Genomic DNA, 53,192 nt, shown 5'->3' on the forward strand with positions numbered 1-53,192 from the left:
GCCGCGGCAAACTCCTCGTCCCCGGCAAGGCGTTCGCGGAACTCCCGGGCGCGATGGTGCTGGAGGGCCTGGGCGTCGCCTGAACCCCTGGGAACTCACACCATGGCGTGGTGGTGGGCCAACTCCCCATGCGGGTCAGCCTCCCCGGGCACCGGCGCCGGATCCGCGTGCACCAGCGCCGCCGTGAGCCGCGGCACCGCGTGCAGCAAGGCGTGCTCCGCCGCTACGGCGACCGCGTGGGCCTGCCGTACCGTCGCCTCCCCGTCCACGACCACCGCCACCTCCGCGCGCAGCCGGTGCCCGATCCAGCGCAGCCTCAACTCGCCCACCCCGCGAACCCCTTCGACCTCCCGCACGGCGTGCTCGGCCCGGTCCACCAGGTCCGGATCCACGGCGTCCATCACGCGCCGGAACACCTCGCGCGCCGCGTCCCGCAGGACCAGCGCGATGGCGGCGGTGATCGCCAACCCCACGACGGGATCGGCCAGTTGCCACCCGAGCGCCGAACCACCGGCGCCGATCAGCACGGCCAGTGAGGTGAACCCGTCGGTGCGGGCGTGGAGTCCGTCGGCGACCAGCGCGGCCGACCCGATCTCCCGGCCGACACGGATGCGGTACCTGGCCACCCACTCGTTGCCCACGAACCCGACGAGCGCCGCGACGGCGACCACCGGGACATGCGTCACGGGACGCGGATCGAGCAGCCGGTTCACCGCCGCCCAGGCCGCGAAGGCGGCGGACGCGGCGATCGTCAGCACGATCGCGATCCCGGCGAGATCCTCGGCGCGCCCGTAGCCGTACGTGAAGCGGCGCGTGGCGGCCCGGCGGCCGAGGACGAAGGCGATGCCGAGCGGTACGGCGGTCAGCGCGTCCGCCGCGTTGTGCACCGTGTCGCCGAGCAGCGCGACCGACCCGGAGACGACCACGACGACGGCCTGCACGAGCGCCGTCACCCCGAGCACCGCGAGCGAGACCCAGAGCGCGCGCATGCCGCGGGCCGAGGACTCCAGGGCGGAGTCGAGTTTGTCGGCGGTCTCGTGGGAGTGCGGGGTGAAGAGGTGGCCGAGGCGGTGGCGGAGGCCCGTGGGGGAGTGGTCGTGGGGATGCGGGTGGTCGTGGCCGTGGTCGTCGTGCGGGTGGGCGTGCTCGTGTTCGTGGTGGTGCTGGTCGCTCACGTGGGTCCCCTTCCGGTGCGCGGGTGGACGTGCGGCGCCCACAGGACCATTATGTGCGTATGAGCGCACGCATGCACCTATCACCTGCGCACGATGCGCACCCGCGCACCCCGGGCGAGGAACAGTTCGCGCTGGCCGCCGAACTCCTCGCCCTCCTCGGTGACCGCACCCGGCTGACCCTCCTGCACGCGCTGACGGCGGGCGAGGCCGACGTCACCACCCTCACGGAGGCGTGCGACGCGGCCCGCCCGGCGGTCAGCCAGCACCTGGCGCGGCTGCGTCTCGCGGGACTGGTGACCACGCGCAAGGAGGGCCGCCGGGTGATCTACGCGTTGAGCGACGGGCATCTGCGGCGGCTGGTCGACGAGGCGCTGAACGTGGCGGACCACCGCCTCACCGACCGCCCGCCGCACGACTGACAGCCGTGTAACTGTCCGTCGTAGCTCAGGAGTTGGGGTCCTTGCCCAGGTAGCTCTCCGCGAACGCGAGGGCCGCGGCGGGGGATGCGAAGACGCGGCGGAGCCGGGCGAGGGTGGTGCCCGCGTGGTACGGGTCGCCGGACGAGGTGCCGTGGTAGACCTCGGAGAGCCACTGGGAGAACTCCTGGTAGTCCCACACGCGGCTCAGGCAGGCCTCCGAATAGCCGCCCAGGGCCGCCGAGTCGCCCTTCGTGAGATACGCGACGAGCGCGTCGCCGAGCAGGAACGCGTCGTGCAGGGCGAGGTTCATGCCCTTCGCGGCGATGGGCGCGGTGAGGTGGGCCGCGTCGCCGGCGAGGTAGAGGCGGCCGAACACCATCGGTTCAACAACGTAGTTGTGCATGTCGAGCACGCGCTTCTCGATGAGGCGGCCCTCGGTCAGCGGCGGGGCGCCGGTCGCGGCGAGGCGGTGCTGGAGCTCGGCCCAGACGCGTTCGTGCGGCCAGTTGTCGGGGTCGTCGCCGGGCGGGCACTCCAGGTAGTAGCGGGTGACCTCGGGGCTGCGCGACATGTGCCCGGCGAACCCGCGCGGATGGACACCGAACACCACGCAGTCCGAGGACGGCGGCGCCTCCGCGAGCAGCGCGAGCCAGCCGATGCCGTAGTCGTGCCGCGCGATCCGCGCCCGCTCCGGCGGCAGCGCGGCCCGGGTCACCCCGCGCGCACCGTCGCAGCCCGCCACGAAGTCGCCCTGCACGAGCCGCCGTTGACCGGACTCCGGGTCGGTGTACGACACCGCCGGGCGGTCCGAGTCGAGATCGTGCAGCTGGACGTCCTGGACGCCGAACCGGATCTCACCGCCCCGCACGTCCGCGTACTCCCGCACCAGGTCCGTCACCAGCAACGGCTGCGGATAGACGAAGTGGTGATGCCCCGTCAGCTCCGTGTAGGCCAGCCGGTGCCGCTGCCCGCCGAACCGGAACTCGCACTCGGTGTGCAGCTGCGCCCGCGCCAACAGGCCCTCGGCGAGCCCCCGTTGCTCCAGTCCGCGGACGGCCCACTCCTCGATGACCCCGGCCCGCGGCCGCCGCTCGATGAACTCACGGGACTCCGTCTCCAGTACCAGGCAGTCGATCCCGGCGGCGCGCAGGATGTTGCCGATGGTGAGCCCGGCGGGTCCGGCGCCCACGACGACGACCGAACGGCGTTCAGGCAGCGGGGAGTTGGGATCGGAGGAGGGGGGAGAGGTCACGCCCGCAGTATGTCAGGCGTCATGTGGCCATTGAGTGATGATGTGAGTTTCATTTGAGTTAGGGCATTTCCCGGAAACCGGCTCCGTCAAGGCGGTGTCCGCCGCTGAAGAACAAGTCCGGCCGGGTCGAATGGCGCGAGACCTGCCACACCAACAAGGTGACGGAAAAGGATTACATGTGCCCGCTGCACGGCACATGCCAGTACACGAACCCGGTTAAGACGTCGTACGCGTACACCCACAAGTACATCGCGCCGAACTTCGGGATCGCTTACAACCAGCGATCCCGAATAGGACTGGCGATCCCGTACCAGCGATAGGGAAGCCTTCAGCTCAGGCGGGGAATCTCGATCGCCGGGCAGTGGTCCATCACCATCTCCAGGCCCGCTGCCCGGGTCCGGTCGTACGCGGCCTCGTCGATCACCCCGAGCTGGAACCAGACGGCCTTCGCGCCGATGCCGACCGCCTCGTCGGCGACCGTGCCCGCGAGGTCGCTGTTGACGAAGACGTCCACGACGTCCACCGCGAAGGGAATGTCGGCGAGGGAGGCGTAGCCCTGCTCGCCGTGCACCGTCTCCGCCTTGGGATGGACGGGTACGACGCGCTTGCCGAAGCGCTGCAGCACCTGCGCGACGCCGTAGGCAGCCCGGGACCGGTTCGAGGACAGGCCCACGACGGCCCACGTGTCGCCGGACTCGGTGAGGATCTTGCGGATCGTGGCTGAGTCGCCGTACATGCTCGGTCTCCTTGGAATCGTGCGCGCCCGCTGCTGCCTGCGACAACAGCGGGCGGAGCACCCTGATTCCTCAGTCCGAGACCACGGACGTGTTGAGGCCCTGGTCGTAGTGGTTGCGCGCGATCTTGATGCCCGTGCTGCCGTGGAAGACGAACAGCGGGGAGGTGTACGGCGGTTGGTCCGCCGAGGCCAGGCGGCGGACCGTGTTTCCGGTGAACGTGAAGCCGCCGACGCTCTTGGCGTTGACCACCGTCACATCGCCGATGTCGAAGGAGTTGTGCTCGACCTTGATGTTGTGGTGGACCGGGTGCGCCGGGTCGACGACCTGGTTGGTGGGCTCCACGAAGATCACCGGGCCGGTGGGGCGAGTGAAGGTGTTGTCGCGGATCGTGAGGTCGGAGACCGGGCCCGACTCGTACCACTGGTAGGCGTCGGCGGAGACGTAGATGCTCGCCATGGACATCGCGTCGAAGCGGTTGCCGGCGATCAGGACCGGCTTGCGGGTGGTGACCAGGATGCCGCGCGTCGGCACGTTGCGGAACGTGTTGCCGGTGATGACGACCGACGGGGTGGCCGTGATGTTCTCGACGACCGTGCCGCCAATCTCGACCCCGGCGGGGACCGGCCGGTCGAAGGTGACGGTCATGGTGGTCAGCGGCTTGTCGTGGTCCATTCCGCTCGGACCGTCGACCGCCGTGACCTTCGCGTGCGCGGGCGTCAGCGGGACCATCGTTTGCTTGCTCGTGAACTCGACCTCGTCACCGGGCGCGAACTGCGGGAACCCGGCGGTCTGCGGGTGCTCGTAGGCGAGGGTGAGCGTGTTCGGGCCGGGCTGTCCGACGACCTCCAGGTATGTGCCGTGGATGTTGATCGGGTCGTCGTGCGGTCCGTCGAAGAGGCTCCGGGTGATGGAGACCTTGCCCTTGACGCCGGACATCTGCACGAAGTCGGCGAACGAGGCCGTCGACCGGCCGGACGTCGGATCGGGTGCGAAGTTCACCTTGTCGATGGAGATGTTCTCGCTGAACTGGCCGACCACACCGAAGGATTGGAGGTAGTAGGCGCTCATCGAGCGCATCGTGACGTTCTTGGACTGCCAGATGAAGGCGCCCGGTTCGGTCCGCTCGATGAGGCGCATCTGGTAGACGAGCCCGGCGTCCGTCGGCTGGGACGCGGTGCTGTAGTCGATGCGGATCCGGCGGCCGCCGAGGTCGGTGACCGACGACACGTCGTTGAACAGCGGGTTGTCGCCGCGCCAGGTCCGCTGCGCCTTGGGGTCGTGGATCTGCGTGTACTGGAGCCCGTCCGTGCCCGACCAGTACGGCTGCCCGGTGGCCGGGCTTTTCTCGCCGAGCCAGGTGATGTGCGTGCCGTTGACCTCGTACGGGCTGCCGGCCGGGATCTTCAGGACGCGGTAGGCGTGCCCGTCGGTGACACCGGCGGTGGCGACGGTCGCGTCGATGACCTCGGGCGCCGCGTAGTCGAAGGAGAAGTTCTGGAACGTCACATTGGTCGATCGGATCGACGCGAACGCCGTCTGCAGACCGTGGTAGACGAGCTTCGCGCCACCGCCGTCGACGGTGACGTCATGCATGTCCTCGATGAGCAGCCCGATCTTCTTGTCGCGGTAACGCTGGTCCGCGCCAACGGTGTTGGAGACATACAGCTCACGCGTCTCGGCCCGCTCGGGGTAGAGCTGGTAGGTCCCCTTCGAGAACTCGATCCGCACCGCCCGCCCGTGATCGACGCTCTTGGCGTGCCGCAGCGCCGCTACGACGGCGGGCGTGGAGTCCGTCCGGCCGGTGGGGTCGGCCCCGAACGCGTCCACGTCGACCACCGCCACCGGTGCCGCTCTCTGCGCCGCGGCGACAGGACCGCCGCCGCCCACGAGCAGCGCGAGCGCCACCCCGACAAACACGAACCGAGACCGAGACATAGACCCTCCGGAGCATTCATGATGCACGGCCATGCGCCGCGAAACACCCGATGAATATGTGGAGTTACCGCCCATCGTCTCGTCGGAACTCCGACTGGAGTGTGCTTAGATCCGACCTCTAGGTCAATGGTCTGGACGAGCTCGGAGGAACTCGGGTCATCCGCTCCGCCGCCTCACGCCTTCGGTGCCCCGGTGCTCGCGCGGATCACCAGCTCGGGGTCGAAGAGGAGCTCGCCGACGGGGACGTCACGGTTGCCGACCAGGGCGAGGACGCTGCGGCCCGCCTCCGAGGCCAGCCGGTCGGCGGGCTGACGGACCGTGGTGAGCGGCGGATCGACGAAGTCCATGATCATGGAGCCGTCGTAGCCGACCACCGAGACATCACCCGGCACGTCGTACCCCTGTCGGCGGGCGCCGCGGATCGCGCCCAGCGCCATGTAGTCGCTGGCCGCGACGATCGCCGTGGCACCGCGCCCGAGGAGCGAGATCGCGGCGGACTGGCCGCCCTCGACGGTGTACGACTGCCGGACCACCCACTGCTCCGCGTCCTCGACCCCGCGCCTGGTGAGCGAGGCGACGAAGCCGCTGACCCGGCGGTCGGCGGGGCGGTTGCCGAGCGGGCCCGACGCCATGCCGATACGGCGGTGACCGAGCCGGTGCAGATGGTCGACGGCGAGTTCGGCGGCGAGCAGATCGTCCGTGGAGAACACCGGCGCCTCGCTCACTCCCTCGAACCGGCCGTTGATCCCGACGAACGGGATCCTGCGGGACCGCAGCAGTTCGTACGCCGAAGGGTCCGCGCCCTCAAGGGTGTTGCTGGCCGAGAGGAACACGACGGCGGCGACGCCCCGGTCGGCGAGCGAGGTCACGAAGTCCAACTCCTGTACCCCGCCCGGGAAGCACGGGCACAGCACCGTCTTCAGGCCGTGCGGGGCGAGGACGGACTCGATGCGCTCGGCGACATCGGCGAAGAACGGGTTGGAGACCAACTCGGTGACCACCGCGACGAGTTGGCCCCGCGTCTGGCGCTCGTACCCCAGGTCGGCCATCGCCTGCTCGACCGCCTCGCGGGTCTTGCGGGACACGCCCTGACGGCGGTTGATGACCCGGCTGACCGTGGCCTCGCTCACCCGCGCCCGGTCCGCGACCTCGGTGATACCGACCTTCATCCGCTTCCCTCCACCCCGACTTGCAACAGTTGAACGAAAACTTTCAGTCCAGCCTCCCAAGCAACATAGCAGTGGAACTGCATGTCTTCCATGTTTCTTGCGCATGACCATTGAATCGCCACTTCGGCCCCTGCTAGCTTTCCGGCCACCACGCGGCCCCATCCCGCAGTGACCGAAGACCGGGAGACCCGATGAAGCCCTCAAGGCTCATGCTGCTCACCGCTGTTGCCCTGCTCGCCCCGATGGCTCCCGCTCTGTCGGCCACCGCGTCCGCCGCACCCCGCCCCCAACTCACCATCCCCGACCCCGGGTTCGAGAACGGCGGCACGGGCTGGACCTTCACCTCGGGCGCCGGTGTCGGCACCGGCAACAGGCACGGCGGCGAACGCTTCCTCTACCTCGACGGCGGAGCCGGCAAGAGCGCCCAGCTGACCATCGTCGCGCCCAGGAACGGGAGTTACGACTTCTCCGCGTGGATCGGCAGCGCCGGCACCGGCGGCACGTACACGATCCGGCGCAACGGCGAGACCGTAGAGACGATCACCCTGCCGCAGCACCCCGGGTACGCCCGCTACACCATCAGCGACGTCGCCCTGAGGACCGGCGACCGGCTCCAGATCGAATTCGGCTCCGGCAGCTCCTGGGTCAACGCCGACGACCTGATGATCTCGCCCGCCGCGCCCGCCGACCCGAAGGTCACCTCGTCCGACCCCGAGGTCGTCGCGATGTTCGACTGGGCCCAGAAGAAGGCCAACAGCTGGGTCCAACTCCCGGGCACCGTGGGCCCGATCAATGTCGACGAGTACCAGACCGGCGGCACCGGCACCGCGACGTACGAGCCCACCTACTGGGCCGGATACGCCAACCGCAGCGCCTACTACTCCCGCGACATGACCCACCAGCTCGCGGGCGCCCACCTCATCGGTCTCGACGCCGAGAACGAGACGATGCTCCGCTCCTACGCGGCGTCGGCCACCGCCGAGCACAAGTACTTCCCGGTGTGGTCCCTCAACTTCGACGCGAAGACCTATCTGAGCATCGACTACAAGAGCCCGGACAACTTCGTCCGCGAGGTGCCGGCCACCTTCGAACTCGTCGAGAAGGCCGCCCAGGCCTACCTCTGGACCGGTGACCGCAGATACGTCGACGACCCGGTGCTGTGGGACTTCTACCGGCACGCCACCGAGCAGTTCATCGACCTGCACAACTCGGCCAAGGACAACGGCAAGGTGAAGGTCGCCGAGGGCACGGGCCAGGGCATCTTCCAGGGCGCCGCCAGCTACAACGAACAGGACGGCGACGGTCTCGCCGAGGCCGGGGACGGCATCGCCTCCGAGTACCAGGCGTACCTGGCGATGGCCGTCCTCGCCCGCGGCAAGGGCGACACCGCGCTGGCCAGGACCTACGACAAGCGGGCCGCCGACCTGAAGACGTACTTCAACGACGACTGGAGCGGTACCGGCAGCGGCGCCGACATGGTCCGCGCGTACACCACCTCCGGCACCCCGGTCACCGGCTGGGGCAAGGAGAACAGCGTCTTCATGCCGATGAAGCAGATCATCGACCCCGGCCCGCGCAACGACGCCTACCTCGACTACATCCAGGCGCAGGAGCTGGGCCCGGACGGCTCGCCCAACATCGAGTCGACCACCTACCTCCCCGACATGTTCTTCAAGAACAACCGCCCCGACACCGCCTGGCAGTGGATGAAGAAGATCTACGGCGAGCGCGAGACCCAGCACGTCAACTCCAGCCAGGGCCCGAACGGCGACTACCCGGAGGTGTCGTTCACCCTGGTCAGCCAGACCGTCCAGGGGTTGATGGGCATCACACCGGACGCCCCGAACCACAAGGTGACCACCCAGTCCCAACTGCCGACCGGCATGAAGTGGCTCCAGGCGGCCGACGTCCCCATCGGCACCGGCACGGTCACCGTCCGCCACGACGGTGCGACCAAGACCACCCTGACGAACAACTCCCGCAAGGGCTCCTACAGTTGGGAGGCCCGCTTCCCCGGCGTCCACAAGAACATCAAGGTCAACGGCGTCCCGCAGCACGTCCGAACCAAGGTGGTCAACGGCGTGACCTACACGTACGCGACGCCGACGGTGCGGGCGGGGGCGACGGCGGTGGTACAGGTGACCGGCTGACGCGCGGGCTCACCGAGGGAGTCGTAGCGCCGCGGCGAGGTCGTCGAGGTGGCGCGCGACCGGCCCCAGGGTGAGCAGACCGCTGCCCGCCCCGGCCAACTCGGCTGCGGCGGGCGTCAGTTCGGCGTGAGCGCGCTCCATCGTCTCCCGGTCGTCGACGGCGATTGCCGCGCGGGCGGCCAGGCACCACAGGGCTTCGAAGAGGAGGTCGCGGGGCGGTTCCGGAAGCGAACTCAGCGCCGTCCGGGCGTCGTTGGGGCGATCGCGGGCCAGCAGCACCAACGGGCGGGCCCAGGGTTCGTACGGTCCCCAGTCGATGTGCCCGTCGGTCTGGGCGGGCTGGCCGTTCCGCAGGCGCAGGCACAACAGGGCCAGGGGTAGCAGCCCGTGTTCCAGGCCGGGCATACCGGCTCCGTCCAGTCGAAGTGCCGCGTCCTGGTAGGCCGTTGCCACTTCGGCGGGATGTGGATCGCCGCTCGCGGCGAGTCGTAGGGCCCGGTACCACTGGGTGAACACACCGACCAGCGGCAGTTCATGACGGTCGGCCAGCTGTTCTGCGGCTGCCGCGTGGCCGTCGGCTCCGGTGAAGTCCGCGAGGGCGCTGCGGGACTGGAGCCGGATGAGATGCCCGAGCACTTCGTACGTGACCATGCCGTGCCGGGCGGACAGGGCGACCAACTCGGCGCCGATCGCGTCCCGTTGGGGTGCCAGGCCCGCGCGGTGGAAGGTCTGCATGAAGGTGCCGTTGAGGGCGAAGGCGAGCAGCGCGGGGTCGTTCAACCGGCGTGCGATGTCCTCGGCTTGGCGGGCGGCCTGCGGTCCGCGAGCGGAGCGGGTGCCGCGCGACTCCAGCGCGATGGTGGCCAACAGGCGGGCCCGCGCGGCGAGATGGGCGTCCGGTGGGAGCGCGGCCAGGGTGCGCTCGGCGGCGGCCACCGTGTCCGCCGCCTGCTGTGGGTCGTCGACGCGGGTCCAGATCGCGGGGACGTCGTAGGCGCCGATCACGCGGGCGGTGAGTTCCGGGTCGCCCAGTTCCTGCGCCGCCGTGATCGCCGCGAGGCGGTGCCGACGGGCAGCTTCCAGGCCGCCGCCTCCGGTCACCGCGAGGTTGCGGAGGAGGCCCACGGTCGATTCCAGGCGGGCACGGGCGCCGGACGCCACGGTCCGGTCGTAGGCGGCGGCTGCCTGTGCCCAGACCTGTTCCGCCGGATCACCGGGACCGGGGTCCAGGTGCGGGGCCTGGTCCAGGATGTCCGCCTCCAGGCGGCGCAGGGCCGGGCCCGGGTCCGTGCCGAGTTGTTCCGCGAGGAGGGTGCGGGCCCGGCGCAGTACCGCGAGGGCGTCGCCCTGGCGGCCGGTGCGGTAGAGGGCCAGGGTCAGGAGGCGCCAGGCGTCCTCGCGCCAGGGGTGTTCGGCGACGTGGGCGTCCAGGTCGGGGACCGCCTCGGCGGCCTGGCCCAGGGCGAGTTGGGCCTCGGCCCGGCGTTCGACGGCGTGCAGGCGGAGCTCCGTGAGGCGGGAGCGTTCCGCGCGGGCCCAGGGCTCGTCGGTGAAGTCGGCGTAGGCCGGGCCCCGCCACCAACTCAGCGCCTCCTGAAGGTGGTTGAGCGCGCGCGGGGGCGGCAGGGTCGCGGCTGCGGTCACCGCGCGCTCGAAGCGCCAGGCGTCCACGGTCTCCGGCTCGGCGCGCAGCGCGTACCCCGGGCCCTCGGTGACCAGCAGCCGGGCCGGAGTCCGCGGCGGGCGTTCCGGTTCCAGGGCCCGGCGCAGCGCGGCCACGAAGGTGCGCACCGCGCCCGTCGCGTCGGCGGGAGGCTCGTCCTGGCCTGCCCACAGGTCCTCGACCAGGCGCCCGACCGGTACGACCCGGCGCCGGGCGACGAGCAGTCGGGCCAGTACCGCCCGGTGCCGCGGACCCTTCAGGGCGATCGCGTCCCCGGCAGCGTCCCAGGCCGCGACCGGCCCCAGCACCCCGAACGCGACCTCCATCGCCGACCACCCTTTCCGGGGCATCGCCCCAGGTCACGGTAGCGCGCTCATTCGTTGCTCATTGGCTCGCGGCAGGCTCTGGGGCACTGACATCGCTACGAAGGAAGGCACCCCGTGCCACCGACCATCCCCGGCTTCACCTACCACCGCGTCCCCGTCGCGGACGGCGTCACCCTGAACGCCGCCGTCTCCGGCTCGGGCAGCCCGATCGTGCTGCTGCACGGCTTTCCGCAGACCCACCTCATGTGGCGCCATGTCGCCGCCGACCTCGCGGCCGACCACACCGTGATCTGCCCCGACCTGCGCGGCTACGGCGCGAGCGACAAGCCCGCCGAGACCGACGGCTCCGGTTACGCCAAGCGCACCATGGCCGCGGACGTCGTCGCCCTCGCCCACGCCCTGGGCCACGACCGCTTCGCGCTCGCCGGGCACGACCGCGGCGCCCTGGTCGCCTTCCGTGCCGGGCTCGACCACCCCGGCACGATCACGCACCTCGCCTGCCTCGACGTACTCCCCACGCTGGACATGTGGGACGTGATGCACGGCGTCACCGCCGCCGTCGGCTTCCACCTCTACCTGATGGCCCAACCCCCGGGCCTGCCCGAGCAGTTGATCGCCGCCGCGCCCGACGCGTTCTTCGGCCACTTCCTCGACCTCTGGACCAACGACCCGTCCGCGATCCCCGCCGACGTCCGCACCGCCTACCTCGACGCCTGCCGCGCCGCGGTCCCCTCGATCGTGGCCGACTACCGCGCCTCCGCAGGCATCGACGTCACCCACGACCGGGCCGACCGCGACGCCGGCAACCGGCTGCGGATGCCGGTCGCCGTCCTCCAGCAGGACTGGGGCGCCGCCCTCGGCTTCGACGCGTCGGCGCTGTGGAGCGCCTGGGCACCGGACCTCCGGCACGAGACCGTGACCTGCGGCCACTTCATGGCGGAGGAGGACCCGGCCGTCGTGGCGAAGACCCTGCGGGAGCTTGTCGCCGTCCGCTGAACCGGTGCGCGTCAGGCGGTCCTCGCGGTCACGGTGAAGTCGACGTCCTCGCCGACCGCCGATACCCCGTTGAAGGCTGCGCTGGCGTGCAGTCGGTTGGCGCCCTCCGGGAGCGCGGTGTCCGGGGTGCACGACCAGGTGCCGTCGATGCGTGCGACACCCGCGCACACCTTGCGCTCGGCGGCGTCCAGGACACTCACCCGCGCCCCGGGATAGGAGGTCCCGGCGAGCCGCGCCGCGCCGGACACGAACGTGCCGCCCGCCGGTTCGGTCAGCGTCGGCACGGGCATGCCGACGGTCACGGTGCAGCTGCCGGACGCGCGACGGGCCCCGCCCGCGTCGGTCAGCACGACGGCGCACCCGGGCAGCCGCGTCCCCGGCACCGCCCGCGCGTCCACGGCCAGCGCGAACGGATAGCCGCCGTCCTTCCACGAACCAGGCCCCGAGTCACGGACGTAGATGTACGTGCCGGTCGCGCCGTCGGCGGTCACCGAGCCCTGGAAGCGCGCCGTGTCGGCGAGGGGCGTACCGGTGACCCGGGCCCCGGCGGGCGCGGTCAGCCGCAGCGAGGACCCGGCCGGCAGGTCGGCACCGTCGTACCCGCTGATCTCCACCAGCCCGGACCGGCCCGGCACGATGGTCACCCCGCCGCCCAGACCCCGTGCGGAGAACTCCCCGGAGTCGGTGCGCAGCGGTGCGGCCGTGGCGGTGCCCGTCATCACGAGCGCCGTACCGGCGACGAGCGCGGCGGTCAGGAGGAGCGGTGGCCGCCGTCGAACGGGCGTCGGCGACGGGGGTTCGTGGGGGAAGGTGCGGCGGTCGGTCATCGGAAGTCTCCGGGGTCGTCTCGTCCGGGATGCTGGCCGGCTGCTCCCACCCCACACGCCCGACCGGCCCCGGCGAAAGGCGGGATGGGCGAACGGGTGAACGCCGACGAGGTCACGCACCCCGGTGTACCGGACAGACCGGGGTGAATCCCGCCACCTCGGCCGGAGTGGAGCGAACATGCATGCGTACGGCCTTCCGCCCGCCTACGCTCAGGCCGTGCTGCGCATCACCGACGCCCGAACCGGCGAGCCCGTCGAAGCCGCCCCCGCCCGCCGTGGCCTGACCAGGGTCGAGGCGCACGCGTCGGGCCTGGACCCCACGTCACTACGAGTGCTCCTCGTGTCCGACCTCCTCGTGCGCGCCCTGGAACTCGGCGGCACCCCCGTCTGGTCGCTCCTCAGCGGTGAACACGAGCAGGCCGAACTCCGCGCCGCGGCAAGGGCCTTGGGCATACGGCCCTTCGAGGACGGCGGAGACCTCGGCTCCGGACTCGGCGAGGCCCAGGTCCTCCACGTGGCGGTGGAGGGCGGTGCCGGGGCAACCGGGGGAGTCCTGGTGGCCGTAGCCCCCGTCGAATCGCCTACGACCGCCGTGCCCGACCTCTCCGACCCGGGGGCGCTGCGGCTCGCGCTGCTCTCGCACGCCCGGGACCTGCCGGTACGGCTCGACACGGATGCGTTGGAGGAGGCGCGGCGGACGCTGGCGCACTGGCGCGGGTCGGTCGCCGACTGGGCGCGGCGGCCCTCGCGGCCGGTGCCCGACGAGGTGCGTGTGGAGCTGCGTACCGCCTGGGAGGACGACCTCGACGTGCCCGAAGTCCTGGAGGTGTTGCGGCGGGTGGAGAACTGGCCCGACCTGGCGGACGGCGCCCGCTTCGAGACGTACGCCTACGCGGACCGGCTGCTCGGGCTCGAACTCACCCGTGACATCGGGTCGTTGGCGTGAACGCCCGCGCCGGGGCCCGCCCGTTGCGTCGCCTCGTCGTGCTGCGGCACGCCAAGTCCGCCTGGCCGGAGGGCGTTCCGGACCATCTGCGTCCCCTCGCCCCGCGCGGGCGCCGTGACGCCCCGGCCGCCGGGATCGCGCTCGCCGAGACCGACTCCCTGCCGGACCTCGCCCTGTGCTCCACGGCCGTACGGGCGCGCCAGACCTGGGAGTTGGCGTCCGCCGAGTGGGGAACCCCGCCGCCGGTGCGGTACGAGCCGGGGCTGTACGCGGCCGACGTGCCGGAGCTTCTCGACGCGGTTCACCAAGTGCCGCCCGAGGTCGAGACGTTGCTGCTGATTGGGCACAACCCCGGTCTGGAGGAACTGGTCCTCGAACTCGCCGGTGACAGTCTCGACGACGCGATCGATGAGGTCCGGGTGAAGTTCCCGACCTCGGCGATCGCGGTCCTGGCCTGGCACGGCAGTACTTGGCAGGAACTCGCCCCGGGTACGGCCCTGTTGACGGGTCTGACCGTGCCGAGGGGCAGGAAGAAGTAGGGACGCGCCCCGTGCGCGCGTGGTTTCAGGGCCGCGGGGAGCGGGACCAACTCGCCAGCAGCTGAAGGCGTTCCGCGGAGGGGGAGCCTGGTTCGGCGGTGGAGACGCCCAGGGTCTGCTCGGGGTCGTCGGCGGGGGTGAAGGCCTCGTAGCCCAGGACGATTTCGCCGACGACGGGGTGGTGGAAGCGCTTGGTGCCGTGGGTGCGCTCGAACACGTCGTGGTCGGCCCACCAGTGGCGGAAGTCCGGGTCGTGGACGGAGAGTTCGCCGACGAGCTCGGCCAGGGCGGGGTCGTGCGGGTGGCGTCCCGCGTACAGGCGGAGCGAGGCGACGATGGAGCGGGCGGCGTCCTCCCAGTCGGCGTACAGGCTCCGGAAGTGGTCGTCGAGGAAGACCAGCCGGGCCATGTTGCGGCCGCGGGCGGGCAGCGCCTCGAAGTCCGTGTACAGGGCGCGGGCGAGGTCGTTGGCGGCCAGGACGTCCATGCGGCGGCCGTAGACGAGGGCCGGGACCTCGGTGAGGCTGTCGAGCAGCAGGCGCAGGCCGGGGCGGACGCGCTGCGGGGGCAGCGGGCGGGGACGGGTGCGGGCCGGCCTGGCGATCCGGAACAGGTGGGCGCGCTCCAGATCGGAGAGGCGCAGGGCGCGGGCGATCGCGTCCAGGACGGACGCGGAGACGTTGAGGTGGCGGCCGCGCTCCAGGCGGACGTAGTAGTCGACGCTGACACCGGCGAGCTGGGCGACCTCCTCGCGCCGCAGGCCCGGAACGCGGCGGGTGCCGGGCAGGGGTGGCAGGCCCGCCTCCTCGGGGGTGATCTTCGCGCGGCGCGAGCGGAGAAAGTCCCGCAGCTCGCTGTTGGGTTCCTGGGCCATGCCACCACCGTAGACCGGGTGACCTGCGGAACAGCCGAGCCAGAGGGGGTCTGTTGGACCCCCCGGTCGGAGCGGCGGCCCGGCCCGTTCAGCCGACGTGCACGCGGGGCCGGCGCTCCGGGTCCGGTTCCGCGCGGCGCAGGACCTCGCGGGTGACCGGGGCGACCTCGCCGTCGCCGAAGACGAGGAAGCGGATCAGGTGGCTGACCGGGTTGCCCTCGGTCCAGGTGAAGTAGGCGTGCGGGACCTTGCCGGTGCGGTCGCGGAGGGAGAGGAGGACGGCGGCGATCGCGTTGGGGACCGTCGGACCCTCGATGCGGAGCCGTCGTACGCCGTACTTCTCCTCGCCGTGCACGGAGATGTCCGCCGAGAAGTCCGAGGAGTCGCGGAGGAGGACCTCCAGGAACAACACCGGCCCGCCGTCCGGGATATGGGTCTCCTCGCGCTGGCTGTACTCCTTGGCCCGGTACTCCCGCCTGCTGTGCTCCTGCGGCTCGTTCGCGATCAGCCGGAGCGGGCCGCTGCGCGCCGCCTCGTCGATGAACCGGGACGCCGTGTCGTCGAACGTGACCTCCACGGCGCGGAGTTCGAAGGCGCGGTGCACACGCGAACCGAACGACGTCACCAGGATGAGGACGATGAAGATGCCCGCGATCTTGATGCCGTCGGGCCGTTCGATGACGTTCGTGACGAGTGTGTACGCGAACACGGCGGTGATCACGCCGAACCCGAGCGTGGCCCTGCGGTGGCCCCGCTTGTGCACGGTGACCGTGGACGCGAAGGCCGCGGAGAGCATCAGCACCAGCACGCCCGTCGCGTACGCGCCGCTCTGCGCGTCGACGCTCGCGTGAAACCACAGGGTGATGACGATCGCCGCCACCATGAAGACCAGCACCAAGGGGCGTACCGCCCGCGTCCACTCCGGCGCCATGCCGTAGCGCGGCAGATAGCGCGGTACGAGGTTCAGCAGCCCGGCGAGCGCGGAGGCGCCCGCGAACCACAGGATCGCGATCGTCGAGACGTCGTAGACCGTGCCGAAGACCTGGCCCAGGTGCTCGTGCGCGAGATAGGCGAGCGCGCGGCCGTTCGCCGGGCCGCCCGTCTTGAACGCGCTCTGCGGGATGAGGATCGTCGTCGCCAGGCTGGACAGCAGCAGGAAGCCAGACATGATCAGGGCGGCCGTGGTGAGCAGCCTGCGGGTCTCGCGGATCCGGCCCGTGGGCTTCGCCCAGGTGTCCGTGTCATCGCCCTTGACCTGCGGCATCACCGCCACGCCCGTCTCGAAGCCGGACATGCCGAGCGCGAGTTTCGGGAAGACCAGCAGCGCCACGCCGACCATCGCGAGCGGCGAGGAGTGCGCGGCCGTCATCGCGTCCGTCCAGTCGCCGATCTTCACCGGATGGCTCAGCACCTCCCAGGCGGACACCGCGAGGACCACGAGATTGAGCGTGAGGTACACGCCCACCAGCACCACCGCGATCCCGATGGCCTCCCGGAACCCCTTGAGGAAGACCGCGCCCAGCGCCCCGACGAGGACGAGCGTGATCCACGTGTTCCCGCCGTGCATCCAGCCCGGCGCGAACGGGTTCTCCACGACGTGCGCCGCCGCGTCCGCCGCCGACAGGGTGACCGTGATCATGAAGTCAGTCGCCGCGAAACCCAGCAGCACCAGGACGAAGATCTTCCCCGACCACCACGGCAGCAGCCGCTCCAGCATGGCGATCGACCCCTCGCCGTGCGGGCTCTCGTGCGCCACCCGCCGGTAGACCGGCAGCGCCCCGAGCAGGGTCAGCCCGATCAGGACGACCGTCGCCAGCGGGGACAGCAGTCCGGCCGCGAGGGCGGCGATGCCCGGCTGGTAGCCGAGGGTGGAGAAGTAGTCGACGCCGGTCAGACACATGACCCGCCACCAGCGGTGACCCTCGTGCTCCGGGTTCGGCGTGGCGTGCGGGCCCGGATGCCGGGCGCTCTGCTCGCTCAGACCGTCCAGGAGCCAGGCCCGGCACTGCTCGGCGGCGGATGCGGAACCGCCGGACGCCGTGGTCTCCGTGGGGTCCGCCTGCGCGCCGGTCATGCTGAGAACTCCCTGCGATCGGACGACGTGCCCGGGGCCCGGGCAACGAGGAGCGAGTATCCACCACATCCCCGCTCGAACCCGGACCGGGGGCGACCACCGGCCCTGCGCATAGGCTGGCCGGATGCAGGACGAGTACCGCACAGTGGCCCGCCCGGGCGTGCACGAGACCGAGGTCAACCGCTCCCGCTTCCTGTGCGCCCTCGCCCCGGCGGCCACCGAACAGGAGGCGCAGGACGTCATCGCCCGTATCCGCAAGGAACACACGGACGCCTCCCACAACTGCTTCGCCTACGTCATCGGCGCCGACGCCGCGATCCAGAAGGCGAGCGACGACGGCGAACCCGGCGGCACGGCAGGCGTGCCCATGCTCCAGATGCTGCTCCGCCGCGACATGCGGTACGTCGTCGCCGTCGTCACCCGCTACTACGGCGGCGTCAAGCTCGGCGCGGGCGGCCTCATCCGGGCCTACGGCGGCTCGGTCGGCGAGGCCCTCGACACCCTCGGCACGATCACCCGCCGCCGCTTCCGCCTCGCCACGGTGACCGTCGACCACCAGCGCGCGGGCAAGGTCCAGAACGACCTGCGCGCCACCGGCCGCGAGGTGCGCGACGTCCGCTACGGCGAGGAGGTCACGATCGAGATCGGGCTCCCGGACGCCGAAGTGGACGCGTTCCGGGGGTGGTTGGCGGATGTGACGGCGGGGACGGCGGGGCTGGAACTGGGCGGCGAGGCGTACGGGGACGCGTGAGGGGCTGGCGGGAGCTGTGGCTGACGGTAGGTCAGGAGGCCCATGTCCAGACCTGGTTGGAGCTGCCCGCGCAGCCGAAGGTCTGGACGGTCTGACCGTCCTTCCCCGACTCCGAGGCCTCCGCGTCCAGACAGAAACCGTCCGGGGCGCTGACCAAGGTCCCGGCGCCGCCCAGCTGCCACCGCTGCGCGCTCAGCCCGTCGCAGCTCCTGACCCGGATCTTCGAGAAGTTCCGGCCGACCGTACTGGCGTCGGCGTCCAGACAGGAGTGGTTGCCCTGATTGACCACCAGGTACTGGGCGTTGTGCCCGGGCACCCGGAAGAGCGCCCACTTCTGCGGCGCCGTGCCGTTGCACGCCCACACCTGTACGGCGGTGACGTGGCCGTCGAGGCACCGGGGGACCTCGACCGCGCGGACGCTCTCGGTCACCGTCACCGGACCGGCGCGGACCGGCCCGCGCTCAGTGCCGTACAGCAGCTTCGCCGTCTGCGCGTCGACCGTCCCGCTGGCCGTGGTCCCCGCCTCGGTCTGGAAGACCTTCAGCGCGTCGGCCGTCGCCGTCCCGAAGTCGCCGTCGACCGTGACGTGCAAACCGTAACCGGCGAGCAGAAGTTGGAGTGCCTTGACGCAGTCGCCGTGGGAGCCCGAGGTGAGTTCGTGGACGCAGGAGGAGACACGGATGTCGAGGCTCGCGGGATCCTGGGTGGCCGGCACGCTCGTCGGGCTCTGCGACGCCCCGCCCTTCGTCGCCGACGCGGCCGTGCTCGGTGAACTGCCCGACCCCGAGGGCGAGTTCTCCGGTACGGCGAGCGCCGGGGGCGTCCCGGGTCCGGGACCGGTCGACGTCCCGCTGTCGCCGTGGTGCAGCAGGAGCAGCGTCGCGGTGATGCTGCCGGCGACGAGGAGGGCGGCCGCGGCGACGGCGCCCGCGATCAACCTCCCGCGTTTCTTGGGGGTGTTGGCGTGTTTCCGGGGCGTGGTGGGCGGATCCGGGGGTGCCGCCGAAGGGTGGGCCGCGGGTTGCCCGACGGGGGAGGGCCCGCGCCGGGACACGACCCGTGGCGGGGGCCCGGCCGGTGCGGACAGCTGATGCCCGATGGCCGTTCTGAACACCGCCTCGGGTAACGGCCGCAGCTCGGGGTCCTTGTCCAGGCAGGTGCGGATGAACGCGGCCAACTCCGCGTCCACGCCCGCGACTTTGTCGAGGACGTCCTCCCGGGGCGGGTCGAACGCCACCCGGTGCAGCACGTCGACGCCCGTGCCCTCGCCGAACGGGGCCTCCCCGGCGACGGCGTAGGTGAGCGTGGAGGCCAGCGAGAAGACGTCGGAGGCGGCGGTGACCTCCTGGCCGCGCACCTGCTCCGGGGACATGTAGGCGGGGGTGCCGACGTTCTGGCCGGTGACGGTGATCGAGGTGCTGTCGCCGGCCTGGACGACACCGAAGTCGATGACACGGGCGCCGTCGGCACCCAGGATGACGTTGGACGGCTTGAGGTCGCGGTGCACGATCCCCGAGCGCCAGATCGCCTCGATCGCCCGCCCCACGTCGGCCAGCAGCCGCCAGGCCGCCGCCGCGTCGACCGGCCCGCGCGCGTCGACCAGCTCCGCGAGGGTGGGCCCGGGTATGTACTCCGTGGCGACCCACACCAGATCCTCGTCGCAGCCGCTGCCCAACAGCCGCACGATGTGCGCCCCTTGGATCCGGCCCAGCGCGCCGACCTCGCGCTCGAAGCGCTTGCGGAACAGCGGGTCCTCCGCGTACTCGGGCCGGATCACCTTCACGGCGGCGGGGCCCGTGGCGCCGGTGGTGTCGCGGCCCAGATAGACCCGGCCCATCCCGCCGCTGCCGAGCACCGACATCAAGCGGTACGGCCCCGCCTGGCGCGGGTCGCTCTTCCGCAGCGGCACCACGGGAGGCGGCTCCATCCCCGCCGCCGCATAGGCCATCGTTTCGGACCGACCGCGGAACTCGACTGGCATGGGAACCCTGTGTCTCTCGCGTGGTGCGTGTGACGTGAGATTAGCGCAGCACATGTGTGCGACAAGGGAGTTGAGATTTTCCACAGCCGGCGCCAAGCCGCTTCGGTCGCGCGGCCGTCTCCAGCGTTGTGACGGCGGTCACTGATCCGCGTATGGGGTATATGTCCCGCCATAAGCTCCCGAATGCATGGGAACTCCGAGGTCAATGGTGGTTCAGGGGCCCGCAGGCGCTAGCGTGGTGGACCGATGAGACTGCTGCACACTTCCGACTGGCACCTGGGCCGGGCGTTCCACCGCGTGAACATGCTCGGGGCCCAGGCCGACTTCGTGAGTCACCTCGTCACCACCGTGCGTGAGCGCGACGTGGACGCGGTGGTCGTGTCGGGAGACGTGTACGACCGGGCGGTGCCGCCGCTGGCCGCGGTCGAGCTGTTCGACGACACCCTGCACCGGCTCGCCGACCTGGGCGTGCCCACGGTGATGATCTCCGGCAACCATGACTCGGCCCGCCGCCTCGGGGTCGGCGCCGGTCTGATCGACCGCGCGGGTATCCACCTCCGCACCGAGCCGTCGGCCTGCGGGACGCCCGTGGTGATTCCGGACGCGTTCGGGGATGTCGCTTTCTATGGGCTGCCGTATCTCGAACCCGCTCTGGTGAAGGCCGAGTTCGGGGTCGAGAAGGCCGGGCACGAGGCGGTCCTCGCCGCCGCCATGGACCGCGTCCGTGCCGACCTCGCGGGCCGCGCGCCCGGCACCCGTTCCGTGGTCCTCGCGCATGCCTTCGTCACCGGCGGCGAGGTCAGCGACAGCGAGCGGGACATCACCGTCGGCGGAGTCGCCGCCGTACCGGCCGGTGTCTTCGACGGCGTCGACTACGTGGCACTCGGGCATCTGCACGGCTCCCAGACGATCACCGGGCGCGTCCGCTACTCGGGCTCCCCGCTGCCGTACTCCTTCTCCGAGGCCGACCACCGCAAGAGCATGTGGCTCGTCGACCTGGATGCCGACGGGACCGTCACCGCCGAGCGCCTCGACTGCCCGGTACCGCGCGAACTGGCCCGTATCCGGGGCTCGTTGGAGGACCTTCTCTACGACCCCGACCTCGCGCGGTACGAGGAGGCGTGGGTCGAGGCGACACTCACCGACCCCGTGCGCCCGGACGACCCCATGGCCCGGCTCACCGACCGCTTCCCGCACACCCTCAGCCTCGTCTTCGACCCCGAGCGCGGCCCCGACGACCCCGACGTGTCGTACGCCCGCCGCCTCGCGGGGCGCGACGACCGTGAAATTGCCGATGACTTCGTCGCCCATGTGCGCGGTGCCGGTCCCGACGAGGACGAACAGGCCGTGCTCCAGGAGGCGTTCGACGCGGTGCGCGCGGATGCGGTCGTACGGGAGGTGACGCCGTGAGCGTGCGGCACACGGGAACAGGGGGCGCCCGATGAGGCTGCACCAACTCGACATCACCGCCTTCGGGCCCTTCGGCGGTTCCCAGACCGTCGACTTCGACGAGCTGTCCTCCGCCGGGCTGTTTCTGCTCCACGGGCCGACCGGCGCCGGCAAGACCTCGATCCTCGACGCCGTCTGCTACGCGCTCTACGGCTCGGTGCCCGGCGTCCGTCAGTCGGGTCAGGGGCTCACCCTGCGCAGCGACCACGCGGCGGCAGGCACCCGCACCGAGGTGCGGCTCGAACTCACCGTCGCCGGGCGGCGGTTGGAGCTCACCCGGCAGCCGCCCTGGGCGCGTCCCAAGAAGCGCGGCACCGGCAGCACGCTGGACAAGGCGCAGAGCTGGCTGCGCGAGTACGACGCCGCGGCCGGCGCCTGGAAGGATCTCAGCCGCTCCCACCAGGAGATCGGCGAGGAGATCACCCAGCTGCTCGGCATGAGCCGGGAACAGTTCTGCCAGGTCGTGCTGCTGCCCCAGGGCGAGTTCGCGCGCTTCCTGCGGTCCGACGCCGAGGCCCGCGGCAAGCTGCTCGGGCGGCTCTTCGACACCCACCGCTTCGCCGAGGTGGAGAAGCGGCTCGCCGAGCGGCGCCGGGCCACCGAGGCCCAAGTCCGCGAGGGCGACGCCGAGTTGCTCGCCGACGCGCACCGCATGCAGCAGGCCGCCGGTGACGCCATGGAGCTGCCGGACCTCGCCCCGGGCGAACCCGGCCTCGCCGACGCGGTGTTGGGCGCGGCGGCCGTCGCCCGCAGCACCGCACGCGAGCAACTGACCGTCGAGCACAGCCGCCTCACCGCCGCCGAGTCCGCCCAGGTCGCCGCCGACCGTGAACTGGCCGACGTCCGTGAACTGGCCCGCCTGCAACAGCGGTTCACGCAGGCGCGGGAGCGGGCCACGCTCATGGAGGAACGCGCCGACGGCTATCGGCAGGCGCAGGCGCGGATGGAGCGGGCCCGGAAGGCGGAGGCGGTGGCGCCTGCGCTGGAGCTGCGGGAGGCCGCCGACGCCGAGCACCGGGACGCCGCCCGGGCCGAGACCCGTGCGCGCGACCTGCTACCGGACTCCTTCGCGGGCGCCGGCGCGGCCGGACTCGCCGCCGCCGCACGCCGGGCCGCCGAGGAACTGGGCGGTCTTGAGTCGGCCCGTCGTGCAGAGCAGCGGCTCGCCGAACTCGGCTCGGAGCGCGCCGAGTTGGACCGCCAGGAGCGGGCCGACGAGGACGTACGGCAGGAGGCCGAGGCCTGGCTCGCCGAGTGGGACACCACCCGTGCGGAACTTCAGGCGCGGATCGAGTCGGCCCAGGAGGCCACCACCCGGGCCGAGCAGCTCGGGGTGCGGCGCGAGCCCGCCGAGCGGCGGCTCGGGGCGGCCCGGCAGCGGGACCAGTTCGCCGGTGACACGGAGGACGCGCACCGGCAGGTGCTCGCGTCGGCCGAACATGCCCTGAAGGCCCGCGCCCACTGGCTCGACCTCAAGGAGCAGCGGCTGAACGGCATCGCCGCCGAACTCGCCGCCCACCTCACCGACGGCGCGCCCTGTGCCGTCTGCGGAGCCACCGAACACCCCGCCCCCGCACGGAAATCCGCCGGACACGTCGACCGCGCGGCCGAGGAACAGGCCCTCACCGCCCACCAGCGCGCCGAGGAACAGCGCACCGAGGCCGAGCGCCGCCTGGGCGTCGTACGGGAAGCCCTCGCCGCCGCCACCGCCGAAGCCGGTGACACCCCGACCGGTCAACTCGCCGACGAGGTCGCGGAGTTGGAGCGGCTGTACGAGCAGGCGCGCCGGGACGCGTCCTGGCTGCACCCCGCGACCGAGGAGCTGCGCCGGGCCGAGCAGGAGCGTGAGCGGCGGACCGCGATCCAGCAGCAGGCCGCGGTCCGGGCCGCCTCCCGTACCACCCTGCGCGACACCCTGGACCGCGAACGAGCCTCGCTGGAGGGGGAGTTGGCGCAGTCGCGGGGCGCTGCCGAGAGTGTGGCCGCGCGTGCCGCCCAGCTGGAGCGGCAGACCGCGCTGCTCACCGACGCGGCCGACGCCGTCCGTGCCGCCGAGGACACCGCGCAGCGCCTCAAGGACGCCGACGCCCGGCTCGCCGACGCGGCCTTCCGTGCCGGGTTCGACACTCCGCAGGCCGCGGCCGCCGCCCTTCTCGACGACACCGCCCACCGCGAACTCCAACGCCGCCTGGACGCCTGGCAGTCGGAGGAGGCCGCCGTACGGGCCGTCCTCGCGGAGGCCGACACGGCGGCGGCCGCGCAACAGGCGCCCGCCGACCTGGACTTGGCGGAGCGCGCCGCGACCGCGGCCGACCGGCGGACCCGGGACGCGGCCTCGGCGCGCGACGCGGCGGCCCGGCGCTGCACCGAACTCGACCGGCTCTCCGCCCGATCGGCGGCCGGGGCACGCCAACTCGCCCCGCTGCGCGAGGAGTACGACCGGGTGGCCCGCCTCGCCGCCCTCACCGCGGGCACCTCGGCCGACAACGAACGCCGGATGCGGCTGGAGTCGTACGTCCTCGCCGCCCGCCTGGAACAGGTGGCCGCGGCGGCGACCGTACGGTTGCAGCGCATGTCGTCCGGCCGCTACACGCTGGTCCATTCCGACGACCGGGCCGGGCGCGGCCGTAGCGGACTCGGGTTGCATGTCGTCGACGCGTGGACCGGGCGGGAGCGGGACACGGCGACGCTGTCCGGCGGCGAGACGTTCTTCGCGTCGCTCGCCCTCGCGCTCGGGCTCGCGGACGTGGTCACCGACGAGGCCGGCGGGGTCCGGCTCGACACGCTCTTCATCGACGAGGGCTTCGGCAGCCTCGACGAGCAGACCCTCGACGAGGTCCTCGACGTCCTCGACTCCCTGCGCGAACGGGACCGCAGCGTCGGCATCGTCAGCCATGTCGCCGATCTGCGGCGCCGGATCCACGCGCAGCTGGAGGTCGTGAAGGAGCGGGACGGGTCGGCCGTACGGCAGCGGGGGCAGTGACGTCGTCCAGGCCGGCGGGGTCAGTGACCCAGGGGGCGGCGGGGGAGCGGTGAGGAGTAGACGACGCTGGTGGTGACCGAGCCCAGGGCGCCGATCTTCCCCGAGACCTCCTCCAGGTGGCGCATCGAACGGGCCGCGACCTTGATCATGAAGCAGTCGTCGCCCGTGATGTGATGCGCCTCCAGGATCTCCGGCGTCACCGCGACCAGGTCGTGGAAGGGCTTGTAGTTGCCGTTCGGATAGCGCAGCCGGACGAACGCCAGGATGGGCAGCCCGAGTTGTTCCGGGTCCACGACCGCCGCGTACCCCTGGATCACCCCCGCCTCCTCCAGCCGCCGCACCCGCTCGGTCACCGCGCTCGCGGACATGGAGACGGCCCGGGCCAGCTCGGCGAAACTGGCGCGTCCCTCCCGCTGGAGGACCTCGAGGATGCGCCAGTCGGTGGCGTCCGGTGAATACGCGGTCATACCCGAGGAATACCAGGGGAATCCCCGGCCGATCAAGAGGTACGGCGGGGATCGTCCCTTCAGTGGGCCGGTCGGCGACCGTAGATTTCTGGCCGTAGAGACACCTCGGTGAAAGGCCGGACCATGAGCAGCAGTACCGCCGTCAACCCTGTTCTGCGGGTCGCCCCCGCCGCTCCCTCGGCAGCGGCCGCCCACTTCCGGGCGAGCCTCGCCTTTCACGCCGACGTGTCCGACGTGGCCGCCGCGCTCGCGGGCGACGGCCACGCGGGCTTCGTCGTCGTCGACTCGCGCTCCACCGAGTCCTGGGACCAGGGCCACCTGCCCGGAGCCCTCCACCTCCCCACCGCGCTCGTCCCGGAACAGGCCGAGGCCCTCCTCGACAAGTCCGTGCCGGTCGTGACGTACTGCTGGGGCCCGGGCTGCGACGGCGCCACCCGATCCGCCCTCGCTCTCGCCGAACTCGGCTATCAGGTCAAGGAGATGCTCGGGGGATTCGAGTACTGGGTGCGTGAGGGCTTCGAGTTCGAGACGTGGGAAGGCCGTGAACGCCGCGCGGCCGATGCGCTGACCGCACCGGTGGGGGCGGCGGACTGCGGGTGCTGAAAGGCGGCCTCGACCGCGAACCAGCCGTAGCCGCAAGGGAGTTGAGGTGACACGCGGCACCTTGAACCCTGAACATGTGGGCTCGCTGTGCGTGTAGGTTCTGCCCATGGCGCGATACGCGGAGCCGGGCACGGCGGTGCAGTGGGTGGAGTCGGGCGGCGGGCCGCTCATAGCGGTGCCGGAGACGGTGCTGCCGTTCTGGACGGGAGCCGACGGCGATGAACTCGCCTCGGACTACGACCGGGCGTGCGAGGTCGGCGGCTACGTCGGTCTCCTGCCCGTAGGGGACAGCGCGGCCCTGGTCCTCGGGGACGACCCCGCGTCGACGGCCTTCCTGCCGGAGCACGACACGTTCGTACGGTGGCGGGCCGCGAACTCCGAGGACGACGTCCTGGCCGGGGTGTCCGCCGCGCTCTCCGGCGCGACCTGGGAGAACGAGGTGCGGTGGGACGTACCCGGGCCCGTGGTGCTCTTCGACTCGGCGTGGCCCGGACGGGACTCGGAGGGCACCGAGCATCTGAAGGTGGACCTGGAGCCGGGGCGCTATGCCGTCCGGGCGGGGCAGGCGCAGCCGGGGCCGGAGACCTGGCTCGGGCTCGTCCAGCTGCGGCGGCTCCCGAACTGACCGTCTCCGGCCGGGACCGAACTGGCCATCTTTGGTCGGACTTCGGCGGCCGGGTCCCGAACTCCGGGGCCCCGCCGCCGACATGTCCTGCCGGGCGTCAGAGCTGAGACAGCTCGTCCACCAGGTCGTCCAGGCCCAGCGAACCCTGGGACAGCGCGGCCATGTGCCAGGCCTTCAGGTCGAAGGCGTCGCCGTGCCGCTGCCGTGCGTTCTCGCGGCCCAACAACCAGGCGCGCTGGCCGAGTTTGTAGCCGATGGCCTGGCCCGGGATCGTGAGGTAGCGGGTCAGTTCGCTCTCCACGAAGTCCGCCGGGCGGCTGCTGTGCGCGCCGAAGAACTCCTGGGCCAGCTCGGGCGTCCACCGCTCACCGGGGTGGAAGGGCGAGTCCGCCGGGATCTCCATCTCCAGGTGCATGCCGATGTCGACGATGATCCGGGTGGCCCGCATCATCTGCCCGTCGAGGAAGCCGAGTCGCTGCTCCGCGTCCTCCAAGTAGCCCAGCTCGTCCATCAGTTGCTCCGCGTACAGCGCCCAGCCCTCGGCGTTGGCGCTGACCATGCCGACGGAGGCCTGGTAGCGGGAGAGTTCGTCGGCGACGTGCGTCCACTGGGCGAGCTGGAGGTGATGGCCGGGGACGCCCTCGTGGTACCAGGTCGAGACGAGGTCGTAGACCGGGAACCGGGTCTGTCCCATCGTCGGCAGCCAGGTGCGGCCCGGACGTGAGAAGTCCTGCGAGGGCTGCGTGTAGTACGGCGCCGCCGAGCTGCCCGCGGGCGCGATGCGCGACTCCACCCGCCGTACCCGCTCGGCGAGTTCGAAGTGGGTGCCGTCCAGATCCTCGATCGCCTTGTCCATCACGCCCTGGAGCCACGCGCGGACCTCCTCGACGCCCTCGATGTGCCGGCCGTGCTCGTCGAGGTGCGCCAGCGCCACCCACGGGGTCTCGGCGCCGGGCAGGATCTTCTCGGCCTCCCGCTTCATCTCGGCGAGCAGCCGGTGGTACTCGGACCAGCCGTACGCGTACGCCTCGTCGAGATCCAGCTCCGTACCGTTGTAGTAGCGGGCCCACCGCGCGTACCGCTCACGGCCCACCGTGTTCGGCGCGCCCTCGATCGCCGGCGCGTACACGTCGCGCAGCCAGTCCCGCAGCTCCACCAGGGCCGCGGTCGCGGCGCGGGCGGCCTCGTCCAGTCCGGCGCGCAGGGACTCGGGTCCGGCCGAGGCGAAGTCCTCGTACCAGCCGCGTCCCCGGCCGTCCGTGTCCGACCACTCGGTGAGCTGGCCGATGAAGGTGGCGGTCGGGCGCGGGCCCGCGAACAGCTTGCGGTCCAGGCCCAGTTGGAGGGATTCGCGGTAGCCGGCCAGCGCGGCGGGCACCGCGCGCAGCCGTTCGGCGATCGCCGCCCAGTCCTCGTCGGTCTGGGCCGGCGTCACCGTGAACACATCACGCACCGAGTGCGCGGGGGTGTGCATGTTGCCGACCTCGCGCAGGCCCTCCTCGGTGTCGTGCACACCGAGTGCGGCGGTCAGCCGCTCGCGCAGCAGGCGCGCACAACGGCGCTCGCTGTCACTGTCCGCGCCGGGCCGGCGCTCGGCCTCGTCGAGCTTCGCGAGGGTCGCCCGCTGAAGCTCCGCGAGTCGTTCCTGACCTGCGGGGGAGAGGTCGGGCAGCCTGCTCGAACTCTCCTTCACGCCGAGATACGTACCGATGACCGGGTCGAGGGTGATGAGGTCGTCGACGTAGGCGTCGGCGACCTGCCGGGGCAGCGGAGTGTTGGTCTGCGACATGAGGACCATCCTCATACGCGGAACTCGGACCCGTCACCCCGATTCAGCTGTGGGCGTGGCAAGCGGCAGCAAAGGCCCGCAGTCCCACTGCTGGAAGATCAACCGGGTCTCCACCCGGGCCACTTCGCGCTGTGACGTGAACTCGTCCAGCACCAGCCGCTGAAGGTCCGCCATGTCCGCCACGGCCACATGGACGACATAGTCGTCGGGCCCGGTCAGATGGAACACGGTCCGCGACTCCGGCAACGCCCGGATCCGCTCCACGAACGGCCCCACCAGCTCCCGCCGATGCGGCCGCACCTGCACCGACAGCAACGCCTCCAGCCCCCGCCCCAACTTGGCTGCGTCGACCCGCAGTTGATGCCCCAGGATCACCCCGGCCCGGCGCAGCCGCGCCACCCGGTCCAGACACGTCGACGGCGCGACCCCCACCTGCTCCGCGAGCTCGCGATAGGTCGCCCGGGCGTCGTTCTGCAGCAACCGCAGCAGATGGAGGTCCACCGGATCCAGTACGACAGATTCGGTCATGGGCCGAACGTAGCACGGAGTTTCGGCCATAGTTCCCGCGTGATGTTCACCCTTACGCCCATGGACACAACGCACCCGCACCCCTCCCCAGCCCTCCGAGCCCTGGCCACCGAAGCCGTGCACGCCGGCCGGGACGACCTCGCCCGGCAGGGCCTGCACGCCCCGCCGATCGACCTGTCGACCACCTACCCGTCGTACGACAGCCGCGGCGAGGCCGCCCGCGTCGACGCCTTCGCCGCCACCGGCGCCGAACCGGACGGTCCGCCCGTCTACGGCCGCGTCGGCAACCCGACCGTCTCCCGCTTCGAGACCGCCCTCGCCCGCCTCGAAGGCACCGGGAGCGCGGTGGCGTTCGCCAGCGGCATGGCGGCCCTGACCGCCGTCCTCCTGGCGCGGGCCGCGGCGGGGCTGCGGCACGTGGTGGCGGTACGACCCCTCTATGGCAGCAGCGACCACCTGCTCACCGCCGGGCTGCTCGGCTCCGAGGTGACCTGGACCGACCCGGCCGGGATCACCGACGCGCTGCGTCCGGACACCGGCCTGGTCGTCGTCGAGTCCCCGGCCAACCCGACCCTGGCCGAACTGGACCTGCGCGCCGTCGCCCACGCCTGCGGCTCGGTCCCGCTCCTCGTGGACAACACCTTCGCCACCCCGGTCCTGCAACGCCCCGCCGAACACGGCGCCCGCATCGTCCTGCACAGCGCCACCAAGTACCTCGGCGGGCACGGCGATGTGATGGGAGGTGTGGTGGCCTGCGACGAGGAGTTCGCCGGGCTGCTGCGGCAGGTGCGGTTCGCGACGGGCGGCGTGCTGCATCCGCTGGCCGGCTATCTGCTGCTGCGCGGCCTCGCGACCCTCCCGATCCGGGTACGGGCCGCGTCCGCCACCGCCGCCGAACTCGCTCGCCGCCTCACCGCCGACCCGCGCGTGGCCCGCGTCCACTACCCGCGCATCGGCGGCGCGATGATCGCCTTCGAGGTCCACGGCGACCCCCACGAGGTCATAGCGGGAGTCCGCCTCATCACGCCCGCCGTCAGCCTCGGCAGCGTCGACACCCTGATCCAGATCCCGGCCTCCATCAGCCACCGAGTGGTGCCCGGGGAGGACAGGAGGGGGTCGGGTGTGAGCGACAGCTTGCTGAGGCTGTCGGTAGGGCTGGAGGACGTAGAGGACCTCTGGACGGATTTGGATGGGGCGCTGGCGCCCCTCTCAAGAGGCGCGGGGCGGTGCTCATATGCGGCTCCGCCGCGGGGCGCGACCAGCCACAGTGGACCGTCAGAGGCCGACGAATCCGTTACGACTACGGCGCTCAGGCCTTCCTGAACTCCGTGATCTCCACAACGTCCTTGGCCTCGCCCACGGCCGAACTCAACCGAGCCGTGACCACCAACGTCCCCTCCTCGATCTGATAGTCAAGCGGCAACCCCAACCCCCTCATCGCCGCAACCATCCCCGTGTTGGACGCCTGCGTCACCGCGTACACGCTCTCGCACCCCGCCTCGACAGCCATCCCCACCAGCCGCCCCAACAACTCGCTCCCGATACCCCGCCGCTGCCAGTCGTCCTCGACCAACAGCGCGACCTCCGTCTCGTCCCCGTCCCACAACAGGTGCCCGAGCCCGACGATCCGCCCCGACGCCGTCTGCACGGCGAGCGTCCGCCCGAAGCGCGGAGAGAGCAGGTGGTTGAGATAGCGGTCGGCGTCATTGACCGGCCCGTGGTACCGCATGCCGAGCGTCCGTGAAGAGCACCGCTCGTGCATCTCCCGCGCCGCGTCCAGGTCACCGGTGTCGGCGCGCCGCACGGTGATCGCGTTGCCCTCGGGCAGCGTCAGTACGTCCTGGCTGCGCGGGATGCGGGGACCGAGCCGGGCGTCCAGCTCGACCAGCGCCCGCGCCCGGGCGAACTCGGTGGGCGTGAACGGCAGGTACGCCCGCTCCACTGTGATCACTCCGCCTTCCGGCGCCCGCAGCCGCATGACCGTGTCCTCCAACGACCCCTCCACCGGCACCGACTCCGGCTCGCGCCCCTTGCCCGCGGTGGTCGCGGGCAGCGAACGGATGGTGCACCGGCCCAGCAACTGCCGTAGCGCCAGCGGCAGTTCGGCAGCGTCCAGGGCCGTGCGCGTGGCCAGGCCCAGGACGCGGGTCGGCGCGTCCACCAGATCGTGGGCGTCGGCCCGCTCGATCCAGGTGCCCGAACCGCCGGCCGAGGCCACCGCCCGGGTGATCTCGGACGCCGCGACCTCGGCCGGCGCCCGCAGCAGGAACTCGTCCACCGTGCCCTCGGCCAGCGGATGCGTCTGCAGGCTCAGGATGTCGACCCGCTGACCGGCCAGCGCCGTGCACAACACCGCCAGCGACCCCGGCGCGTCCTGCACCGTCGTCCGCATCCGCCACAGCGCGGCCGCCTCGGCGACGGGGTCGGCGGGCGTGGACGACTGCTCGGACGCGGAGGCGGACGTGGTCTCGGGGCCTGCCCCGGTCAGCTCGGCCCGCTCGGTGGGCCCGGCCTGCCGCAGTTCTGCGGTCGGCCGGGCGCCGGTATCGCCCGTCGGCGGCGCATGACCGTGGCGGCGTGACCACCACGTGTGGAACCCCGCCGTGGCGACCAGGGCCAGCGCGGAGATCGCCAGCAGCGCCGGTCCGTCGGGGCCGTGGCCCACCAGATCCGCCACGACGTCCGCCACCGCGACCGCCGTGAACAGCGCGGCCAGCTCCACCAGGTCCCGCCGCCAGTGGTGCACCGGACGCCCGTGCTTCGCGCGCGTCACGTCAAACATGTCTCGACTCATGCACCCACTGTGAAGGAAGGGTGTTGCGTGATCACGAACGCTCTGTGACCTACCGGTAAAAGCGTGGTTCTGTACCTTTTGCCGTTCTTTTGGTGAGTGCGACGCACCGGAGGTCAGCCCTGTCGCCCTACGTCATGCGGCCACCTCCTCCACCAGCGCACTGCGCAGCCGACGTGCCTGCGTGACCAGCCGGGACGAGCCGCTCCGAGCCACCGTCTGCGCCAGATACGGCAGTTCACCCCGCGCCCCGGACCGCTCCGCGCACTCGGCGGCCACCGCCAGGAGGTCCCCGAGCCCCCGAGCGTGGGCGGGCTTGGCATCGCCGTCGAGGTCGGCGAGCAGCGCGGCCAGGGTGTGCCGGAGGATCCCCCAGATGGTCGCGTTCGCCCCGGTCGCAGCCCCCGTCCGCACCGACTCGGCGAGCCGCGACGGCTTCACGGCCCCGCTCCGCACCAGCTCCCCGAGATCCGCCCCCAGCCGATCCCCGTCCAACTGCCCCCGCGCCGCGAGCACCAACAACGCGTCTACGGCGGCGAGCCGGTCCTCGGGATGCCGCGCGCCGAGCCCGTACGCCAGACACAGGTGCGTGGCCTGCCCGGCCGCACCCTCCGACTCGGCCAGCAGCGGAAGTACGGCGGCCGCACCCCGGGTGTCGTCCAGCGCAGCGGTGGACACGTCCCGCACCAGCCGCGCCGCCACCAGTTCGCGACGCTCGGGGAGCATCGCGAGCCAGTGCCGCTGCATCTCGTGGTTCCAGTGGTAGCAGTGCCAACGGTCGCCGTAGGCGGTCACCGGCTTGCCCAGCGCGCGGAACTCCGCCGGGAAGTCCTCCTGCAGATCGAGGAGTTCACCCAGCTCCACCACGACACGCGCCCCGGCCGTCCGGCGCCTGCTCAGCGGCAGGGTGGGGCTGTCGGACATCAGCCGGCGCGCGAGCCGGGTGCCCTCCACCGTGCCGAGCGCCTCCGCCCGCTCGGCGGCAACGGTTGCCGCCGCCCGGTCCTCTCGGCGCACCCGCAGCAGCGCCTGCGCGAGGTCGGCATCCGAGACCCGCGCGCCCAGTCGCCGGTACATGTCCAGCCGGTCCACCAACTCGTCCGGCTCCAGCAGCCCCGTGCTCCAGCTCGGCGTCGACAACAGGAACGGCAGCGGCTCCGCGCGGAGCCGGTACGCGACCTCCCATATCCGGGCGTCGAAGGCTCGGGTCAGTGCGCTGTGCCCGCACTCCCGTCCCTTGTCGCCGCGCCGCATCCCGTCGTGGAGGGTGCCGGTGCGCACCTTGTCCAGGAGGGTGGCCAGCAGGAGGTCGAACCCGTACGACGCGCTGCCGAAGCTGTGGTGCGACCTGCTGAAGTGGTCGTCCGGACGCTGGGGAAACCCGGGGGCGTCATCGGCCCACCAGCGGCGCGCGACCACCGGTCCCAACGCCTCCAGCAGGGCGTCCCGGTCCCGGTACGCATGGCGGACGAGTCCGTCCAGCGCCCGCTCGAACGCGGCCACGTCGCCCTCGGTGGCCATCAACGCCCCCACCTCCTCGGCGAGTTCGACCGCCGACTCGGGTGCCGGTGCGAGGCGCACCGCCTCCGGTGCGGGCGGGAGCGTCTCCTCGTACACCAGCGCCGCCGCCGTCGCGGGCGTCGCGCCCAGCGTCTCGACCGCGCGTGTGCGCAGGGCGGGGATCAACTGGTCGGCCGCCGAGGCGAGTTCGGCCCGTGCCTCGGGGGAGTCGACCTTCTTGAGGTGCCGCTCGACCAGCTTCAGTGCCCGCTCCTGTACGTCCGCGTCCTCGTGCCCGAAGGCTTGGGCGAGGGCGGGCAGTACGTCGTCGGCGGCCGACGCGTCCCGCGCCAATGCCTTTCCCAGCAGCGCGAGTTGGGCCCGGACGAGCTTCTTCTCGGGCCGGAACAGCACCGCGTCCGACATCTCCGCCAGCCGTCGTGGCGTCAACTCCCCGTCCAGTGCGAGGGATCCGAGCACCGACTGGGCGTGCGACGCCACCATCGACACCGCGTCCGAGGCCAGCGCCAGCCAGTCGGCGATCCGCTCCCGCTCCTCCTCGCGGGTCAGAGCGAGGGCCTTCAACACCCGCAGGAACACCCGGTTGTCGAGGGTCGTACCGCCCCGCAGCAGCCGGGCCATGCACGCGTCCACCGTGCGCTTCCGGTCCAGGACGCCGTCGGTGGTGAGCTGGGCGAGCGCGTCGACCCAGCTGTTCGGCCCCTCGGCCGAGGTCCACTCCAGCGGGCTGCCGATGTCCTCCGTCTCGAAGACCGCGTCCACCAGCTCCGCGAGAAACGGATCCTTGCGCAACCGGTCCAGCAGGGTGTTCCCGAGCTGCCGCAGATTGCCGATGTGCTCCACCCAGCCCCGCACATAGGCGTCTGTCGTCGGCACCGGACAGCCGGAGAGCCGTACCAGACCGGCCATCAGCTCGTACGGCACGTCCGTGGAGGCCGGGCGTCCGGCGAGGCGGTGCGTCACGTCGGCGAGCCAGGCGGTGTCGCGGTCGCCCAGGATGTGGATCAGCAGTGCCGGGGACGACGCCGACCAGCGCATGTCGGTGGCGGCGATCCAGGTCGCCGCGGCTGCCGCCCCCGTCTCACAGGCGGCCCCGGCCGCGTGCAGGGCCGGGTAGGCGCGGCGGGCCGGCATCTCCCACGGTGCTTGGCGCAGCTCCTTGCGGAGTTCCTTCAACTCCGGCAGGAACGCCCGCCGTTCGGCGTCCGTCAACCCGTCCAGCAGGCCCACCGCCTCGGCCGTCCGGCCCGCCCGCACCGCATCCATCAGCGAACTCATCGCACACCCCCGTCGACCCGCACCATGTCCTGCTTCGTGTTCCGCTGTGTGTCCTGCTCCGTCGCGGCACCTCGCCGCACCATCCGCACCGCCAGCGCGTGCTTGCACGGCCCGCGCCCGCCGCGGTACTTGGCCCACCACACGCAGCTGCAACTCAGCACCCCCGCCTCGTCCCGCACCCGGTGCACATGGCCGTCCTCGGCAGTCACCGTCCCGAGCGCGCCCTCCAAGGTCACCGCCCCCGCGGCCACCAGCGCGCGGGCCGAGCGCAGCCGGGGATTGTGACGCTCCACGCGCTGCGCGTCGTACGGCAGTTCACGGTGGAAGTAGGCCGCCTCCGCCGTGTCGTAGCCGACGCGCCCCGAGGTGCCCAGCCGGGTCAGCGCCGCGCGGACCCGCTGCGGTGTGAGGCCGGAGGACGCGGCCATGTCGGCGACGTCGATACGGGGTTCCCAGGCGAGCAGCACGGAGATCAACTCCGCGTCCTCGCCCGCCTCGTCGGCCGCGAGCGCGTCCAGGACCCCGCCCTCGCCGGAGAACCCGCGCGACGCGTCCGGCGACAGCGTGAGGGTGAGCCGCATGCCCGGCAGGACGGCCTCCCACGCACCGGCCGTCGCCGAGGCGCCGATGACGGAGGGGCCGTAGATCCGCAGGGCCGTCGCGTGGCGCAGGACCCGCTGGAGTGCGATCAGGCGCTCCGGGCCGGGGAGGCACACCGCGCCCGGTACGGGGCGGGTGGTCGGGCGCAGGCCGCGGCCCGCCGGGACGACCCAGCGCGGGCCGCTCGTGGTGCCGCGCGCGCCGCTCTTCGGGAGGGAGCGCAGGAAACGGACCGCCTCCGCCGCGGGCAGTTCGGCGCGCAGGTCGAAGCCGGCCGCTATGACCTGGGCCTCCGCGAAGCCGCGCAGCCAGCGGTCCGGGAGCGGCACCTTCTTCTCCACGACCGGGCCGTCCAGTGTGGTGACGGCCAACTCCTCGGGGCCGACCCGGAGATGGAGCGGATCGTCCGTGCCGATCCGGGAGAGGGCCTCGCGCAGCGGGTTGTTGACGTCGACGTTCGTCGTGCCGTGTCCCACCTCGTCGCCGTCGAGTCCGGGGCCGAGGACGTCCAGTCGCGCGTACACCCCGCCGCAGCCGGAGAAGGACTCGAAGCGCAGCCGGTCGCCGCCCGCCGTGACCACCGGGTCGAGGGAGGCGGCCAGTTGGCGCTGGTAGTAGCGCGTGGCCGCCACGTCGGCCACCGCCAGCAGCGCCGCCGAGGCCACCTGAGGAGAGGTCAGGAAGCCCGCGAAGAAGCGCGGATGGTCGGTGACACCCGAAGGAGTCGCACCTCGTGAGGTCTCCAGTCCGAGGCGCCGTCCGTCCGCCGACGACTCCAGCACGGAGGGTCGGGGATAGGTCACGGCCTGCAAAGATCGCGTCATGCAAAAACCGTAGAGGCCACCACTGACAATCGGCCTGACCTGCGGAAACGCGGTCTGCGGCGGGGAGTTGGCACGCTGCGCACCGCGCCGCGCACCGGGGGATGACGCCGGTGCGCGGCTCAGGTACGAGGGTAGTGGAGTTACTGGCCGACCCGTCCCGGCTGAAGCGTCTTGGTGAACAGCACGGTGCCGTCCTGCTCGCGCAGACGGACCGTCAACTCCCCGCTGTGGCCGTCGATGTCGACCTCGCCGAAGAACTGGTAGCCCTCGGCCGGCGACACGTTCTGCGCGGTCGGCGCCTTCACGAACACCCGCTCCGGACCGAAGGTGTTGTCGAGGTCGCTGGCCGGGAAGGCGCCCGCGTTCAGCGGACCGGAGACGAACTCCCAGAACGGCTCGAAGTCGGTGAACGCGGCCCGCGATGGCTGGTAGTGCTGGGCCGAGGTGTGGTGCACGTCGGCCGTCAACCACACGGTGCCGGTGATCCGCCGGTGCTTGATGTACCGGAGCAGCTCGGCGATCTGCAGTTCACGCCCGAGCGGCGCGCTCGGGTCGCCCTGTGCGACGGCCTCGATGTTCGGCTTGCCCTCGGTGGCGTCGGGGACGACCAGGCCGAGCGGCATGTCGGCGGCGATCACCTTCCACACCGCACGCGAGCGTGACAACTCCCGCTTGAGCCACTCCAGTTGCTCCCGGCCGAGGATGCCCTGCGGGTCCACGGTCTGTTTGTCGGGCGAGTTGGCGTTGCGGTAGGTCCGCATGTCCAGGACGAACACGTCCAGCAGCGGACCGTGCCGCATCACACGCTGGACGCGGCCCTCCTTGGCGCCCGGCCGCAGCGTCGAGATCGGGAAGTACTCGCTGAACGCCCGCCGGGCGCGCACAGCCATGACATCGACGTTCTTCTCGGTGTAGCGCGTGTCGGAGGCGGCGATCACCTCACCCGGGTACCAGTTGTTGCGCACCTCGTGGTCGTCCCACTGGATGATCGACGGCACCTGGGCGTTGAACCGCTTGAGGTTCTCGTCGAGCAGGTTGTAGCGGAAGTTCCCGCGGAACTCGGCCAGGGTCTCGGCGACCTTGGACTTCTCCTCCGTGGTGACGTTCCTGTAGAGGCTGCCGTCGGGCAGCGCCTGGGTCGCCGTGATCGGGCCGTCGGCGTAGATGTTGTCGCCGCTGCACACGAAGAAGTCCGGGTCCAGCTTGGCCATCGCGTCGTAGATGCGGTAGCCGCCGAGGTCCGGGTTGATGCCCCAGCCCTGCCCAGCGAGGTCACCGGACCACAGGAAACGCACGCCGCGCCGCCCGGTCGGCACCGTGCGGAACGTGCCGTCGACCGGCTCGCCCGTACGGCGCAGGTCGTCGGGGTCGGCGAGCAGGACCCGGTAGTGGATCTGCTGGCCCGAGGGCAGCCCGCGCAGCCGGGTGGTGCCGGTGAAGTCGGTACCCGGGCCGAGCAGCGGACCGTGCCACCGGTGCGGATTGCGGAACGACTCGGTGGCCGAGGTCTCCACGATCATCCGCGCGGGGCGGTCCGAGCGCACCCACACGAGCCCGGAGTCGGAGGTCACGTCCCCCGCCTGCACACCCCAGCCCGCCTTGGGACGCCCGGAGAGGGCGAAGGCCGGGGCGGCGCCGAGGGCGGCGGGCACGGTCAGGGCCGCCGACGCGGCCAGGGAGCCGCGCAGAACGCTACGGCGGGCGGGGAACGGACGATGCGACATGGGGTTGCGCCTCCACGGACGGGATGCGGTCAGGGTGCACTGCCACAACTACTGGTGCGCCACAGCGCAGACGCAAACCAGGGGTGAACAACGGAACGCGGTGACATGGGGGCCCGCGTGCGACACCAGCGGCTCTACGGGCGCACGGCATCGGCCATCAGACCCACACCCGCGTGGATCCGCCCGGGCGACAGATGCGCGTATCCCAGGACCAGCCGTACGACCGCGTCGTCCACGCGCGCGTGGCTGTAGGCGGTGAGCGGGCGCACCGCGACACCGGCGGAGGCCGCGCGTTCCAGGAAGTCCTCCGGAGGGCCGTACTTCTCCGGCAGTTCGGCGATGACGTGCAGCCCCGCCGCGATCCCGGTCACCCGCGCTCCGGGGAAGTGCTCCTCCAAGGCGGCGACGAGGGCGTCGCGGCGCTGCCGGTAGGCACGCTGGCAGCGCCTCAACTGCCGGTCGTAGTCGCCGCGTTCCAGGAAGCGGGCGAACAGTGCCTGGTCGAGGGTCGGGTGGCCGAGGTCCATGGTGCGCTTGCGTTCGACGACCTCGTCGGCCAGTGACTCGGGCACCAGCAGCCAGCCGAGCCGCAGCCCCGGGGCGAGGGACTTGCTGACCGAGCCCGCGTAGGCGACATGCTCCGGGTCGAGTCCTTGGAGCGCGCCTACGGGGGCTCGGTCGTAGCGGAAGTCGCCGTCGTAGTCGTCCTCGAAGACCAGACCGTCCACCGACCTTGCCCAGTCGAGGAGTTGGGCGCGCCGCCGCGCGGAGTAGGCGATGCCCGTGGGGAACTGGTGCGCGGGCGTGGTCACTACGACTCGTACGCCCGAAGCTCGCAACGGCCCGATCGCAAGCCCTTCCTCGTCCAGGGGCAGCGGTACGGTGCCGACGCCCGCCGAGGCGTACAGCGAGTCGTGCTGAGGGCTGCCCGGGTCCTCGACGCCGACGGTGAGTGTCCCGCGCGCGTGGAGCACGAATCCGAGCAGCGTCGTCGCCTGCGCCACTCCGGAGACCACGATCAGCCGCTCCGGGTCGGCGACCACACCCCGGCGGCGCGCCAGGAGTTCCGCCAGCGCCGTCCGCAACCGGGGCAGCCCGCGCGGATCGGGATAGCCGAGCACCTCGTGCGGCGACTCCGCCAGCACACCGCGCTGCGCCGCTGCCCAGGCGGCGCGCGGGAACAGCGACAGGTCCGGCGTGCCGGGCACGAAGTCTGCACGGGCGCCGGGGGAGCGCGGCGCGAGGTCACGCGCGCGTGGCCGCGCCGCCCGTACGGCACCGCCCACCCAGGTGCCCGCACCCCGGCCGCTGCGCAGATACCCCTCCGCCGTCAGCTGCTCGTACGCCTCCGTGACGAGGCCGCGCGAGACCCCGAGGTCTGCCGCCAGGTCCCGGCTCGACGGCAGCCGGGTGTCCGGTGCCAGCCGTCCCGACCGCACCGCCTCATGCAGCGCCGCTTGAAGGGAGCGGCCACGCGCGCGTGCCGGTGCCGAGGCGGCGGGCAGCAGCAACTCCCAGGCGGCGGAACCCGTCAGACCCTCCGGATCGGTCGGCCTCTCCGGATTGGTCGGCCCCTTCGGATTGGTCCGCGATGACGTCATGGAAGTGGACCTTAAACCGGACCGCCGCGCTGCCTAGCGTCGCTGCCATGAACGCCACCACCGCCCGCGGCACCCCGCTCGCCGCTTTCGCCTGCGTCCTCGTAGGCGCGTCCTTCACCGCGAACAGCGTCCTGGGCAACTACCCGTACGCGGGCGGCCAGTTCCTGCGCTACGGCCTCGCCTGCCTGCTGCTCCTCCCGTTCACCGGCAAGGACGCGACGGCCCGGCTGCGGGCGCTCACCCCACGCCTATGGGCCCGGCTCGCCGTGCTCGCGGCCGTCGGCATGGTCGGCTTCAACTTGGCCGTCATCGCCGCCGAACGCAGCGCCGAACCGGCCGTCCCCGGCGTCTTCGTGGGCTGCGCGCCCATAGCGGTCGCGGTCCTCGTTCCCCTCCTGGAGGGACGTCGTCCGCGCCGGATCGTGCTCTACGGGGCGTCGCTCGTCGCCGTCGGCGCGTTCACGGTCCAGGGGTGGGGCCGTACGGACGGCGCCGGAATCGCCTTCTCCGGGTGCGCACTCGCGGGAGAGGTGGGTTTCGCGGTGCTTGCGGTTCCCGTACTGCGGCCCCTGGGGCCGCGGTTGCTGTCGGCCACCGTGTGCGGGCTCGCCGCGGTCGAGGCGGCGACGGCCGGGCTGGTGCTCGACGGGACCGCCTGGCTGAGGCGTCCCGACGGGACCGAGGCGGCCGCGCTGTTGTGGCAGGCGGCGGTCGTCACGGTCGTCGGCTTCGTGTGCTGGTACATGGGCATGCAGCGGATCGGCGCGGAGCGCGCCACGCTCTTCTCCGGCCTCATCCCGGTCGCCGCCGCGGCTACCGCGCCGCTCGTCGGAACAGGCGCCTACGGGGCCGCCCAGGCCGTCGGCAGCGCCCTCGTCGGCGCCGGAGTCGCCCTGGGATCGGGCGCGTTGGGGCTGTTCCGGCGGTCAGCGGCTGCCGTCGAGGATGACGCGCGCGACCAGGGCCGGGTCGTCGTTCATCGGGCAGTGCCCGCAGCCGGGCAGCCGCACTAGCCGGGACCGGGGGATCATCTGCTTGGCGCGGATGCCCTGTCGGCGCAGCAGCAGCCGGTCCTGGGTACCCCAGGCCACGGTCACCGGGATGCCGGGGATGTCGTCGGTGAACCGGACGCTCGTACCGGCCCGGAGCGTGTCGTCGAACCCGGGCGCGTTGACCAGCGCGAGTGTCTCGGCGACCACGGCCTCGGGTGAACGGCGGCCGGGGCGGGCGTAGATGGTGCTGGTGAGCGCGGTACGGCCGGCTGTCGTGCGCGCGAGCTTCTCGACCAGCGGGAGCGGCATCCGGCGGGCGATCTGCCGCATGGTGAGCAGCACACCGAAGGCGTAGCGGCGCTCGGCCTGGGACCAGAACCCGGCGGGGGAGAGGGCCGTGACGGACCGTACGACCTTCTCGCGGCCAAGCTCCAGGGCCATCAGGCCGCCGAGCGAGTTGCCCGCCACATGCGGACGCTCGATCCCCAACTCCTCGCAGAAGGCCCTGAACACGGCGGCCGTCGTGGGCAGGTCGTACGCCAGCCCCTCCGGGAGCGCGGGGGAGGCGCCGAACCCGGGCAGGTCCACCGCGATCACATCGCGCTCGGTCGCGAGGATGTCCACCACCGGGTCCCAGGCCTGGCGGTGGTGACCTATCCCGTGCAGCAGGAGGAGTGGTTCGCCGCGACCCACGCGCGCGTAGGACACGGTCACGGTCTTCGGGCCCCGCGGAGTGGGGACCGGGAAGGAGACGGTGGCGGACATGGGGATGCTCCTCGTCTGGGACGCGCAGGCAGACGCCGTACAGGCTGTGTAGACAGCTTGTCAGCAACTGCTACTGACCGGTAGCCCCAAGTGCCGGAGACCTTGAGGCCCACGGTTTTCTGCTGGACAGAGCAGCGCTCAACGCATGGGATGAGGTGGTGACCACCGACACCCCGACCGATGTCTTCGAAGAGCACCGCCCCGTCCTCATGGGAGTCGCCTACCGCATGCTCGGGCGGGTGGCCGACGCCGAGGACGTGGTCCAGGACGCCTGGCTGCGCTGGTCCGCCGCCGACCGCGCCGAGGTGCGTGAACCACGCGCCTACTTGGTGCGCGTCACGACCCGCCTCGCGATCGACCGGCTCCGCCAGGTCAAGGCGCGCGGCGAGGCCTACGTGGGCCCATGGCTGCCGGAGCCGTATGCCACCGACTTCGGGGACACCGTCCCGGACACCGCGGAGCGCGCCGTGCTCGCCGACTCCGTCTCCCTCGCCGTACTCGTCGTCCTGGAGTCGCTGTCCCCGCTGGAACGCGCCGTGTTCGTCCTCAGGGAGGCGTTCGGCTACCCGTACGCCGACATCGCGGCCATGCTGGACCGCGGCGAGCCGGCCGTACGCCAACTCGCCGGACGGGCCCGCAGACACGTCGACGAAGGGCGCCCGCGCTACGAGGTCGACCCCGCCCAACGCCGCGATCTCACCGAGCGGTTCCTCGCCGCGGCGGCCGAGGGGGACCTGGCGGGTCTCATGGAGATGCTCGCCCCGGACGTCCGGCTGATCGGCGACAGCGGCGGCAAGTCCCAGGCGCCGCTGCGGATCCTGAAGACCGCCGACAATGTGGGCCGCTTCCTGGTCGCCGTCGCCGGGAAGGGCGTCCCTGAGATGTCGTTCCGCTTCCTGGAGCTCAACGGCGGCCCCGCGGTACTGATCCTTTCGGGTGACACGCCCGACAGCGTCTTCCAGGTGGACGTATCCGCCGGACGCATCCGTTCCGTCTACATCGTCCGCAACCCCGACAAGCTTCGATCACTGGCTTCCGCTTAGCCGCAGCCCGCGCGGAGCCCCTGTTTCGCGACGGGGGCTTTGCTGTTATGTCACGAAGAACACCCTGTACGAACGCCCTGTGAACGCTCTGCGGCAGACGCTCTGTGCGTTGCATATGACATGGAGGATTGGTCTTGACCAAGGGTGGGGGCCGTCCTATGGTCGCAGATAAGTGAAACAACCTTTAATAAACAAGGGCGCTAAAACGCCGCCGGAACACGGCGATTGCGGAGGACAGGGTGGGGACCACGCAGTTGGAATCGGTGCCGGAACCGAAGTACTGGCATCTCAAGACAGTGCTGAGTGAGGCACTGGACTCCGAGTTCTCCGTGGGCGAGATCCTGCCCAACGAGCGCGACCTGGCGGCCCGCTTCGGCGTCGCCCGGGCCACGCTCCGGCAGGCTCTGGAACAACTCGAACTGGAAGGCCGGCTGCAGCGCCGCCGCGGCGTCGGTACGACCGTCGCGCCGCCGCGCGTGGGTGTCGCCGTCGGCACCGAGCAGCACGCCTGGCCGGGCGCCGGGGAGGACGCCTGGCAGTCCGTCGACTGCGTGCTGGCGGCTCCGCCGGCGGCCGTCGCGGACGTCCTGGAGACCGGTTCCGAGGAACTGGTCCACACTGTGCGGCGCTCCCGGGTGAGCCACGGCCAGCCGGTCGCCGCCGAACTGCTCTACATCCCGGAGTCGTCGGTACCCGACCTCTCCGCCATAGACACCCCCTCGGCAACGGCACGCGCGCGTGCGGTACTTCGCGAGTTGCAACGCCTCGAACTGGAGGGCCAGGACCGCGCCGTGGAACTCGGCTCGGCCCGCGCGGACGACGCCAAGGAACTGGACCGCCTCCCCGGCGCCCCGGTCCTCGTCGTCACCACCCGCTTCTTTGCCGAGGGCCGCACCGCCGCGGTCTCCGTAGCGACCTACCGCGCGGACACCTGCCGCCTGACCTTCGCGGACTCCGGAGGCGTGGAAATCCACCACGGCCCGGAACGCCAGGCTTCCTGACCCGGCCAGAGTTCACCGCGTCGCGCCCCGGAACTGCTCCGGGGCGCGACGCGTTTTCTGTGACGGGAGTGTTTCTCCGCCCGGCGGGGCAGCGCCCCAAACGGGCGCGGGGCTGTGTCGATTTGCGGCTTCGCCGCGCGGGCGCGCCCAGCCGACCCTCGCGCCCGGAACTCCACCCGGAGCACGACGCGTTCCCTTCTCAGTGCCCTGCACGGCAGCACCCCAAAGGGGCGCGGGGAACTGCGCGACAAGCCACGATGGCGCCGCACCCGACAAACCACCACCGAGCCCAGCCACAACGGACCGGCACCCAAAAAACAACCCCACGGCCAAGCTAGCGCCGCGTCACCGTGCCCTCGACCGCGAACAGTTGCTCCTCCACATGGTCAAGTGCCAACCGCAACGCCCCAGTCGCCGCAGCCGCCTCCCCGAGCAACGACAACGCGACCTTCGGCGGCCGCAGGCAATACCGCGCCAACTCCCGCCGCAACGGCTCCAGTACACCGTCCAGCCCGGCAGCCCACCCACCCACGACGACCAACTCGGGATCGAGCGCCAGCACCAGCGCGGCGACATCGTGCACAAGGCGCTGGATGAACCGGTCGACAGCAGCCCGCGCCCGCTGGTCCCCGTCCCGAGCCAGCGCGAACACCTGCGCCACAGCCTGCTCGTCCAGCGGATGCAGCGGCTCGTCCGTGGTGGACAGCAGCGTCTCCGGAGTCACGTCCCGCCCCAGCAGATGCAGCGCGCCGATCTCACCGGCAGCCCCGCGATACCCCCGGTGCAGCCGCCCCCCGATCAGCGAACCGGCGCCCGGGCTCAACCCGGCCAGCACCATCACCATGTCGTCGGACTCGGTGGCCGCGCCCTTCCAGTGCTCGGCGACCGCCGCCGCGTTGGCGTCGTTCTCGACCAGCACAGGGCACTTGAAGGACCGGCTCAGCCGCTCCCCCAGGTGCAGCCCGGTCCACTGGGGCAACGCCGTGCCCAGCCGTACGGTGCCGTCCGCCTCGACGATGCCCGGCGTGGCGACGCCCACCGCGCGCAGCGAGCCGCGGGCGACCCCGGCCCGGCGCAGCAGCTCGGCGACCGCGGTGCGCAGCCGCTCCAGGCGCTCGTCCGCCGAGGCCGTCTCGTCGACGTCCTTGGCGATCGCGCCGAGCACCCGGCCGTCCAGGTCGGCGAGCAGCACGGCGACGCGATGTGCGCCGATCTCCAGGCCCAGCAGATGCCCGGCCTCTGCCCGGAACCTGAACCGCCGCGCGGGCCGCCCCTGCCGCCGTACAACGCTCTCGTCGGCCGCCTTCTCGACGACCAGCCCGGCCTCGATCAGTCCCTCGACGACGCCCTCGACGGTCGGCCGGGACAGACCGGTCACCCGGGTGATCTCCGTCAGCGTGGCGCAGTCCGTGGCACGCAACGCGTGCAACACCACCGCGGAGTTGATCCTCCGCAGCAGCGAGGGGTCCCCGCCGGTCAGCCCCGCCAAGGTCTGTCCTCCCAGCTCGTGCGCGTGTTGGGCGGATCGTACTCGGCGCGGCGGACCCCGGCGAGTGCCGGGCACCCCCGACCCGTCCGGCCCACCGCGTCACCCCGGCGCCACGAACCCCGACTCGTACGCCGCGATCACCGCCTGCGTCCGGTCCCGCGCCCCCAGCTTCGCCAGTACGGCGCTCACATGCGACTTCACCGTCTCGGTCCCGACGACCAGCCGGGCGGCGATCTCCGCGTTCGACAGACCCCGCGCCATCAGCCGCAGCACCTCCGCCTCGCGCTCGGTCAGTTGGGCCCGCTCCATCGCCGCGCGGGCCGCCCGGTTCCCGCCGTTGTCGCCGTACTCGGCGGCCAACTGCCGTACGGAGGCCGGGAACAGCAGCGACTCGCCCTCGGCCACCAGCCGCACCGCGTGCACGATCTCGGCCGGCCGCGCCCGCTTCAGGAGGAACCCGTCGGCACCGGCGCGCAGCGCCTCGTAGACGTACTCGTCGTTCTCGAAGGTCGTGATGACCAGGATCTTCGGCGGATCGTCGACCGTGCGCAGCACCGCGCGCGTGGCCTCGATGCCGTCCAGGAGCGGCATCCGTACGTCCATGGCGACCACGTCGGGCCGCAGTTGCCGCACCAGCGGGATCACCGCGGCCCCGTCGGCGGCCTCCCCGACCACCTCGATGTCCGGCTGCGCCTCCAGCACGGCCCGCAGACCAGCGCGTACGAGGGGTTCGTCATCGACCAGGAGAACGGTGACCGGCATCCGGCCAGCCTAGATCAGCTCAGCGGCAGCTCCGCGTGCACCTGCCAGTCGCCCTCGTCGGGCCCGGTGTACGCCCGTCCGCCGAGCAGTGCGGCCCGTTCGCGTATGCCCCGTAGACCGCTGCCCCGGCCCGGGCCGGATATCGCGGCCGTCAGCGGATTGCGGACCTCCAGGTCGAGGGTGCCGTCGGTGACGCCGATACGGACCCGCACAGGGACCGAACCCGCGTGCCGCAGCACATTGGTCAGCGACTCCTGCAGAATCCGGTACCCCTCCCGGGAGACCGGCCCCGGCACCGTCTCCAACGGCCCGGTCACCTCCGCGTCGACCTTCGCCCCGGAGGCCCGCGCCGACTCCAGCAGCCGGTCGGCGTCCACCAGCGTCGGCCGACTGCTCACCGGCCGCTCCGCCTCCCGCAGCACGCCCAACACCCGCTCCAGATCCTCCAGCGCGGCCCGGCCGGTCTCCTCGATGGCGCCCAGCGCTCGCTCGGTGAACTCCGGGTCGCCCGCCGTCCGCGCGGCACCCGCCTGCACCACCGCCACGGTCAGCGCGTGACCGATGGAGTCGTGCAACTCCCGCGCGATGCGCGTGCGTTCCAGTAGCTGCTCGGTGCGCTCCTCCAGGGCGGCGAGCTGCTCCGCGCGTGAGGGGCCGAGCAGCTTCCGGGCCAGGAACGTGGCCACCGCGCCGAGGCCGACCACGGCCGCGTACAGGGCGATCAGAGGGAGGGGTACCAGCAGGGCGTACCAGCCGTGCGGCGTCGCCTCCTTGAGGAGCCAGACGTCGTCGGGCACGCGCCCGCGCGCGATCTCGATCAGCTGGTAGGTGATGATCGGCAGCCAGACGCAGGCGAACGTCGTCGCCCAGCCCAGAGCCATCCGTGCCTCCAGCCAGAGCACGGTGCGCCCCCGGTCCCGCCAGGTCGCCGACGGTGCCACGGAGATCCCCGCGTCCTCCAGGCCCGGCGTCAGCAGCAGCTGCGCCTGTACCCCTTCCCCGATTCGCACGGCTGGGATCAGACCGACCGGGATCAGCGCGAACGCCGGCGCGTACGGGGTCTCCGGACTGATGAAGATCCACACGCTGGTGATCAGCATCGGCACCCAGAGGTGCAGCAGACGCGTGTACGTCGTCCCCCGGAGCAGCGGGCGCAGGAAGCGGGCCATTCCGACATCGTGACACCCGGCACTGACAATCGGCCTCCCCCGGGCGGGGGAGACGATCTCCACTAGCGGGGGAGGCCCCAACCTCCTTGAACGGCCAGGCTGTTGGCCATGACCAGCATCGACGTACGAGACCTCACCAAGGAGTACGGCACCCGGCGGGCCGTGGACCACGTCACCTTCGACGTCCGCCCCGGCAAGGTCACCGGCTTCCTAGGCCCCAACGGCGCCGGAAAGTCCACCACCATGCGCCTCGTCCTGGGCCTGGACCGGCCCACCTCCGGAACCGCCACCATCGGCGGCCGCCCCTACGCCGCGCTCACTGAGCCGCTGCGCCACGTGGGCGCCCTGCTCGACGCGCAGGCCGCGCACGGCTCCCGCACCGCCCGCGACCATCTGCGGGCCCTGGCGGCGAGCAACCGCATCCCGGTAGCCCGGGTCGACGCGGTGCTGGAGGAGACGGGTCTCGCGTCGGTCGCGCGGCACCGGGTGAAGACGTACTCCCTGGGCATGCGCCAGCGGCTGGGCATCGCCGGTGCTCTCCTGGGTGACCCCGAGGTGGTCCTGCTGGATGAGCCGTCGAACGGTCTCGACCCCGAAGGCATCGTCTGGATCCGGGAGTTGCTGCGCCGACTGGCGGCGGAGGGCCGCACGGTCCTGGTCTCCAGCCACCTGATGAACGAGACCGCGTCCTTCGCCGACCACCTGGTGGTCCTCGGCCGCGGCCGCCTCCTGGCCGACACCCCGATGCGGGACTTCATCGACGCGCGCGTGCAACCCCACGTACGCATCCGTACGACGGACGCCGGCGCCCTCAAGAGCACACTCGCCGAGCACGGTCTCGACGCCGTGGAACAGGAGGAAGGGCACTGGACCGTGGCGCACGCACGCGTGGACGAGATCGGCACCCTGTTGTCGGCGGCGGGCGTGCCGATCCTCGAACTGACCGCCACCGAGGGCACGTTGGAGCAGGCCTATCTCGATCTGACCGCCACCGAGACCGAGTTCACCGCACCGCAGCACCAGGAGGCCTGACCATGGCATTCACGCCCGTGTTCCACTCCGAGTGGATCAAGATCCGTACCCTGCGCTCACAGCTCGCGGCCCTCGCCATGATGCTGGTGGTGACGGCACTCTTCTCCGCGCTCGCCTCCTCCGACACCAGCGGCGACGGCTTCGACCCGCTGTTCGCGGTCTTCTTCGGCGTGACCTTCGGCCAGATCGCGGCGATCGCCTTCGGCACGACCGCGGTGTCCTCGGAGTTCCAGGGCGGAGCGCTACGGCTGTCGCTGGGCGCGGTGCCGCACCGGGGGCGCTGGTTCGCGGCCAAGGCGACGGCGATCGCCGTACCCGTGTTCGCCGTCGGCCTGGTCACCGGAGCGGTGACGCTGGTGGTCGGCAAGGCGGTGCTGGGCGCTGACGCGGACGGGCTTGGCTGGGCGGAGCAGATGCGCGGGGTGGTTGGCTGCGCCGTCTATCTCACGCTGATGGCGCTGCTCGCGGCCGGTCTCACGGCGGTGCTGCGCAGCGGGGTGGCGACGCTGAGCATCGTCATCCCGTTCCTGCTCATCGTGTCCTTCGTGGTCGGCGACGCGTCGAGCGACATCGCGGACCTCCTGCCCGACCGGGCCGGCCAGGTGGCGCTCCACGAGACCTGGGCCGGGGCGATGGGGCCGTGGACCGGGCTCGCGGTGACGGCGCTGTGGGCGGCGGCCGTGTTGGCGGCGGGGGCGTGGAGCGTGCGGCGGCGGGACGCCTGACCCCGGGCGGGCACTGACGCCACGTCAATTGTCAGTGGGGGCCGGTTTACTGGAGGCATGAACAGCACGCACTGGCCGGTGACGATCGACCTGCTGTGCTCAGCGCACACGTGCTGGACGTACACCTGTGGCGGTCGCCGGAGACGGGCCGGTGGATCGCCCTCGGTGTGTCCCAGTGGGACAAGGAGCTGCCGGAGATGGGGCCGCCGTGACGATCTAGTCCTGCGCGGCGACCCGCAGCCGCCCGAACTCCTCGGCCATCGTCGCCGCCGTCCAATGCGCGTTCAGCCCGCTCGGATTGGGCAGCACCCACACCCGCGTGTCCCCGAACGTCCGCTCCTGCGGCCCCACTTGGGCCTTCTTGTCGTCGAACGCGGCCCGGTATGCAGTAACCCCGAGCACGGCCAGCCACCGCGGCTTCCACCCCGTCAGCTTCGACGCGAGGAGCTGCCCGCCCTCGCGGTACTCCTCCGGGCTCAGCTCGTCGGCCCGGGCCGTCGCTCGTGCCGCCACGTTCGTAATGCCGAGCCCGTACGACAGCAACTCCCCTTGCTCCTCCGGCTTCATGAGCCTCGGAGTGAAGCCGGACAGGTGCAGCACCGGCCAGAAGCGGTTGCCGGGACGGGCGAAGTGGTGGCCCGTGGCCGCCGTCATCAGACCGGGGTTGATACCGCAGAACAGCACGGCGAGGCCGTCCGCGACGACGTCCGGTACGAGACGGTCGCGGGCGGCCTCCAGCTCGGCCTGGGTGAAGCGGGTCAGAGGATCGCCCCCGGGGTGTAACCCGCGGCCTCCGGGTGCTGCTTCGCGAGCTCCTCGACGCGGGCGACGACGACGGCGACCTGGTCGGCCGCGGCACCCGTGAAGGACAGCTTGTCGGCCATCAGCGCGTCCAGCTGGGCGCGGTCCAGCGGGATGCGCTCGTCGGCGGCGAGCTTGTCCAGCAGCTCGTTGCGCTCGGCGCCCTGCTCGCGCATCGCCAGCGCGGAGGCGACGGCGTTCTCCTTGATCGCCTCGTGCGCGACCTCGCGGCCGACACCCGCGCGGACCGCGGCCATCAGGACCTTGGTCGTCGCGAGGAACGGCAGATAGCGGTCCAGCTCACGCGCGACGACGGCCGGGAAGGCGCCGAACTCGTCGAGCACGGTCAGGAACGTCTCCAGCAGCCCGTCGAGCGCGAAGAACGCGTCGGGGAGGGCGACGCGGCGCACCACCGAGCACGAGACATCGCCCTCGTTCCACTGGTCGCCCGCCAACTCGCCGGTCATCGACGCGTAGCCGCGCAGGATGACCATCAGGCCGTTGACGCGCTCGCAGGAACGGGTGTTCATCTTGTGCGGCATCGCGGAGGAACCGACCTGGCCCGGCTTGAAGCCCTCGGTCACCAGCTCGTGCCCGGCCATCAGCCGGATCGTCTTCGCGAGCGACGACGGCGCCGCCGCGACCTGCACCAGCGCGGTCACGACCTCGTAGTCCAGCGAGCGCGGATACACCTGGCCGACCGAGGTGAACGCCTGCGAGAAGCCCAGGTGGGAGGCGATCCGCTGCTCCAGCTCCGCGAGCTTCGCCGCGTCACCGCCGAGCAGGTCCAGCATGTCCTGCGCCGTGCCCACCGGCCCCTTGATACCGCGCAGCGGGTAGCGGCCGAGCAGCTCTTCCACCCGCCCGTAGGCGACAAGCAGCTCGTCGGCGGCGGTCGCGAAACGCTTGCCGAGGGTGGTGGCCTGCGCGGCCACGTTGTGCGAGCGACCGGCCATGACCAGCTCGCCGTACTCACCGGCCAGCTTGCCGAGACGCGCCAGTACGGCCACCGTACGGTCGCGCATCAGCTCCAGCGAGAGCCGGATCTGCAGCTGCTCGACGTTCTCCGTCAGGTCCCGGGACGTCATGCCCTTGTGGACCTGCTCGTGCCCGGCGAGGTCGTTGAACTCCTCGATCCGCGCCTTCACGTCATGCCGCGTGACCTTCTCGCGCTCGGCGATCGACGCCAGGTCGACCTGGTCGAGCACCCGCTCGTAGTCCGCGATCGCCGCGTCCGGCACCTCGATCCCGAGGTCCTTCTGGGCCCGCAGCACGGCGAGCCAGAGCTGCCGCTCCAGCTTCACCTTCTGCTCGGGAGACCAGAGCGTGGCGAGCTCGGTGGAGGCATAACGTCCGGCGAGGACGTTCGGGATGCGGGGCTTGGCGGGAGCGGAAGTCACGTGTACGGAGTTTACCCGGCGTCTTTGGGGGATCCGGACCGTCCGTTCGGCCCAGAGATCCCAGGTCAAGGACTCTCCGGACAGCGGGCCGCGACAGGGCCGTCCGGGAGGCCGGACATCTGCCCCTGACACGATGGGGTGAATCCCCCCAGTAGGCAGCAACCACACCCTCTGTTTACAAGTCACACATCTCGCATTTACCAGCGAAGACCTCAGGGGGACACATGAGCAACCAACCGCCCTACCCGCCACAGCAGCCCGGCTGGGGCAACGGTGGTCAACAGCCTTACGGACAGCCCCCGTTCCAGCCGCAGCCCCCGAAGAAGCGCTCCGTCGGGAAGGTCGTCGGACTCGGGTGCCTCGGCATCGTCGGTCTGTTCGTCGTCATCGTCATCATCGTCGCCGCTGTCGGAGGCGGCAGCAGCAACAACGACTCCAGCGGCAGCCCGAAGAGCGCGGCGCCTGCGGGAAAGAGCTCCGACAAGGCCGCCGACGGCACGAAGAAGAACGACACCAAGAAGGACGCCACCGAGGGCAAGGCCGTCTTCAAGGTATGGGGCACCGCCCCCGCCGGCGCCCTCGGCGGTCTCGACATCGGGTACGGCTCCGACTCGGACATGCGGAAGGGCACGTTCAAGGACGGCAGGTTCGAGGCGACGCTGACCCTCAACAAGGACGCCCTTTACTACGACGTGCACGCGCAGCTCCAGGGCTCCGGAGACATCAACTGCTCGGTCACCGTGGACGGGAAGACGAAGAAGGGCCACGCGTCCGGCGGCTACAACATCTGCAACGCACAGCTGAGCAGCAACTTCACCGGGGGCTGGTCGTAGCCGCTTCCGGGGGCGCGGGGGCGTTCGCGCCGGAACGTGAACGGAACGACCATCCCTGGGGGGACCATGACCGACACCAGCGTGCCGCCGATGCCATCGACGCCGCCGAACGAACCGTCGCCACGGACGAAGAAGCCGCGCACCAACCTCGTCATCATCGGCTCGGCCGTCGCAGTCATCGCCGCCGTCGTGACCACCGGCGTCGTGGTCGCACAGTCCAGGAACGACGACGGCAAGCCTGCTGCCACCGCCAAGACGAACGCACACGCGGAGGACGGCGTGCCTGCGGAGAAGCCGGACCCTGAGCCGACGTACATCACCGTCGATGCCGACAGTTTCACGATCGGACTGAAGACCACCGCGCGGCACTGCTTCGGGTCCGCGGGCTGCAACGTGACGGTCGAGCCGCACCTGACCTTGCTGGGTGACACCGAGGCGATCGATCCGGACGCCGTGTACGAAGTCACCTACGAGATCCACGGGGACGAGTCCGGCCCGGTCATCGAAACGGCCGAACTGTCGGACGGAACGAGTCTGAACTACACGCCGTCCATGATCAGTACCGCTTCGTCGGGCACACAGGTGTCGGCGGAGATCACGGACGTCTCGGTCCAGGGGGAATGAGACGCCATAGGCCGGGCGTACGACGGCCCCGCTCCTGGGCGATCCGATCCCGGGGCGGGGCCCTCACCATCACGACCCACGTCACGGTCGGGATCCCCGGCCACGGGACTCACATCACAGCCGACACTCCTCACCGTCGGCAAGCTCCGCCAACACCCCCGCATGACAGACCAACGGCGCACACCAGCAAGCCAGCACCCGCCCCCGCAACGCCGGTACCAGCTCCAGCAGGTAGGGCCGCTCCAGCAGATACGCCCGGTACTTCGCCATCACCTCCGCGCGCGTGCCGTCCCGGCGGCGCGTGGGCGTGTCGTAGGCGAAGGGGTTGTAGAGCGGGTGGCGGGGGAGGTCCCAGCCGCCGAGGGTCCAGCGGCGGCCTACGTAGGTGATGTCGTCCGGGGCGAGTTCCAGGCGGGGGCCGTACTCGTGGAGGTGGCCCCTGATGTTGATCACCCGCGTGGTCATGGGGAGTTACGCCGCCGGGCCCTCGTAGGGGAGCAGGTCCGGGCGCTTGGGGGAGAGGCCGTCGCCCGAGGAGCGGCCGGTGAGGCGGCGGCCGATCCAGGGGAGGAGGTACTGGCGGGTGAAGCGGGCGTCCTCGACGCGGCGGGCGGTCCAGTTCGGGGGCGGGGTCGGCGGCATCGGGGTGCGCCACTCCGGGTCCTCGGGTTCGTAGCCGAGGGTCTGCCAGACCGCCTCGGCGACGCGGCGGTGGCCCTCATCCGTGAGGTGGAGACGGTCGACGTCCCACGCGCGCGGGTCGGCGAGTGAGGGGGCGCCGTACAGGTCGACGACGAGAGCGCCGTGGCGGGCGGCGAGGTCGTCGACGCAGGCGAAGAGTTCCTCCATGCGGGGGCGGAAGCGCTCCAGGACCGGGCCCTGGCGGCCGGGGCTGCGCATCAGGACCAGGTGCTTGCAGGCGGGGGTGAGGCGTTCGACGGCCTCCTCCAGGAAGGCGCGGACGCGGCCCATGTCGCACTTGGGGCGCAGGGTGTCGTTCAGGCCGCCGACCAGCGTGATCACATCGGGCTGCATGGCGGCCGCCGGGCCGACCTGCTCGTCGACGATCTGCGCGATCAGCTTGCCGCGCACGGCGAGGTTGGCGTACCGGAAGCCGGGTGTCCGGGCGGCCATCCGGCCGGCGAGGAGGTCGGCCCAGCCCCGGTAGGTGCCGTCCGGAAGCCGGTCCGACATGCCCTCGGTGAAGGAGTCGCCGATCGCGACCAGGCTGGTGTGCGTGGGATTCGTCTGCATGGCGACGAAGATGATATCCCGCGTCCATACCCGCCGGTAGGTCGGCCTGCACCATCACCGGTCGGGCTTGTGCCGGCGGCCCGCCGGCGCCCCGATCCGCTGTCGGACGCGGGCTCACGAGGCCACTCGCCGAGCGCTCGTGCAGCCGCCGGTCGGGAACGAACCCGAGTCACCGGTCGGCAGGCTCCGGCGCGTTCCGTACGGGGCTCGCGGGTTCACGAAGCCACTCGCCGAGCGCTTGACCTGTCACCGGTCAGGACCGAGCCCGAGTCACCGCTCGGCAGGCTCCGGCGCGTTTCGTACGGGGCTCGCGGGTTCACGAAGCCATTCGCAGAGCGCTCGGCCAAGCCGCCGGTCGGCAACGAGCCCGAGTCACCGGTCGGCAGGCTCCGGCGCGTTTCGTACGGGGCTCGCGGGTTCACGAAGCCACTCGCCGGGCGCTTGACCTGTCACCGGTCGGGAACGAGCCCGAGTCACCCGCCAGGCTCCGACGCGCGCCGTACCGGGCTCGCGGACTCACGAAGCCACTCGCCGGGCCGCTGGCCCGTCACCGGTCAGGAATCAGCCCGAGTCACCGGCCGGGCCCCGGCACGTCCCGCATGGGGCTCTTTGCTTGCCGCCTGCCCGTCGCGCACCGCGCTACCGCCCGCCCCGGACCAGCCGTACGCCCGACGCCGCCTCCCGGCCCGCCCGCCCGCCCCGGAC

At 71.8% G+C, this 53,192-nt stretch carries 45 protein-coding genes (1 of these 45 only partly in view); 19 read left to right on the forward strand and 26 right to left on the reverse strand.

Annotation, left to right across the window (positions count from 1 at the left end; all coding sequences use genetic code 11):
• Window positions 1–83, forward strand: the final stretch of a protein-coding gene (locus OO69_RS27280; protein WP_033283448.1) for a YbaK/EbsC family protein. The gene continues 475 nt to the left of window position 1, outside the view; only the last 83 of its 558 coding nucleotides appear in the window; its start codon lies beyond the left edge, outside the window; it ends in the stop codon at window positions 81–83.
• A 12-nt stretch (window positions 84–95) separates the two neighbouring features.
• Here OO69_RS27280 and OO69_RS27285 read toward each other — a convergent pair whose 3' ends face one another.
• Window positions 96–1,175 (reverse strand): cation diffusion facilitator family transporter, encoded by a 1,080-nt coding sequence (locus tag OO69_RS27285; RefSeq protein WP_033283449.1) that lies wholly within the window; start codon window positions 1,173–1,175, stop codon window positions 96–98.
• 59 nt (window positions 1,176–1,234) lie between these two features.
• Between OO69_RS27285 and OO69_RS27290 the strand changes: the two genes are divergently transcribed.
• Window positions 1,235–1,594: an ArsR/SmtB family transcription factor gene (locus OO69_RS27290; protein ID WP_033283450.1), complete on the forward strand. Its 360-nt coding sequence runs from the start codon at window positions 1,235–1,237 to the stop codon at window positions 1,592–1,594.
• Window positions 1,595–1,619: 25 nt separating this feature from the next.
• Here the strand turns inward: OO69_RS27290 and OO69_RS27295 are convergent, their stop codons facing one another.
• The 4 genes from OO69_RS27295 to OO69_RS27310 all read right to left on the reverse strand — a co-directional run bounded on the left by OO69_RS27295 (window position 1,620) and on the right by OO69_RS27310 (window position 6,687).
• On the reverse strand, window positions 1,620–2,846 hold the full coding sequence (locus OO69_RS27295; RefSeq protein WP_051801217.1) for a 4-hydroxybenzoate 3-monooxygenase: 1,227 nt from the start codon (window positions 2,844–2,846) through the stop codon (window positions 1,620–1,622).
• A 328-nt stretch (window positions 2,847–3,174) separates the two neighbouring features.
• Window positions 3,175–3,582, reverse strand: a complete 408-nt coding sequence (locus OO69_RS27300) for a CoA-binding protein (RefSeq protein WP_033283451.1) — start codon at window positions 3,580–3,582, stop codon at window positions 3,175–3,177.
• Window positions 3,583–3,652: 70 nt separating this feature from the next.
• Window positions 3,653–5,518, reverse strand: coding sequence for a right-handed parallel beta-helix repeat-containing protein (locus tag OO69_RS27305; RefSeq protein ID WP_234444540.1), 1,866 nt, complete (start codon window positions 5,516–5,518; stop codon window positions 3,653–3,655).
• Between the two features lie 173 nt (window positions 5,519–5,691).
• The gene (locus OO69_RS27310; protein WP_033283452.1) at window positions 5,692–6,687 is read right to left on the reverse strand and encodes a LacI family DNA-binding transcriptional regulator; all 996 of its coding nucleotides are present in this window, start codon (window positions 6,685–6,687) and stop codon (window positions 5,692–5,694) included.
• 191 nt (window positions 6,688–6,878) lie between these two features.
• On the opposite strand from OO69_RS27310, the gene OO69_RS27315 reads away from it, so the two are divergent.
• Complete coding sequence (locus OO69_RS27315; protein WP_234444541.1) at window positions 6,879–8,837, forward strand: hypothetical protein; 1,959 nt, start codon at window positions 6,879–6,881, stop codon at window positions 8,835–8,837.
• 9 nt (window positions 8,838–8,846) lie between these two features.
• Here the strand turns inward: OO69_RS27315 and OO69_RS27320 are convergent, their stop codons facing one another.
• Entirely contained in the window at window positions 8,847–10,826 is a 1,980-nt protein-coding gene (locus tag OO69_RS27320) for an AfsR/SARP family transcriptional regulator (protein ID WP_033283454.1), read from the reverse strand.
• A gap of 114 nt (window positions 10,827–10,940) precedes the next feature.
• On the opposite strand from OO69_RS27320, the gene OO69_RS27325 reads away from it, so the two are divergent.
• Entirely contained in the window at window positions 10,941–11,822 is an 882-nt protein-coding gene (locus OO69_RS27325; RefSeq protein ID WP_033283455.1) for an alpha/beta fold hydrolase, read from the forward strand.
• A gap of 11 nt (window positions 11,823–11,833) precedes the next feature.
• On the opposite strand, the gene OO69_RS27330 is transcribed toward OO69_RS27325, so the two are convergent.
• Complete coding sequence (locus tag OO69_RS27330; RefSeq protein ID WP_106971120.1) at window positions 11,834–12,649, reverse strand: hypothetical protein; 816 nt, start codon at window positions 12,647–12,649, stop codon at window positions 11,834–11,836.
• 178 nt (window positions 12,650–12,827) lie between these two features.
• Here OO69_RS27330 and OO69_RS27335 point away from each other — a divergent pair, with 178 nt between their 5' ends.
• Both OO69_RS27335 and OO69_RS27340 read left to right on the forward strand, forming a co-directional pair.
• Window positions 12,828–13,595 (forward strand): hypothetical protein, encoded by a 768-nt coding sequence (locus OO69_RS27335; RefSeq protein WP_033283456.1) that lies wholly within the window; start codon window positions 12,828–12,830, stop codon window positions 13,593–13,595.
• Window positions 13,592–14,134 (forward strand): SixA phosphatase family protein, encoded by a 543-nt coding sequence (locus tag OO69_RS27340; RefSeq protein ID WP_033283457.1) that lies wholly within the window; start codon window positions 13,592–13,594, stop codon window positions 14,132–14,134. Before OO69_RS27335 ends, OO69_RS27340 begins: the two co-directional genes overlap by 4 nt.
• 25 nt (window positions 14,135–14,159) lie before the next feature.
• Here the strand turns inward: OO69_RS27340 and OO69_RS27345 are convergent, their stop codons facing one another.
• Together OO69_RS27345 and OO69_RS27350 are read right to left on the reverse strand one after the other, a co-directional pair.
• Window positions 14,160–15,008 (reverse strand): helix-turn-helix domain-containing protein, encoded by an 849-nt coding sequence (locus tag OO69_RS27345; RefSeq protein ID WP_033283458.1) that lies wholly within the window; start codon window positions 15,006–15,008, stop codon window positions 14,160–14,162.
• Between the two features lie 88 nt (window positions 15,009–15,096).
• A complete protein-coding gene (locus tag OO69_RS27350; protein WP_199811039.1) occupies window positions 15,097–17,082 on the reverse strand; it encodes an amino acid transporter in 1,986 nt (661 codons plus the stop codon).
• Between the two features lie 124 nt (window positions 17,083–17,206).
• Here OO69_RS27350 and OO69_RS27355 point away from each other — a divergent pair, with 124 nt between their 5' ends.
• Window positions 17,207–17,833 carry a YigZ family protein gene (locus OO69_RS27355; protein ID WP_033283459.1) on the forward strand — a complete coding sequence of 209 codons (627 nt, stop codon included), beginning with the start codon at window positions 17,207–17,209 and terminating at the stop codon, window positions 17,831–17,833.
• 31 nt (window positions 17,834–17,864) lie between these two features.
• Here OO69_RS27355 and OO69_RS27360 read toward each other — a convergent pair whose 3' ends face one another.
• Window positions 17,865–19,745: a protein kinase domain-containing protein gene (locus OO69_RS27360; protein ID WP_033283460.1), complete on the reverse strand. Its 1,881-nt coding sequence runs from the start codon at window positions 19,743–19,745 to the stop codon at window positions 17,865–17,867.
• A gap of 315 nt (window positions 19,746–20,060) precedes the next feature.
• Here OO69_RS27360 and OO69_RS27365 point away from each other — a divergent pair, with 315 nt between their 5' ends.
• Both OO69_RS27365 and OO69_RS27370 read left to right on the forward strand, forming a co-directional pair.
• Complete coding sequence (locus OO69_RS27365) at window positions 20,061–21,224, forward strand: exonuclease SbcCD subunit D (RefSeq protein WP_033283461.1); 1,164 nt, start codon at window positions 20,061–20,063, stop codon at window positions 21,222–21,224.
• A gap of 31 nt (window positions 21,225–21,255) precedes the next feature.
• Window positions 21,256–24,246: an AAA family ATPase gene (locus tag OO69_RS27370; protein WP_033283462.1), complete on the forward strand. Its 2,991-nt coding sequence runs from the start codon at window positions 21,256–21,258 to the stop codon at window positions 24,244–24,246.
• Between the two features lie 20 nt (window positions 24,247–24,266).
• Here the strand turns inward: OO69_RS27370 and OO69_RS27375 are convergent, their stop codons facing one another.
• Entirely contained in the window at window positions 24,267–24,713 is a 447-nt protein-coding gene (locus OO69_RS27375; protein ID WP_033283463.1) for an Lrp/AsnC family transcriptional regulator, read from the reverse strand.
• 123 nt (window positions 24,714–24,836) lie between these two features.
• Here OO69_RS27375 and OO69_RS27380 point away from each other — a divergent pair, with 123 nt between their 5' ends.
• Both OO69_RS27380 and OO69_RS27385 read left to right on the forward strand, forming a co-directional pair.
• Window positions 24,837–25,316 (forward strand): rhodanese-like domain-containing protein, encoded by a 480-nt coding sequence (locus OO69_RS27380; protein WP_033283464.1) that lies wholly within the window; start codon window positions 24,837–24,839, stop codon window positions 25,314–25,316.
• Window positions 25,317–25,422: 106 nt separating this feature from the next.
• A complete protein-coding gene (locus OO69_RS27385; protein ID WP_033283465.1) occupies window positions 25,423–25,941 on the forward strand; it encodes an immunity 21 family protein in 519 nt (172 codons plus the stop codon).
• Between the two features lie 97 nt (window positions 25,942–26,038).
• Here the strand turns inward: OO69_RS27385 and OO69_RS27390 are convergent, their stop codons facing one another.
• Together OO69_RS27390 and OO69_RS27395 are read right to left on the reverse strand one after the other, a co-directional pair.
• Window positions 26,039–27,730: a DUF885 domain-containing protein gene (locus tag OO69_RS27390; protein WP_033283466.1), complete on the reverse strand. Its 1,692-nt coding sequence runs from the start codon at window positions 27,728–27,730 to the stop codon at window positions 26,039–26,041.
• Window positions 27,731–27,763: 33 nt separating this feature from the next.
• Window positions 27,764–28,258, reverse strand: a complete 495-nt coding sequence (locus OO69_RS27395; RefSeq protein ID WP_033283467.1) for an Lrp/AsnC family transcriptional regulator — start codon at window positions 28,256–28,258, stop codon at window positions 27,764–27,766.
• Window positions 28,259–28,300: 42 nt separating this feature from the next.
• On the opposite strand from OO69_RS27395, the gene OO69_RS27400 reads away from it, so the two are divergent.
• Window positions 28,301–29,581 carry a PLP-dependent transferase gene (locus OO69_RS27400; RefSeq protein ID WP_051801218.1) on the forward strand — a complete coding sequence of 427 codons (1,281 nt, stop codon included), beginning with the start codon at window positions 28,301–28,303 and terminating at the stop codon, window positions 29,579–29,581.
• On the opposite strand, the gene OO69_RS27405 is transcribed toward OO69_RS27400, so the two are convergent.
• The 5 genes from OO69_RS27405 to OO69_RS27425 all read right to left on the reverse strand — a co-directional run bounded on the left by OO69_RS27405 (window position 29,568) and on the right by OO69_RS27425 (window position 38,597).
• The gene (locus tag OO69_RS27405; protein WP_234444542.1) at window positions 29,568–31,052 is read right to left on the reverse strand and encodes a GNAT family N-acetyltransferase; all 1,485 of its coding nucleotides are present in this window, start codon (window positions 31,050–31,052) and stop codon (window positions 29,568–29,570) included. The genes OO69_RS27400 and OO69_RS27405 overlap by 14 nt on opposite strands.
• Before the next feature lie 132 nt (window positions 31,053–31,184).
• On the reverse strand, window positions 31,185–33,848 hold the full coding sequence (locus tag OO69_RS27410; RefSeq protein ID WP_033283468.1) for a DUF6493 family protein: 2,664 nt from the start codon (window positions 33,846–33,848) through the stop codon (window positions 31,185–31,187).
• On the reverse strand, window positions 33,845–35,272 hold the full coding sequence (locus OO69_RS27415) for an SWIM zinc finger domain-containing protein (protein ID WP_037831859.1): 1,428 nt from the start codon (window positions 35,270–35,272) through the stop codon (window positions 33,845–33,847). Before OO69_RS27415 ends, OO69_RS27410 begins: the two co-directional genes overlap by 4 nt.
• A 140-nt stretch (window positions 35,273–35,412) precedes the next feature.
• Window positions 35,413–36,996, reverse strand: coding sequence for an alkaline phosphatase D family protein (locus tag OO69_RS27420; RefSeq protein WP_033283470.1), 1,584 nt, complete (start codon window positions 36,994–36,996; stop codon window positions 35,413–35,415).
• A gap of 134 nt (window positions 36,997–37,130) precedes the next feature.
• Window positions 37,131–38,597, reverse strand: a complete 1,467-nt coding sequence (locus OO69_RS27425; RefSeq protein ID WP_033283471.1) for a PLP-dependent aminotransferase family protein — start codon at window positions 38,595–38,597, stop codon at window positions 37,131–37,133.
• Between the two features lie 47 nt (window positions 38,598–38,644).
• Here OO69_RS27425 and OO69_RS50370 point away from each other — a divergent pair, with 47 nt between their 5' ends.
• Window positions 38,645–39,610 carry a DMT family transporter gene (locus tag OO69_RS50370; RefSeq protein ID WP_078652576.1) on the forward strand — a complete coding sequence of 322 codons (966 nt, stop codon included), beginning with the start codon at window positions 38,645–38,647 and terminating at the stop codon, window positions 39,608–39,610.
• On the opposite strand, the gene OO69_RS27440 is transcribed toward OO69_RS50370, so the two are convergent.
• Window positions 39,524–40,354, reverse strand: coding sequence for an alpha/beta fold hydrolase (locus OO69_RS27440; RefSeq protein WP_033283473.1), 831 nt, complete (start codon window positions 40,352–40,354; stop codon window positions 39,524–39,526). The genes OO69_RS50370 and OO69_RS27440 overlap by 87 nt on opposite strands.
• A gap of 158 nt (window positions 40,355–40,512) precedes the next feature.
• Here OO69_RS27440 and OO69_RS27445 point away from each other — a divergent pair, with 158 nt between their 5' ends.
• On the forward strand, window positions 40,513–41,397 hold the full coding sequence (locus tag OO69_RS27445; RefSeq protein ID WP_033283474.1) for an RNA polymerase sigma-70 factor: 885 nt from the start codon (window positions 40,513–40,515) through the stop codon (window positions 41,395–41,397).
• A gap of 239 nt (window positions 41,398–41,636) precedes the next feature.
• Window positions 41,637–42,398: a GntR family transcriptional regulator gene (locus tag OO69_RS27450; RefSeq protein ID WP_033283475.1), complete on the forward strand. Its 762-nt coding sequence runs from the start codon at window positions 41,637–41,639 to the stop codon at window positions 42,396–42,398.
• 334 nt (window positions 42,399–42,732) lie between these two features.
• Here OO69_RS27450 and OO69_RS27455 read toward each other — a convergent pair whose 3' ends face one another.
• The 3 genes from OO69_RS27455 to OO69_RS27465 all read right to left on the reverse strand — a co-directional run bounded on the left by OO69_RS27455 (window position 42,733) and on the right by OO69_RS27465 (window position 45,818).
• Window positions 42,733–43,887, reverse strand: coding sequence for an ROK family transcriptional regulator (locus OO69_RS27455; protein WP_019070977.1), 1,155 nt, complete (start codon window positions 43,885–43,887; stop codon window positions 42,733–42,735).
• A 99-nt stretch (window positions 43,888–43,986) separates the two neighbouring features.
• Window positions 43,987–44,649: a response regulator transcription factor gene (locus OO69_RS27460; protein WP_033283476.1), complete on the reverse strand. Its 663-nt coding sequence runs from the start codon at window positions 44,647–44,649 to the stop codon at window positions 43,987–43,989.
• A 14-nt stretch (window positions 44,650–44,663) separates the two neighbouring features.
• A complete protein-coding gene (locus OO69_RS27465; RefSeq protein ID WP_033283477.1) occupies window positions 44,664–45,818 on the reverse strand; it encodes a sensor histidine kinase in 1,155 nt (384 codons plus the stop codon).
• Window positions 45,819–45,926: 108 nt separating this feature from the next.
• Here OO69_RS27465 and OO69_RS27470 point away from each other — a divergent pair, with 108 nt between their 5' ends.
• A complete protein-coding gene (locus OO69_RS27470; protein WP_033283478.1) occupies window positions 45,927–46,850 on the forward strand; it encodes an ABC transporter ATP-binding protein in 924 nt (307 codons plus the stop codon).
• 2 nt (window positions 46,851–46,852) lie between these two features.
• Window positions 46,853–47,575, forward strand: a complete 723-nt coding sequence (locus OO69_RS27475; RefSeq protein ID WP_033283479.1) for an ABC transporter permease subunit — start codon at window positions 46,853–46,855, stop codon at window positions 47,573–47,575.
• Window positions 47,576–47,791: 216 nt separating this feature from the next.
• On the opposite strand, the gene mug is transcribed toward OO69_RS27475, so the two are convergent.
• Window positions 47,792–48,337: a G/U mismatch-specific DNA glycosylase gene (gene mug, locus OO69_RS27480; protein WP_078652577.1), complete on the reverse strand. Its 546-nt coding sequence runs from the start codon at window positions 48,335–48,337 to the stop codon at window positions 47,792–47,794.
• A complete protein-coding gene (gene purB / locus OO69_RS27485; RefSeq protein WP_033283481.1) occupies window positions 48,334–49,776 on the reverse strand; it encodes an adenylosuccinate lyase in 1,443 nt (480 codons plus the stop codon). The genes mug and purB overlap by 4 nt, the downstream gene beginning before the upstream one ends.
• A 224-nt stretch (window positions 49,777–50,000) precedes the next feature.
• On the opposite strand from purB, the gene OO69_RS27490 reads away from it, so the two are divergent.
• Together OO69_RS27490 and OO69_RS27495 are read left to right on the forward strand one after the other, a co-directional pair.
• Window positions 50,001–50,609 (forward strand): hypothetical protein, encoded by a 609-nt coding sequence (locus OO69_RS27490; protein ID WP_033283482.1) that lies wholly within the window; start codon window positions 50,001–50,003, stop codon window positions 50,607–50,609.
• 66 nt (window positions 50,610–50,675) lie between these two features.
• Complete coding sequence (locus OO69_RS27495) at window positions 50,676–51,233, forward strand: hypothetical protein (protein ID WP_033283483.1); 558 nt, start codon at window positions 50,676–50,678, stop codon at window positions 51,231–51,233.
• 114 nt (window positions 51,234–51,347) lie between these two features.
• On the opposite strand, the gene OO69_RS27500 is transcribed toward OO69_RS27495, so the two are convergent.
• Both OO69_RS27500 and OO69_RS27505 read right to left on the reverse strand, forming a co-directional pair.
• A complete protein-coding gene (locus OO69_RS27500) occupies window positions 51,348–51,698 on the reverse strand; it encodes a DUF4326 domain-containing protein (RefSeq protein WP_033283484.1) in 351 nt (116 codons plus the stop codon).
• Between the two features lie 6 nt (window positions 51,699–51,704).
• A complete protein-coding gene (locus tag OO69_RS27505) occupies window positions 51,705–52,487 on the reverse strand; it encodes an SGNH/GDSL hydrolase family protein (protein WP_033283485.1) in 783 nt (260 codons plus the stop codon).
• Between the last annotated feature and the right edge of the window lie 705 nt (window positions 52,488–53,192).

Origin of the sequence: Streptomyces sp. NRRL F-525, from assembly GCF_000716605.1 — a bacterium.
In the GTDB taxonomy this organism is placed as follows: Bacteria; Actinomycetota; Actinomycetes; order Streptomycetales; family Streptomycetaceae; genus Streptomyces.

Coding starts and splice junctions, on each gene's coding strand:
- OO69_RS27460 (WP_033283476.1), bottom strand. CDS start 44,649: ATGCCGGTCACCGTTCTCCTGGTCGATGACGAACCCCTCGTACGCGCT.
- OO69_RS27315 (WP_234444541.1), top strand. CDS start 6,879: ATGAAGCCCTCAAGGCTCATGCTGCTCACCGCTGTTGCCCTGCTCGCC.
- OO69_RS27345 (WP_033283458.1), bottom strand. CDS start 15,008: ATGGCCCAGGAACCCAACAGCGAGCTGCGGGACTTTCTCCGCTCGCGC.
- OO69_RS27465 (WP_033283477.1), bottom strand. CDS start 45,818: ATGGCCCGCTTCCTGCGCCCGCTGCTCCGGGGGACGACGTACACGCGT.
- OO69_RS27365 (WP_033283461.1), top strand. CDS start 20,061: ATGAGACTGCTGCACACTTCCGACTGGCACCTGGGCCGGGCGTTCCAC.
- OO69_RS27420 (WP_033283470.1), bottom strand. CDS start 36,996: ATGTCGCATCGTCCGTTCCCCGCCCGCCGTAGCGTTCTGCGCGGCTCC.
- OO69_RS27390 (WP_033283466.1), bottom strand. CDS start 27,730: ATGTCGCAGACCAACACTCCGCTGCCCCGGCAGGTCGCCGACGCCTAC.
- OO69_RS27395 (WP_033283467.1), bottom strand. CDS start 28,258: ATGACCGAATCTGTCGTACTGGATCCGGTGGACCTCCATCTGCTGCGG.
- OO69_RS27355 (WP_033283459.1), top strand. CDS start 17,207: ATGCAGGACGAGTACCGCACAGTGGCCCGCCCGGGCGTGCACGAGACC.
- OO69_RS27425 (WP_033283471.1), bottom strand. CDS start 38,597: ATGACGTCATCGCGGACCAATCCGAAGGGGCCGACCAATCCGGAGAGG.
- OO69_RS27350 (WP_199811039.1), bottom strand. CDS start 17,082: ATGACCGGCGCGCAGGCGGACCCCACGGAGACCACGGCGTCCGGCGGT.
- OO69_RS27335 (WP_033283456.1), top strand. CDS start 12,828: ATGCATGCGTACGGCCTTCCGCCCGCCTACGCTCAGGCCGTGCTGCGC.
- OO69_RS27290 (WP_033283450.1), top strand. CDS start 1,235: ATGAGCGCACGCATGCACCTATCACCTGCGCACGATGCGCACCCGCGC.
- OO69_RS27440 (WP_033283473.1), bottom strand. CDS start 40,354: ATGTCCGCCACCGTCTCCTTCCCGGTCCCCACTCCGCGGGGCCCGAAG.
- OO69_RS27370 (WP_033283462.1), top strand. CDS start 21,256: ATGAGGCTGCACCAACTCGACATCACCGCCTTCGGGCCCTTCGGCGGT.
- OO69_RS27470 (WP_033283478.1), top strand. CDS start 45,927: ATGACCAGCATCGACGTACGAGACCTCACCAAGGAGTACGGCACCCGG.
- OO69_RS27380 (WP_033283464.1), top strand. CDS start 24,837: ATGAGCAGCAGTACCGCCGTCAACCCTGTTCTGCGGGTCGCCCCCGCC.
- OO69_RS50370 (WP_078652576.1), top strand. CDS start 38,645: ATGAACGCCACCACCGCCCGCGGCACCCCGCTCGCCGCTTTCGCCTGC.
- OO69_RS27405 (WP_234444542.1), bottom strand. CDS start 31,052: ATGAGTCGAGACATGTTTGACGTGACGCGCGCGAAGCACGGGCGTCCG.
- OO69_RS27310 (WP_033283452.1), bottom strand. CDS start 6,687: ATGAAGGTCGGTATCACCGAGGTCGCGGACCGGGCGCGGGTGAGCGAG.
- OO69_RS27500 (WP_033283484.1), bottom strand. CDS start 51,698: ATGACCACGCGGGTGATCAACATCAGGGGCCACCTCCACGAGTACGGC.
- OO69_RS27385 (WP_033283465.1), top strand. CDS start 25,423: ATGGCGCGATACGCGGAGCCGGGCACGGCGGTGCAGTGGGTGGAGTCG.
- OO69_RS27410 (WP_033283468.1), bottom strand. CDS start 33,848: ATGAGTTCGCTGATGGATGCGGTGCGGGCGGGCCGGACGGCCGAGGCG.
- OO69_RS27300 (WP_033283451.1), bottom strand. CDS start 3,582: ATGTACGGCGACTCAGCCACGATCCGCAAGATCCTCACCGAGTCCGGC.
- OO69_RS27415 (WP_037831859.1), bottom strand. CDS start 35,272: ATGACGCGATCTTTGCAGGCCGTGACCTATCCCCGACCCTCCGTGCTG.
- OO69_RS27375 (WP_033283463.1), bottom strand. CDS start 24,713: ATGACCGCGTATTCACCGGACGCCACCGACTGGCGCATCCTCGAGGTC.
- OO69_RS27305 (WP_234444540.1), bottom strand. CDS start 5,518: ATGTCTCGGTCTCGGTTCGTGTTTGTCGGGGTGGCGCTCGCGCTGCTC.
- OO69_RS27475 (WP_033283479.1), top strand. CDS start 46,853: ATGGCATTCACGCCCGTGTTCCACTCCGAGTGGATCAAGATCCGTACC.
- OO69_RS27330 (WP_106971120.1), bottom strand. CDS start 12,649: ATGACCGACCGCCGCACCTTCCCCCACGAACCCCCGTCGCCGACGCCC.
- OO69_RS27320 (WP_033283454.1), bottom strand. CDS start 10,826: ATGGAGGTCGCGTTCGGGGTGCTGGGGCCGGTCGCGGCCTGGGACGCT.
- OO69_RS27490 (WP_033283482.1), top strand. CDS start 50,001: ATGAGCAACCAACCGCCCTACCCGCCACAGCAGCCCGGCTGGGGCAAC.
- OO69_RS27400 (WP_051801218.1), top strand. CDS start 28,301: ATGTTCACCCTTACGCCCATGGACACAACGCACCCGCACCCCTCCCCA.
- OO69_RS27495 (WP_033283483.1), top strand. CDS start 50,676: ATGACCGACACCAGCGTGCCGCCGATGCCATCGACGCCGCCGAACGAA.
- OO69_RS27505 (WP_033283485.1), bottom strand. CDS start 52,487: ATGCAGACGAATCCCACGCACACCAGCCTGGTCGCGATCGGCGACTCC.